Source organism: Rudaea sp. (assembly GCF_057139185.1).
The window spans coordinates 57,192-114,862 of the sequence record NZ_DBNHDN010000045.1 but is presented as its reverse complement, the minus strand read 5'-3'; the positions used below and the strand labels follow the sequence as shown (position 1 = coordinate 114,862).

The following is a 57,671-nucleotide window of genomic DNA, read 5'->3' as shown; positions in this document are numbered from 1 at the left end:
GTGCGTTTCGCGTGCGCGTGGCTGCGGCCGAAGCGGCAGCCAGCACCTCGCTCGGCGTGGTGCTCGGGCGCGTCGAGCCGCTGCCCGCCGCGCTGTGGCCAGAGGACCTGCTGATCGTCTGTGGCTCCACGAACGACGAGGCGGCGCTCGCCTCCAAGCCGGGGCGCGCGCTGGTGCGCTGGCTGCGCGAAGTCGGCGGCACGCCGCGGCGCTTCGCCTGCGTCTGTGCCGGCGCGCTGTTCGCCGCGCGCGCGGGTCTGCTCGACGGACGCCGTTGCACCTCGCATCACCTCGAGATCGAAGCGTTGCGTCGCGAGGCGCCGCGGGCGCAAGTGCTCGACAGCCGCGTGTTCGTCGAAGATCGCGGCTGCTACACGAGCGCCGGCATCACCGCGGGTATCGATCTCGCCCTGCACCTGATCGCCGAACTCGCCAGCCCGCAGCTTTCGGTCGAAGTCGCGCGGCACATGGTCGTCTATCTGCGCCGTGGGCCCGAAGATGCCGCATTGTCGCCATGGCTGGAAGGGCGCAATCACATGGACGCCGGTATTCATCGCGCACAGGACGCGCTTGCGCGTGCCGCGCACGAGCGCTGGCCGCTGCCGCGTCTGGCCGCGCGCGCCCACGTCAGCGTGCGCACCCTGACCCGGCATTTCCGCGAGGCCACCGGCATGTCGGTGCGCGACTACCACGTGCGCTTGCGCTATGCGCTGGCCAGGCAGGCGCTTGCTACCGGCGTCAGCGTCGAATCGGCGGCGACGATGGCCGGGTTGGGTTCGGCGCGCCAACTGCGTCGCCTGTGGCTGGAACAGACCGGAGCGACGCCGCGCGCGTAGTCGCTACGGCCTGGATGAGCTGCCGACGGCGGAAGTCAGCCGGGGATCTCGAAGACCACCCTGAGCCCGCCGTTGGGCGCGATGTTCTCGGCATGGATGCGGCCGCCGTGCAGGTCGAGAATGCTGCGACAGATGCTCAGGCCCAGGCCGCTGCTCTTGCCGTCGTCGTAGCCGGTGCCCGGCACGCGCACGAAGCGCTCGAAGATGTGCTCGAGTTCCGTCGACGGCAGGCCGCGACCGTCGTCCTCGACGGCGACGCGCCAGGTGTCGTCGTCCAGGTCCGACGCGAGCCGGACCTCGCCATTGGCCGGAGATGCCTTGATCGCGTTGCTGACCAGATTGAGCAGTACCTGGCGGATCCATTTCGCGTCAAAGCGGGCCGTACCGTTGCCGGAGTGGGCGAAACGGAAATGCAGACCACGGTCTTCGACCAGTGCGCCGGCATCGGGTGCGAAGCCGCGCAGGAACGGGCCCGGATCCTGCGCGACGGGGTCCAGACGCGTGACCTTGGCATCGACCCGCGAGAGGAACAGCAGGCGGTCGATGATGCGGTCGAGGTAGTTCACTTCTTCGAGCAGGATGTGCAGCGCCTCCTCCTGCGCCGGCACGAACTTGCCTTCGATGACCAGCTTCTCGGCGTGCAGGCGCACGAGCGACAGCGGTGTCTTCAGCTCATGCGAGGCTTCGGCGGTGAAGCGGCGGATCTGGTTGAACGAGGTTTCGAGGCGGTCGAACATCTCGTTGAGCAGGCGCGCGAGATCGGAGATTTCGTCGCGCACCTCGGCCACAGGCATGCGCTCGCCGAGATTGTCGGAGCCGATGAGGCGCGCGGTCTCGGCAATCATGCGCACCGGCCGCAGCGCAAGCCGGCTGAGACCATAGCCGATGCCGATGCTGGCCAGCAGCATCGCGACGAGCAGCGCGGTGCACACGACTACGTAGTCGCGCATGGTGGCGTTGGCCTGGGCGGACGACGTGGCGACGACGATGTCGAGGCCGTCGTGGACGTATTCGGCCACGCGTACCGGCCCCACGCCCGGTATCACGGCGTCATAGCGGTGCTCACCCTTGACGTCGGGAATCGTCACGCCGTTGAGATTGTGCGAATAGAACATGATGTTGTTCGCGGTGTTGTGCACGTTGACGTAGAACAACACCGAGGCGGACTCGGTCACTTCGCGGATGCGCTGGTCGATCGCCTCCAGATCGAGATTGGCGTAGTCGGGGCCGAGGCGCGTCCTCAGCTGGCGCGCCTCCGAGTTGTTGAGCAGGTCGAGGCCGTGCATCAGGCGCGTGTACAGCAACTCGTGGCCGATGACGAACAGGCAGGCGAGCGTAACCGTCGCGGCGAGGGCGTACCAGGCCGCGAGGCGAAAGCCGAACGAGTGGCGCATCAGCATCGTGCCGCGCTCAGATCATCTGGTAGCCGACGCCGCGCACGGTCTTGAACAGCGGCTTGTCGAAAGCCGGCTCGAGCTTGCCGCGCAGACGACTCATGTAGACGTCGAGCAGGTTGGTGTCGATGTCATAGTGCGACGCCCAGATTTTTTCCGAGATCAGCGTGCGCGTGAGCGTGCGGCCCGGGTTGTGCATGAAGATTTCGAGCAGGGCGAACTCGCGGCTGGTCAGCTCGACGGCGCTGGTGTTGATGTGGACCGTGTGGTTGAGCAGGTCGAGCCGAATGCCGCGATGTTCGAGCATGGTTTGCTTCACCGCGCCCTGGCGGCGGATCAGGGCGCGCACGCGCGCCAGCAATTCCTCGAAGCTGAAGGGCTTCTGCAGGTAGTCGTCGGCGCCGTGATCGAGGCCGGCGATGCGGTCGTCGACCGTATCGCGCGCGCTGAGGATCAGCACTGGCTCGACGAAGCCGCTCTGCCGCCACTCACGCAGCAGGGTAAGGCCATCGCCATCGGGCAAACCGAGATCGAGCACGATCACGTCGTATTTGGTTTCGCACAGCGCGTCGCGCGCGTCCGCGCAGGTACGCACCCAGTTTACCGTGTATGCGCGCTCGGTCAGCCCCTGCCTGAGGAATTCGCCGAGGCGCTGTTGATCTTCGACGATCAGGATTTTCATGGGTGGATGCCGCGTCGCGAATGTCCGCAACAAATAGATCAGACTGCGTGCGCGAACGCCATCTGCGCTGCAACACCAATCTGAATTGTTTTTAAGAATCGCTTCAGGGCGGCGAAAGGTTGAGCTGCTACGGTCAGACTGCAGTCGGCTGCTGGAAGGTGAAAACGGTTTCAGGACAACAAGAAGCGGAATCATGTCGATGCGTCTGTCATTGCGGTCCCTGCTCGCCACCCTGGCCGTTGTCCTGGCAGGGCAATCGCCCGCCACCGTGATGATGTCCGCGGCAACGGCGGAGCCGACGCATGCGCTCGAAGCCCTGAACCGGATCGAGCTGCCGGGCTATACGGGCAACTTCGAGCATTTCGCGGTCGATCTCAAGGGCAACCGCCTGTTCCTCGCGGCGCAGGATCACGATACCCTCGAAGTGTTCGAGCTCGGTTCGGGCAAGCATATTCGCAGCATTGCCGGAGTCGGTGCGCCGCACGGCTTGCTTTATCTGGCGGACGCGGACAGGCTCATCGTCACCCAGACCGGCTCGGACGGCGCGACCAAGGTGATCGATGGAGCGAGCTACCAGATCATCGGTTCGTTCCGGCATACCAGTGGCGCCGAATGGATGGGCTACGACGCCACGCGCAAACGTCTGTACCTCGTCGCCGGCGGGTACAACATGCACCAGCCCAATTCCTGGCTGGTCGAGATCGATCCGTATACCGGCAGGAACTACGGCGAGCTGAAATTCGCCGCCGATCGCGTCGGCGCGCTGGTGCTCGAGGAACACGGTGATCGGGTCTACGTCAACGTGACCGGCAAAAATGAAATGGCCGTGGTCGACAAGAATACGCGCAGCATCATCGCCACCTGGCCGATCGCGGAAGCGCGCAGGAACGTACCGCTCGCATTCGACGAGGCGACGCGCCGCCTGTTCGTCGCCACGCGCGCGCCGAGCCGGCTGTTCGTGCTCGACGCGGACACCGGCGCTACCGTCGCCAGCTTCAAGGCCCCCGCGACCTGCAACCAGGTGTTGTTCGACAAAGTCAACCGGCGCGTGTATGCGCTCGGCGGGGAGGGTTACATCGGCGTGTTCGCCGAGAAGGATCGCGACCACTACGAAGAGCTTCCGCCGGTCGCTTCGGCGCCGGGTGCAACGACCGGCATCCTCGTGCCGGAACTGCACCGACTGTACGTCGCCGCTTCGCCCGGCCGCAGCGCCGGCAAGGCGGAACTGCTGAGTTTCGACGTCCTCAGGTAGGCTGTGAATGGCTTTCCTTAGAGGTACGCGGCGGCCTGCCGGGCAGCGATGACGATTGTTCTTCCAGCATGCCGGACTCGATCACGAACCGGCGCGCGCGCATCTTCGCCGACCACAGCCGCAGGAAAAATGGGAGCGCATTCGTAGATGCCGCCCGTGCCGCAGCATCAGTCTGAATTCTCTTTAATGGCAGTTTCAGGGTGCCGAAAGGTAGTCCGGCTACGGTACGCGTCACGCTACGCCATGGGATGGGTTTTCGATCATCGGGGAACGGAACGGGACGGACTATCAATAAAGCCGGCCAAGCCGGCACCGGGAGGAAGAAGTGATCCGTATCGCAACACTGCTCACTGCGCTTGCCGGTGCCGCCGCGGTTCATACTGCCGACGCTCCGAACGAAATCCATGCCCAACCATTGATGGATCGGACTGCGGCCGCGTATCCGCGAGTGGCCCATACCGAGGTCCACGCGACGCCGACCAGGCGGACCATCCGATCGTCGCCTCGAACCCCGTCCGTATCGGCAACCTGATCGCAACCACAGTAAAAAACCAAACGGAGTCCAAGAGATGAAATCGTCCACAGTTACCCGTGCCCTTACTTGCGTCGTCCTGGCCGCACTGGCGATGTCCGCGTCGAGCTTTGCCGCGGATGCACCAGCGACGAAGTTCTACCACCTCGAGTCGACGACGGTGCTCAAGGGCAAGTCGCCCGACTGGGACTACGTGGCGCTTGACGCGACGCGCCCGTACCTGTTCATCGGCCGGCGCGACGACGGCGCCGCGGTGTTCGACTTGGCGAAGAAGCAGGTCGTCAAGACGCTCGAGGATTCCGAAGGCGCCGGTGCGATCCGCCTCGTGCCCGAATTCGATCTCGGTTACACGGCGAACGAGGACGGCAGCTCGACGATGTTCAAACTGTCGACGCTGAAGACGATCAAGCGCGTGCCGTTCGGCAAGGACTCCGATTCGGTGTTCTACGATCCGAAGTCCAAACAGCTCGTGTTCACGATGGGTGACAGCCACGCGCTCGCGTTCATGGACGCGAAGACCGGCACCGTCGCCGGCACGCTGCCTGTCGACGCCAACAAGATCGACGGCTCGGCGCCGGACGGCGAGGGCAACATGTTCGTCGCCCTGCGCGACAAGAACAAGGTCATCAAGGTCGACGTCGCGCAGCGCAAAATGCTCGCCGAGTACCCGACGGACGGTTGCGTGCAGCCGACCGGCCTCGACTACGATCCGGCGAGCAAGCGTGTGTTCGTCGGCTGCCGCAGCGAGAAGCCCGTGCTCGCGGTGCTCGACGCGGGCAGCGGCAAGGTGGTCACCACGCTGCCGATCGGCCACGGTGTCGACGGCGTCGTTTTCGACCCGGCCACGCGCGAGATCTACACCTCGAACGGGGTCGACGCGAACCTGGTGATCTACAGGCAGGAAACCCCTGACAGCTACAAGCTCGTCGAGGCGGCAACCACGCGGCCGTACGCGCGCACGATGGCGCTCGATCCGAAGACCAAGAAGGTGTACACGGTAACGGCCGAAGGCGTGGCCGATCCGGCGAAGAAGATCAACACGGCGGTGACCACGTTCTATCCGAACACCTACTATGACAACACGTTCACCGTGCTCACCTACGCGCGTTGATCGCGGTTTTCAGCACGCCGAACCACGAAAGTCGCAAACAAGGACCCGAACCATGTCGAATGTATCCCCCGTCAACAAACCAGCGGCCATCGCCGCCGAACCGTTCTGGCCGAACGCATGGTGGCGGCTCATGGAACTTCGCGTCGGCGTGGTGCCGGTGCCGGTCTTCGTCGTACTGCTGGCGCTGATCGCGGGATTTGTTCATCTCGGCGCGCTGCCCGCCGAAATCAATGTGAGCATTGCCGTCCTCGCCGTGGGTGGTTTCGCCTGCGCCGAGGTCGGCAAGCGCATTCCGGTGATCAAGAACATCGGCGCGGCGGCGATCTTCGCCACATTCATCCCGTCGGCGCTGGTGTTCTACAAACTCATTCCCGACGTCGTGGTCAAGAACGTCACCGATTTCACCAAGTCGACGAACTTCCTCTACCTGTTCATCGCCGCGATCATCGTCGGCAGCATCATGAGCATGGATCGCGGCGTGCTCATCAAGGGCTTCCTCAAGATCTTCGTGCCGCTCGCCGCCGGATCGGTGGTTGCGGCCATCGTCGGAACGCTGGTTGGCACGCTGCTCGGTCTCGGCGCCCATCACACGTTCTTCTTCATCGTCGTGCCGATCATGGCCGGCGGGGTCGGCGAGGGCGCGATTCCGCTGTCGATGGGCTATGCCGACATCCTGCACCAGAAGCAGGGCGACCTGTTCGCCGAAGTGCTGCCGATCGTCATGCTTGGCAGCCTCACCGCGATCCTTGCCGCGGGCGCGCTCAACGCACTCGGCAAGAAATATCCGCACCTGACCGGCGAGGGTCGCCTGCAGCCCGGTGAGCACGACGAAATGGAGGCCAGCGAAGAGGAAGTCGGCCAGCACGTCGACGTTTCCCACATCGCCGCCGCGGCGCTGACGGCGATCACGCTCTACATGATCGGCCTCATGGGCTACAAGCTGTTGGGATTCCCCGCGCCGGTCACGATGCTGTTCGCGGCCGTGGCAGCCAAGCTCGCGCACATGATTTCGCCGCAGTTGCGCCAGGGCGCATACGCGGTCTACAAGTTCTTCTCGGTCGGCGTGACCTATCCGCTGCTGTTCGCGGTCGGTGTGGCGATGACGCCGTGGGACAAGCTCATGGCCGCTTTCCACATCGCCAACCTGATCACCATCGTCGTCACCGTGCTGTCGCTGATGGCCACCGGCTACTACGTCGGGCGCTGGATCAAGATGTATCCGATCGAGACCGCAATCGTGAACGCCTGCCACAGTGGCCAGGGTGGCACCGGCGACATCGCCATCCTTACCGCGGCCAACCGCATGGTGCTGATGCCATTCGCGCAGATCGCCACGCGCATCGGCGGCGCGATCACGGTAACGCTGAGTCTGATCGCGCTGGCGCACTTCAGTTGAGACTGATGGGCGCAGACGATCAACATCGGGCAAGAGTGCCGGGATGAACACGCGATCCGGGCCCGATCTCGACGCGCTCGTGGCGCAATTCGGGCCGATCGACGGTGCGACGGGGGCCTTTTCGACCAAGGCGGCCGACTATGCCGCCGCGCGGCCGCGCTATCCGGCAGCGCTGTTCGAGCGCATGCGCGAACACCGCATCCTGTTTCCGGCCGCACAGATTGCCGATGTCGCGGCCGGCACGGGGCTGTTCACCGGGCAACTGCTCTACCGTGGCTACAGCGTCATCGCGATCGAACCGAACGCGGAGATGCTCGCCGCAGCCGATGCGGCGCTGGGCAAGTACCGCAAGTACCGCAGCATCGCGGCGAGTGCCGAGGCGACCACGCTCGGCGACGCATCGGTCGACGTGATCACTGCTGCGCAGGCCTTCCACTGGTTCGACATCGAGGCGGTGCGGCGCGAGTGGCTGCGGGTTCTCAAGCCCGACGGCCGCGTAGTTCTCGTCTGGAATACGCGGCCGCTGACCGACCCGTTGCAGAAGGCGCTGAATGAATTGCTCGGTGAATTCGGCGGCGGCCGGCAGGCCATGCTCGACCGCCGCCAGGACCTGTCACGAGTGCCGGCATTCTTCGATGCGACCGGTTACCGCCAGTTCGACCTGGGGCATGCACAGGAACTCGATCGCGACGGCTTGATCAGTCTCGCGCTGTCGCGTTCGGCGATGCCCGCCCGCGGCACGCCGCAAGGCGAATGCGCCGTGCGCAAGCTGGCGCAACTTTTCACCAGCCACGCGTGCGACGGCAAGGTCAGCGTGTCGTATCGCACGCGTGTATTTGTCGGTCGGCCGGGGGCCGTCTGACGCTTGGCGGTCCCGGCGCGCGATCATATTGCAAGGGATCAGTGCAGCTTTTCGCGTTCGCGAGCGGCTTCCTCGGCGGACAGCGGCAGGTAGCGCTGCGGCGTGGCGGCGACGAGTTGCTGGCCGTCGCGCGACAACACGAGGCGGAGGAACTCGCGCGCAAACGGGGTCAGCGGCGGGCGTGCATAGATCAACAGCCAGCGGTCCAGCGGATAGCGGCCGGCGCGGATGTCGGCCTCGGTCGGCATTGCCGCCGGCGCGCCGGGTTCGGCTGAAAGCGCGACTGCGTGCACCTGTTCGGTGCCGCGCATCGCCGCGCCGAAGCCGATTCCCCCGGGATCCGCGCCGACATGCCGGATCACGTCGCTCGACTGGTGGAACTGCGCGTCGGGGTGAGTCGGCGCGGTCGCGCCGAGCACGCGCCCGTAGAACGAAAGCGCAAGTGGCGTGTCGGGTTCGAGCGCGTACCGGTGGATCGGCTGTTCGGCCAGGGCGCCCCGGATGCCGAGATCGCGCCAGCGGGCCGCTTTGCCGGTAAAGACGAGTGCGAGTTGCGCGAACGTGAGCGAACGCAGCGGATTGTCGGCGTGCACGAACACCGCGAGCGGGCCGCTCAGCGCGCGGGGATCAAGCGAGGCATGCGCGATGCGGAATTCGATCGGGTCCGCCGCGCGCGCGGCGCGGCGATAGCCGGCGAGCTGGTCCGGGGTGAATTCGGCGCCCATCGGCGCGAGTGCGCTCGTGCCGGCGGCGAGCGCGGGCGGCGCGGCGCGCGTTCCAGTCAGTTCAAGGCGGAACGTGGTGCCCGGATAGGCGGCGGTGTAGCGCGCGACGAAGGCGTCGAACATGTCGTGCATGTCGTTGTAGCCGACGATGCGAATCGCGCCGTCCGCCGTCAGCCAGGCAGCATCGCGCGGCACGGGCGCGACCGCCGCAACGTATCGCGGCAGGGCGGGATCGACGTCGGCGCATGGCGCGCCGGCTGCCGTGACCAGCGACAATGCCAACGCGATGCCGCGGTACGGCGATCGACGCGCGTGCCGTTTCATCCGCCTGCGCCGAGCAGCGCGTTGCGCGACGCCCACGTTTGCGCGGGAGTCAGCGGCAGGAAGCGCATGCGATCGTTGGCTGCGATCAACTGGCCTTGCCGACTGAGGACGAAAAGCAGGAATTCGCGCAGCGCGGGTTGCAGCGGCTTGCCCGGCACGCGGTTGATTCCGAGATATATCTGTCGCGACAGCGGATAGTCGCGGTGCGCGACTTCGTCCGGAGTGCCGGCGAAGTACGGTCCATGTCCATGCAGTGCTTCCGCGAGTGCCAGTGTCTTCGTCCCGGGCGCCGCATAGGCGAAGCCGCTGTAGCCGATGCCACGCGAGTCTTCGGCGACGCGGCGCACGATCGCGTCCAGGGCGGTTTCGCCGGGCCGGTCGGCCTGCTCGCGGATGTCCTCGCGGAACTCGCCGCCGCGCAGTACGCGCTGCTGGAAGAAATTGACGATGCCCGGCGGGTTGCCGCTTTCGCGCAGGTGCGGCATGCCGTAGACGTGAATCGGACGCGACTCCCAGTCGCCGCCGATACCGAGCTGGCCCCAGGTCAGGATGGCCTTGCCGCCGCGGCGCCGGTCCTTCGAATAGATCGCATCGAGCTCGTCGAGGCTGATGCGCGCGATCGGGTTGGCCGAGTTGACGAAAATCGCGAGTGCATGCGTGCCGCTCTTGGTCGCGTAGCTGCCGCCGGCGACATTGACCAGCGTCGGCGCGTAGCCGAACTTGCGCGCGAACGCATCGAGTTCGCTGGGGAACGGCTCACGCACGAACGTGACGACGTCGGCACGGCCGTCGAGCAGCGCATCGAAGCCTTCCGCGGACAGTTTCGTCGCGGCGTTGTCGATCCCGACACGCGGCTGGAAGCGGTTGAATCCGCGCGCCCAGGCGGCAACGAGATCGTGCATCGTGTCGGCTCCGCTGAAACGCAGCCGGCCCGCGGTCATCGCCGCCGCCGCGTAGGTCGGCAGCGGCGGTTCCGCATGCCCGGCACGGGCGCGCAGGCAAGCAGCGGTACCCATGCAGGTGGCGAGGAAGGCGCGGCGCGAGACGCTGGTCATGACTGGCATTTTTTTGTCGGTTCCGCGCCGCCCGGGCGGATCATTCGAGCTTGGCCAACTCTTCCTTCACTACCTTGGGTTGCAGCGGAATGTATACCCCTTCCTGGGCGACCACTTCCTGACCCTGCTTACTCAGCACCATCTTGAGGAATTCCTTGACCTTCGGCTCGAGCGGCGTGCCCGGCTTGCGGTTGACGTAGATGTAGACGAAGCGGCTCAGCGGATAGCTGTGGTCGTACACGGTCTCCAAAGTCGGCGCGATGTACGGGCCGCCGTCCTTGACCGAGAGCGGCACGACCTTGACGTTCGGCTCGACGTTCGCAAGCATGGCGTAAGTGATGCCGCCCGGATTCTTCGCCATGTCTTCGGCGGCGACGTTGAAGGCGTGGGTGAAGCCCTTGCCCTTGACGAACTCGATGTCGTTCTTGTAGTCGCCCATGTCCATGACGTTGATCTTGAAGAACCACTCAATGCCGTTTGGCGCCTTCAAGCCATATTTGTGCACGGGCAGCGTCGCCCACTTGCCGGTCAGGCCGAGGTCGCCCCAGGTCTTGATGTCGGCATCGCCGCGTTTGCGCGTGGTCGAATACATCGCGTCGAGCTGCGCCAACGAAAGACCTTTGATCGGATTGTCCTTGTCGACCAGCATGATCGAGGTCGCGGTCTTGCCGAGCGAGCCGAGGCTGCCCGTCGCGACCTTGATGCGGAACGGCTCGTAGCCGAATTTGTCGACGAACGCTTTCTCTTCGGCGGGGAGCATTTCGCGGCCGACCGGCGCAATCACGGAATCGGGCGCTTTCGCGCCGGCGATCAGGCCGGGGGCGCCGGCGCCCGAGGCGCGCAGGTCGAGGACCACGGAAAGGTGCGGATAGGCCTTGCGGAAGATCTTCGCCCAGCCCAGGCACAATTCGTCCATCACGTCGGCGCCGACGAGAGCGAGTTCTTCCTCCGGCACGGTAGCCACTTGGGCGGGAGTCCACGTCGGCATCGCCGGATCGACCTTGAGATGGTGCTCGACCGCCGCGTACTTGAGCGCGAACGCGGATGGCGAGAAGACGGCCGCGAGCGCGGCGGTGCAGGCGGCGGCGAGAGCGAGCGCCTTGACGCGGCGCGTATTGAATTTCGTTTTCATATCAGGGAAACCTCCAGTTGAACGGATGGAACGAGGCTGAAGAAGCGAATCACTTTTCGATCAGGGCACGCGCGCTGGCGACTTGGCCGGCACGCAACGGCATGTACAGCGCCTGGTCGCGTACGAGCTGCTGGCCTTCGCGGCTCAGCACGAAGCGCAGGAATTCGGCGAGGACCGGATTCAACGGCTTGCCGGGAGCCTTGTTGACGTTGAAGTAGATCAATCGTGACAGCGGATAGGTTGCGCGTGCGACGTTCTCGTAGGTCGGCGAATAGAACGGACCAGCATCGTTCTCGCCGATCGCGAGCATCTTCACCGGCGCATCGACGTAGGCGACGCCGGTGTAGCCGATCGCATAGCGGTCCTCGGCGGCGTGCTTGGCCATCGGGAAGACGAGTTTGTCGTAGTGGGCAGCCTCATTCCATTCGCCGCGTTTGCCGTCGCTGCTGAGCACGCGTTGGCGCACGAATTCCTCGAAACCGTTCCATGGCTTGAGCGCGTAAGCGTGGATCGGCTTGTCCGCCCATTCGCCGGTCAGGCCGAGTTGGCCCCAGGTCGTGATCGGCTTGCCGCCGCGATGGTGCGTGCTCGAGAAGATCGCGTCGAGCTGGGCGAAGCTGATCTGGTCGAGTGGATTGTCGCGGCTGACGAAGAAGCCGACCGCGTCGAGGAAGCCGAAGTGGCGGTAGCTGCCGCCGCTGATCGGCACGCTGGTCGGCAGATAGCCGAACTTCGCCTGGAACTCGGTCACGTCGTCGGGCTTGAGCTCGCGCGAGACGAAGACGAAGTCGATGTTCTGCTTGACCAGCTCTTTCGCGCCGAGACTGCCCGCGTAAGGCGGTGCCACGCTGAGGTTCACGTTCGGGTAGATTTTCCGGAACGCGGCGAACCAGGCGTTGGCGAGGCCGGGCAACACGTCCGATGCGGCGCCTTTGAACGTGCCAGCGAGCTTGATGTCGCGACGCGGCTGGTAGGCGGGCAGCGCCGGATCCAGCGTCGGCTGCAGCAACTCCAGTTCGGGCAGGGTGCGGCCGTTCTTCTTGCCGGCCTCGACTTCCGCTTCGGTCTGCGGTTTGGTTGCCGCGCGCGGCGGGCCCACCCATTCGACGTATTGGGTCGGCGTCGCCGGCAGCGAGACGGCCGCGGTGGCGGCAGTTGTCTCGGCCGCCGAAGCCGTGCCGATAGCGGCTGCGATCAGGGCGGCGGCGAGCACGCAGCGGGCGAAACTGCGCGGGAGCGAACGATGGCAGTTGTTCACAGGAAAGGAACCTTCACGGAGACCTGAACATAGCGTGGCGAACCCGGCACGATGCCGACCTCGTTCAACGTGGAGTTGACGCCTTCGTAATAGGTCTTGTCGAACAGGTTGCCGATCTTCAGCGTGACCGGGAACTTGTCCATCGCCAGATAGTAGAAGGCCAGGTCGGTGACGACGTGGCCCGGCAGGATCAGCACGCGCTGGTCGGCCGGCGTCGGCTGGCTGCCGCGAATCTCGGAGGAATAGGTCACGCCGAGACCGATGCCGAAGTTCTTCAGCGGGCCTTCGGCGAAGTCGTAGCGCGACCAGATGTGCGCGCTGTTGAGCGGCGCATTGGTCAGGCGCGTGTCGGCGATCGGTGTGGTCGAGTTGCCGTTCGACTTGGCCACCTTCGCGTTGGCATGAGCGAAACCGAACAGGACATGCCAGTTTTCCAGCGGCTGGGCGTCGACTTCCCACTCGTAGCCCTTCGAGCGCTCGCCGCCGACCTGCACCGAACAGGTGCCGGGCACGCCGGCGTTGCAGGCGGCGACGGCAAGGGTGTTGGTCTTCTGGATATCGAACAGGGCGACCGTCGACGTGACGCGGCCATCGAGCAGGCTGGCCTTGATGCCGGCTTCATTCTGATGGGACGTGGTCGGCTGGAACGGGTTGCTGCCGTCGGCGGCCTGCGCGGTCGGCGAGGGCGCGATGAACGAGGTCGAATAGCTGTAGTAGTACGTCCAGTCCTCGTTTGGTTGATAGAGAATGCCGGCGGTTGGCAGCACGTCATCCGAAGACTTGGCGCTGCTCGTGAACGGCGGGTAGACGTGCTCGGTCTGATACGTATGGTCCTTCGTGTAGCGCAGGCCGAAACTGGCTTTCCAGTGTTCCGACAGCGTCATCACGTCGGAGACGTAGGCGCCGGCGTTGCTCTCGGTCGTCACGCGGTCGTTGAGCGGGCCGGGCGGGAAAGCCGACAGCGGCGGCGACACGCCGTATACCGGATTGTAGACGCTGACGTTGATCGACTTCGGCCCCGGGATCGAGGTTGGGCCCGAGGTCGGGCCATTGTAGAACTGCAAGCGCAGGAAGTCGGTGCGATTGGTGCCGCCGCCGACGCCGGCGAGGATTTTGTGCTCGATGGGCCCGGTCTGTATCGTTTGCGTGTAGTTCGTATCGAAATAGTCGTAGCTGCGGTGATTGTTCTGCCCGCGTGCGCGACGTTGCAGCGTGACGAGGTCCTTCAGCACCGCGACGGTGTCGTAACCTTGGGCGGTATCCCAGCCGCGTACGTGACGCACGGAGAAGTTGAACACGCCGCCGTTCTCGAAATCGTGTTCGAGCGCAGCGGTCGCCGAACGACCGCCTTCCTGCTGCAGGTCGCCGGGTTCCTGGTACTTCGTCGTGATCGGTGCAATCAGCCTCGCGTCCTTGTTCGGTGCGGCAAGGTAGTAGTCGTAGGCGTTGTTGCGCCGGCGATATTCCCCGGAGAGACGCAGCGTGGTGCCGTCGTTGATGCGCCAGGTGATGCTCGGCGCGATGTAGCGCGCATGCTCCCAGTCGTTGCGGAACGTGTTGTTGTCGGAGAGCTCCGCGACGAAGCGATAGAGCAGGTTGTGGTCCTTGTCGATCGGGCCGGTGAGGTCGAGGTCGCCGACGTAGCTCATGTGGTCGCCGAGCCCGATGCCGTAGCCGTCATAGGTCTTGGCCGTGAGGTCGAGACTGCCTGCGGTTTTTTCTTCCGGCTTCTTGGTAACGATGTTGACGAAACCGCCCGGTTGCGCTTCACCGTACAGCACCGAGGCCGGACCCTTGACCACCTCGATGTTCTGCGCCATCACCGTCGGCGGTGAGCCGAAGCGGCCGGCCAGGCCGGGCAGGCCGTCGACGAGGATCGCGCCCTGGTCGGCCTGCGTGGTCTTGAAGCCGCGGATCGAGATGTCGTAGCCGGTCACGCCGCCGCGCGATATGCCGGTCATGTACTGGTAGAGGTCGGTCAGGTTGGTCGTCTGGATCGCCTTCATGAACGCCTGCGAATAGTCGGCGGTCGAGTACGGCGTGTCGCGCACATCGAGATCCTGCTTCATCGCGCTGTGTGCGCCCTTGGAGATGAAGCGCCCGGTCACCTGGACGGTCTCCAGCTCGCGTTCTTCCTTCTTCTCGTCCTTGTCTGCGCCAGTGGCCGCATCGCTGCTGGCGACGGCGTCCGCAGTGGAAGTATCGGGGCTCGCGTCGTGCGCGAGGACCGCTTGTGAGAGAAGCAGTGACAAACCGGCCGCAACGGCCGAGGCCAAACTCGTTCTGACGAACATCAATCCTCCCAATGTAGGTCCCCGAATTCGGACCCTGTCGTTGTTTGTCGTGTGCGCGTTCCGCGCCGGATCGTTGCGTCCGTTCGCCGCGAATGTAGGCGCGCAAGCTGACGCCAGCCTGAAGCGTTCCTGAAAAAAAATTAAGGGAGAAAACCGCCCCGAACCGCGCCGCGTCAGGGCGATGTCAGCGTCGGGCCGGCATCTTCGCCCGCGGGCTTCGGCATCGACACCGTCGCGCCGTTTTCCGAATCACCGGGTCGCAGTTCTGAACAAATGGAGAGAGACACATGTACGTCACATCGCAAGATGCAGGCGGCGCGCGTTTGTCACGCGTTCGCCGTCCCGCACAATCGCAATTCATCCTTGGCCTGACCGCATCGGTGCTTGCGCTCGCCGCCGGCGGCGCAGCCGGCGCGCAGGCGCCGGCGCACGCGCCTGCACCGGCGCCTGCGCCTGCGCAAGTCGACGCTGCCGAGGTGCGCCGGCAGATCGAAGCGCTGCGCGCGGAACAGGCGCGCATCGCAGAGCTGCAGACGCGTACCGAGGCGAGCATTCGCGCGCTCGAAGCGTCGGTCGGCATCGCGCCGCCGCCGGCGAGCGGTCCGGGTCCCGATCCGATGAAGGACATCAACCCGATCGCGCGCGACGCGGCAAGCGCTGCGCCTCCACCCGTCCCGGCACCGCAGCAGAGTGCGCCGCCATCACGGTTCGCCATCGCCGGCGACCTGCGCGTGCGCGCGCAGCGTGACAGTTCCAACGATCACGCGCCGGACCGGCACAGTGGACAGGTGCGCGGCCGGCTCGGTATCACCTATGCCGTGAACGACGTCGTCAGCGTCGGCACGCGCATCGTGACGGGCGACTACAACGATCCGAACAGCGTCGACGTACAGCTTTCGAACTTCGACAACAAGTTCCAGACCAGCCTCGACCTGGCCTACGCCAAACTCGACTACGGCAGCACCCAGTTCTACGGCGGCAAGATTCCGCAGCCGTTCGTGCGCACCGAACTGGTGTGGGACGGCGACGTCACTCCGCAGGGCATCAGCGCGAACTACAAGCTGCCATTGGCCGACGGCAGCGCGTTCAAGGCGAACGCGCTCTACTTCGTGATCGATGAACAAGCGGCCGGTCCCGACAGCACGATGGCCGGCGCCCAGTTCGTCTACGAATCGCCCACGCTGGGTCCGTGGAAATTCGACACCGCCGCCGCGTATTACCACTACTCGCTCGGCAGCACCGCCGGCGCGGATGCGGGCGATTTCCGCACCAACCTGCGCAAGCCGAACGGCAGCTATCTCTCGCAATTTCATCTCGGCGATCTGATCGTCGGCGCGAGCTACAGCGGTTTCGGCGAGCGCTGGCCGTTGCGCATCGTCGGCGACTACGTGCACAACTTCGGCGCGGCAACCGATGCGGATACCGGCTATGGTCTCGACGTGCTGCTCGGCCGCGCGAGCAAAGTCGGCGACTGGCGTGTCGGCTACGGCTACGCCGTCGCCGAGACCGATGCAGTGCTCTCCGCGTTCTCGCAGGACAACACGAGTCTCGCAACGAACTACCGCCAGCATATGCTCAGCGCCGACTACGTCATCTATCCGGGGACCTCGATCAACGCGACGTGGGCGCACTACAAACCGAAGAACGCCTATGACACGCCGGCGTTCGACCCGCGCGACTGGCTCGACCGCTTTCGCGTCGCGCTGCTCGTCACGTTCTGAATCGCGGATCTTCGCTGCGGTTGGCCACGGCTTCCGCCCGCCCGCGAGGCGGACGGAAACCGGGGCAACGCGATCGGACGGAATCGACGACAGGGTTCGCGTCCGGGTCGTACCGGAACAGCGGTGCATGCCAATAGTACGAAAGAGTTAAAGGAAACCGTCGTCGATAATGTCAGACTTGGCCCAATGACGGCGCCCACCATCCTAACTCGTCAGGTGATCGGCGCATTCCACGTATACACCAATGCGCCGATGACCAAAGCGCGGATACTGCGTCGACTACTCGCGCATCACTGCAATCATCGGTGCGTCCTTCACCAGATGCAGCGCTTTGTAGCTCAGCGTCGATAGCGAAACCTGCATCAGCGCGCACGTACTTCGACCCTACAGGCCACGCCCTTGCGCCTACTTCACCTGTCGCCGGCGGGCGGGCGCACTCGCCATTTTTTGCGCTGATCTCTTTCATCACCTCGATGGCCAAGTCCCGTTCGGCCAGCAGCTTCTTCAATCGGGCGTTCTCTTGCGGCAGAGTGCGCAGTTCCTTGACGTCGGCAGCTTCCAGCTTGCCATAGGGTTTGCGCCACACGTACAACGTCTGCTCGCTGATTCCGTACTGCTCGGCCGCCTGTGCGACCGGCGTCTTGTCCGTCTCGCGCAGAATCTTGACCATCTGATCTTCAGTGAATCGTGCCTTCCGCATCGACTCCTCGCTTCGTTGGCGGGAGCCATCTTCGCAACTTTCGGTTGGTACGAGAATCGCCGGGCAGGTCAATCCTTAGGGGAGGTTGGAGCTGTGGTTTCCGGGCACAGACGCCCGTTCGTGAAGGAAAGGGAACGTTTCGCCGTTTCTGCCGCGGTGTGGCAGGAATGTCCTGAATCGTCCATTTCCACCGTTGTCGCGGCGGGATTGCGAGCGATCGCCGGTTCAAGCGGCCTGGGTGGATGCGGACGAGGAATCCACGCGCGATCGAGAGGTCATCCCGTCGAACCACAGGTACAGTACCGGAGTGATGTAGAGCGTGATGAATTGCGAGAACAACAGGCCGCCGACGATGACGACGCCGAGTGGCTGGCGCAGTTCGGCGCCGGCGCCGAAGCCGAGTGCGATCGGCAGCGCGCCGGCGAGTGCGCAGAGCGTGGTCATCGTGATCGGACGGAAGCGCAGCAGGCAGGCCTGCCGGATTGCCTGTCCAGGTGGCAGCCCTTGCATGCGCTGCGCCTCCAGGGCGAAGTCGATCATCATGATCGCATTCTTCTTGACCACGCCGATCAAGAGCAGCATGCCGATCATCGCGATGAAACTCAGTTCCATGCCGAGCAGGCGCAGCGCAAGCAGGCCGCCGACCGCAGCCGAGGGCAGGCCGAGCAGGATCGTCAACGGGTGGATCCAGCTCTCGTACAGCACGCCGAGGACGAGATAGATCGTGGCCAATGCGATCGCGATCAGCCAGAGCTGGCTGGTGCGCGACTTTTCGAACAGACCGGCTTGACCGCCGAAGCTGCCGAAGATCGTCTGCGGCAGATTGATTGCCGAGCGTGCGGCGGCGATCGCGTCGGCGGCGTCCGACAGCGACTTGCCGTTGGCGAGTTCGAACGAATAGCTGATCGCCGGCAGCTGCGCCTTGTGTGCTACCACCGTCGTGCCATTACCGCGCGTGACGCGGGCGAAGGCGTCGAGCGGGATCAGCGCACCGTTGCTGCCGCGCACGCGGATGCGCGAGATGTCGGTCTCGTCGCGGCGCGATTGGTCCTTCAGTTCCATGATGACCTGGTAAGCCGCGTCCGGCGCGTAGATGGTGGACACCTGGCGCGTGCCGAAAGCCGCGTTGAGCGTGGTGCGCAGGCTCGCCATGTCGACGCCGAGCTGCGCGGCCTTGTCGCGATCGATGTCGATGTGCGCTTCGAGGCCGTTGGTTTCGTAGTCGGTATCGATCTGTGCAAACACGGGTGACTTCGACAGTTCGGCGAGCAATTTCTTCGACCACTGTTCGAGATCGTCACCGCCGACCGATTGCAATGTGTACTGGAAGGCGCTGTCCGAAGTGCTCGAGCCGACCTTGAGGTTCTGCACGGGGCTGAAGCTCACGCTGACTCCGGGAAGGCGCGCGGTCTCTGCACGCAGTGCGTCGAGGACCGCGGGCATCGGCGGGCGCTGGCCGCGCGGTTTGAGATCGATCGTCAGCGCGGTTGTGTCGTGGTCGACCTTGGAGGCAACGGTGACGATCGCGGGATCGGCAAGCAGGCCGGCCTGGACCTTGTGCATGACGTCGACGCGGCCCTCGTAGGACATGTCTTCGCCGGTCTTGATCTTGACCGAGATCTGGCCGGTGTCCTCCTGCGGAAACAAGCCCTTGGGCGCGGCGACGTACAGGATCGCGGTGAGGGCGACGGTCGCGGTGCCGCCGAGCAGCACCACGTTGCGATGGGCGAGCGCCCATTCGAGCGTGCTGCGGTAGCTTTCGAGCGCGCGTGCGAAACCGGCCTCGAAGGCGTGGTTCCAGCCGCGCGCTTCATCGTGCGCCGGCGCTTTCTTGATCAGCATCGGCACGAGCACGGGAATCAGGGTCAGCGACACGGCGGCAGAGACGAGAATGGCCAGCGAGACGACGATGGCGAACTCGCGGAACAGCGCGCCGCTCAATTCGTGGGTGAGGAACAACGGGATGAACACCGCGACCAGCGAGATGGAGATCGACAAGACGGTAAAGCCGACCTCGCGCGCACCGCGTAGCGCAGCTTCGCGCGGCGACAGACCCTCCTCCATGTAGCGCATGATGTTCTCAAGCACGACGATGGCGTCGTCGACGACGAGGCCGACGGCGACGGTCAAGCCCATCAGCGAGATGTTGTCGAGGCTCAGGCCAGCCCAGTACATCAGGCCGAACGTCGCGAACAGCGAGATCGGCAGGCTGATCGATGGCACCAGCGCGGCGCTGGCGCGGCGCAGGAACAACAGGATCACCATGATGACGAGCGCGATGGTCAGCATCAGAGTCACGTTGACGTCGTGGATCGCGTCGCGGATCGATTGCGAGCGGTCGCCCATCAGGCGGACGCGCACCGAGCCGGGCAGTTCCGAGCGCAGTTGCGGCAGCGCCGCGCGGATCGCATCGATCGTTTCGACGACATTGGCGCCGGGCTGGCGCTGGATCTGCAGCAGAATCGAATCGGTGCCATTGATTTCGCTGTTCTTCTGCGTGTTCTCGATGCTGTCGTAGACGCGGCCGAGATCGCCCAGGCGGATGGTCTGGCCGCTGCGCATGGCGACGACGACATTGGCGAAATCCGCGGCCTTCATCAAACCCTTCGGCATCTGCAACGAGAGCATCTGGCGCGAGTTGTCGAGCTGGCCGAGCGGGGTGACCGAGTTCGCGGTCTTCAGCGCGTTGCCGACGTCGATCAGCGAGAGGTCGAGTGAGGCGAGGCGCTCGGGGTCGATCTCCGCGCGCACGGCGAAGCGCTTGCCGCCCTTGACCACGATCTGGGCGACGCCGTTGATCGTCGACAGCGTCGGCACGACGAGATTCTCGACGTAGGCGTTGAGGTCGCTGAGCGGCAGCGTGGACGAATTCAGCCCGATCAGCAAGATCGGTGCATCGCCTGGATTGATCTTGCTGTAGGTCGGGGGGCTCGGCATTTCCGCGGGCAGCTGACGCCCCATGCGGAACAGCGCGGCCTGCACGTCGACCGCGGCCGCGTCGATGTCGCGGCCGATGTCGAACTCGAGCTGGATGCTGGTTTCGCCCTGGATGCTCTCGGAGGTAGAGCCGATCAGGCCGGGGATCGTGGAGAACTCCTTTTCCAGCGGCGTCGCCACCGAGGTCGACATGTTCTCCGGACTGGCGCCTGGCAGCTTGGCGGTTACCTCGATCACCGGTGTTTCGACCTGCGGCAGCGCCGAGATCGGCAGCTTCAGCCAGCAGACCACGCCGGCGACGACAACCGCGAGCCACAGCATCGTCGTCGCGATGGGGCGCGACAGGGCAAGGCCGGCGAGGTTCATTTGGCGGCTCCGTTGGCGTTGGCCGCTGTCGCCGCGGCCGGGGATTTGTCGATCGTCACCGCGATACCGTCGCGCAGGCTGCGCGCGCCTTCGACCACGACCGTGGCGCCGTTGTCCAGTCCTTCGATGACGGCGTTGTTGTCCTGGATGCGCAGCAGGTTGACCGGATGCACGGCAACCTTGTTGTCGGCGCCGACCTGGAAGACGAAATGGCCTTCGGGCCCTTCGAGCACCGCCTGCGGCGGCAATACGACAGAGCCTTTGCTGATGCCGGCATTCAGCGCGACCCGGGCGTATGCGCCGGGCCACAGATGACGGTCCGCATTCTCGAACGTTGCCTTGAGGCCGATCGTGCCGGTGCTTGCGTTGACGCGGTTGTCGATGAAACTGAGCTGACCCGTGCGTTTTGTGCCGTCGTCGAGATCGATGCTGACCTGCGTAGTGCCGGCGGCGTGCGCGTCGCGCACCGCGGCCAGATTGCGCTCCGGCAGGGTGAATTCCACCGAAATCGGATCGAACTGGACGATGCTCACCAGTGCCGCGGCATCGCCGGGCTGGGCGAGACTGCCCGGATGCACGGCGAGTGCGCCGGCCTTGCCGGCGATCGGCGAGACGATGTGCATGTAGCCGACGCGGACGCGTGCGCTGTCGACATCCGCCTGCGCCGCCTTGTATTGCGCCTGCAAGGATTCCGCCTTGCTGCGCGCGGTGTCCACCACGGCGGCCGACATGAATCCCGACTTGACCAGTTGCAATGTGCGGTTGAGGTCGCGTGTCGCATCGTCCATCTGCGCACGGATCTGGTTGGCGTTGGCTTCGGCGCGGCGCAATTGCGCAACCACGTCGGCGGCGTCGAGTTCAAACAGGAGCTGCCCCGGCTTCACCTCGTCGCCTTCGCGGAAGTTCACCGTGCGGATCACGCCAGCCACCTGCGGCCGGACATCGACCTGGTTGAGCGGCACGATGTGGCCTTGTGCGGCGAAGTACACGGGCAGGTCGAGCGTGCGCGAGGTGGTGACTCCGACCAACGGTGGCGGCTTGCCGCCGGATTTGGCCTTGCCGGCTGGTGCCAACTGTTTCCAGACGAAAGCGGTGGCGACGGCCAGGCCGATGGCGACCACGATGATAACGAGGCGGGGCGATTTGTTCATGGTCGAGTGCGGGAAGAGAAGACTGGAGAGCGTATTGCAAGGATGGAAGGCGCCGCGAATTCGGATGATACTCGCGGCGCGGGGGCGGGGATTGCGACCCTACCGGGTTTTCGACTTCTGGACCTTCACTTCGCGCGACAGCACCTCGCCGGTCTTGCGGTCGTACACCAGCTTGACCTTTTGCGCGCTGGCGTCGCGGCCTTCGACTTCGACGAGGCGGTCCCGGACTTCGATGTCCTTGACCTGGATGCCTTGGGCGCTGGCGCGGCTTTCGATGTCGTCCAGGCTCAGCATGCCCGCGGGTGCTGCCGTGGCGGCGGTGCCGAGCACGAATGCGAGCGAAGCGAGAGCGGCGCAAGCGGTGGATTTGGTATTGATGGTAAGCATGGCTAAACTCCTCGAATATGGTGGTGGCCGATGACGGCGACGCCATCTTGAACAAGCCGACCTGACGCGAAACCGGCAGATGGCGTCAGGCAAATGTCAGTATGCCGCTGGCAAGGTGCGCGCCATGAAAACACGCAGAACATTCATCGCCTCGCTTTCCGCGATCGTCCTCGCCGCGAATGTTGCGCATGCTCAGGACGGGAGTGCGCAGGACAAGGCCGCCGAAAAAGCGCGCAAGAAACAGGCGCAGCAGGAGGCCTTCGCAGCGATGCAGCGCGGCGAGATCCTGCCGCTGACGAAAATCCTCGCCGTCGCGCAGTCCAAGGTTGCCGGCGACGTGGTCGAGGTCGAATTCAAGGGCGGTCCGGTCTACAAGGTCAAATTGCTGACCGCGAGCGGCCGCGTGCGCGAGATCGTGCTCGACGCGCGCAACGGCAATGTGATCCGAATCGAGGACGAGTAGTGCGGGCACTTCTGGTCGAAGACGATCCCGACGTCGGCGCCGACGTGGCCGATGCGTTGCGCAGCGCCGGTTTCGTCGTCGATCTGTGCACGAACGGCGAGGAGGCCTGGTTCAAGGGCGACGTCGAGGACTATGAAATCGCCGTGCTCGATCTCGGCCTGCCGCGCCTCGACGGTCTTTCCGTTCTGCGCCGCTGGCGTTCGGGCGGACGCATTTTCCCCGTGCTGATCCTGTCCGCGCGCGGCGATTGGACCGAGAAGGTGCAGGGCATCGAGACCGGCGCCGACGACTACCTCGCCAAGCCGTTCGAAATGGGCGAGCTGATCGTGCGCGTACGCGCGCTCGTGCGCCGCGCCGCCGGACGCACCACGTCCGTGCTCGACTGCGGGCGACTCAAGCTCGACACCCGACGCATGTCGGCCACGCTCGACGGCAAGCCGGTGCCGTTGTCGCCACTTGAGTTTCGCTTCTTCGACTATCTCGCCCACCATCCGGATCGCGCCGTGTCCGCGGGCGAGCTCGCCGAGCATCTGTACGGCGTCGCCGAATCAGGCGACACCAACGCGATCGAGGCGCTGGTCATGCGCCTGCGGCGCAAGTTCGGCGCCGACGTGGTGCAGACACGCCGCGGCTTCGGCTACCTGCTCGCGGGCGCGTCCTGATGGCGCATTCGCTGCGCCTGCGCCTGCTCTTCGGCGCGGCGATCGCCGTGTTCGTCGCCATGCTGCTGGCCTGGGTGGTCATGTCGATGCTGTTTGCCCACCACATCGAGCGGCGCGCGGCGCGCGAGTTGACCTACGATGCGGTCGAACTCGTCTCCAAGCTCCGCATCGGCGCCGACGGCATGCCGGTGGCCGACGATCCACCGCACGATTCGCGCTTCGAGACGCCCGACAGCGGCTACTATTGGCAATTGACGACGAAGCAGGGTGCGCTGCGCTCGCATTCGCTCTGGGACGAATCGCTGCCGGCGCCTGCCGCCGCCATACAGGCGACCGCTTCTGCACGCTGGGCGTCGCGCTATGCGCCGGGCCCGTTCGGTCGCCGCGTGTTCCTGATCGAGCGCAGTGTGCGCCCCGACCGCAGCGGCGACGGCGTGCTCGTGCAGGTTGCGGTCGATGAGGCGCAGTTGAGCAGCGTGCGCCGCGAGTTCGGACGCGAACTGGCGCTGTTCCTCGCCGTGCTCTGGGCCGTACTGCTCGGCGCGGCCTGGCTGCAGGTGCAACTTGGTTTGCGTCCGCTGCGCCGCGTGCGCGAGGATCTCACCGCATTGCGTCGCGATCCCTCCGCGCGCCTCGGCGCGGTGCACCCGGTGGAAATCGCACCGTTGACCGCCGCGATCAATGATCTTGCCGAAGCGCGCGAACGCGATCTCACGCGTGCGCGCCGCCGCGCTTCCGATCTCGCCCACTCGCTGAAGACGCCACTGGCTGCACTGAGCGCGCAGAGCCGGCGCGCGCGCGCCAGCGGCGCAACCGAAGCAGCGGACGGCCTCGACCGTGCCATCGCCGCCGCCTCCGCCGCGGTCGAAACCGAACTCGCGCGCTCGCGCGCCGCCGCGATCCGCGATACGGCGACCACCCAGGAATCTTCACCGCAACTCATCGCCGAGCGCGTGATCGGTGTGGTCGAACGCACCGACGTGGGGGCACGCATCGTGTTCGAAGTCGACATCGACGAAAACCTGCGAGCACGGATCGCCGAGGACGACCTCACCGAAATTCTCGGTGCCTTGATCGAGAACGCCGCGCGTTTCGCGCGCCGTCGCGTGCGCGTGGCAGGCGCGTGCGCGAACGGACTGCAACTCAGCGTCGAGGACGACGGCCAGGGTCTCGACATCAGCGCGGAAACTGCGTTGATGCGCGGCGGCCGCCTCGACGAATCCGGCACGGCGCATCACGGCCTGGGCTTGTCGATCGTGCGCGATCTGGTCGAGGCGACGGCAGGCGAAATTGCCCTCGGCCGATCCGAAGCGCTGGGCGGTTTGCACGTCGCGCTGACCTGGCCCGCGGCATAGCCGCGGGCGGACCCTGCCCATGTGGCGTATCGCGCGCTGGCGCTTCTACGCTTTGGCGGGAAAGCTCACAGTTCGACGCGGCCGGTGAATTTCAGCGTGCGCGGCTTGCCGTAGCCGAGATAGCCAGAACCTACGGCGCTCCAGTAGCTCTTGTCGGCGAGGTTTTCGACGTTGAGCTGCAAGGTAACTTTACGGTCGAACAGGTTGGTCGTGTAGCGCACGCCTGCGTTGACCAGCGCGTAATCCGGAATGTGCGCCTGGTTGAGGTTGTTTACCGCGCGCTTGGCCATGTAGTAGACGCCGGCATTGAAGCTCCAGCCCGGGAGCGCCTCGGGATGATAGTCGGCGAAAAGGCTTGCAGTGGTATCGGGCGTGTTCTCCGGCGTCTTGCCGATCAGCGCCGTGTTCTGCGCCTTGCGCAATTCGGCGTCGAGGAACAGCGCCGAGGCGTACACGGACCATTCCGGCGTCAGCTCGCCGTTGACCGAGAGGTCAACACCTTGATAGTGCGTGCGACCGTCGAGTACGTAGACGTTGGAGGTATTGAGATACGCCGAACCGCGCTCGATCTCGAACAGCGAGGCGGAAGCGGTGATGCCGTCGATCACTTCGCTGCGCACGCCCAGTTCCTTTTGCTTGCTCACCGCCGGCGGCAGTACGACGCCGCTGTTCACGGCCGTGATCGGCGCCGTGCCGGTCTCCTCGAGGCCTTCGATGTAGTTCGCGTAGATGCTCGTGTTCTCGCGGAACTTGTAGATCGCGCCGACCGACGGTGAGGTCTTCTCGACTTCGTACAACGGTGAGCCGGTGGAGGCGTTGCGGTACTTGGTGCGGCGCGCACCGACGAGAAACTGCCAATCGTTGCCCAAGCGGACGCGGTCGAACACGTAGGCGCCGCGGTCGGTGATGTCCTGAGGGCGGTACGTCGGCTTGATCGTGTAGTACGCCGCTGGCAGCAGGATCGGGTTGTACATGTTCTGCGCGATGCTGTAAGCCTGCTGGGCCGGATTGTTCTGGTTGCGCAGGTTCTGCATCGCTCCGAACGAAACTTCGTGATCGAGGAAACCGGTTTGCACGCGGCCGTCAAGCTCGACGCGCGCGTTGTTGTTGACGTATTGCTGCCCGCGCGCGATCGATTCGTTGAGCGTGCCGGCACCCGTGTTGATGTTGTACTTCTGCATCGAAGTGAACGAGCGCGCATCGCGGTCAGTTTCCGCGCGACCCCATTCGAATATCGCGGCCCATGTGTCCGAAAGCATCCAGTCGACGCGTCCGAGCACATTTTCCGAGCCGGCCTTGCTCTTCGCCCAAGGGCCGGAGATCAGCTTGCTCGAATCGGGAATGCGTGGCAACAGGATGGTGTTGTTGACCGCGGGCAGCAGCGCGATCGCCGAGTTCTCGACGAGACGTTTGTGGAAGTTCTCGTAGTCGAGCTTGAAGGTGATGGCCTCGGTCACGCGCCAGTCGAAGGCGGCGCTGACCAGGCTGCGGCTGCCGTCCTGGTTGTCGGCGGAAGCATGCAGCTTGCCGCTGGCGAGGTTGACGCGCAGGCCGTAGCGGTTGTTGTCGCCGAAGCGGCGGCCGACATCGACATGGCCGACCGTCTGGCCGTTGTCGTCGTAGGTGATGTCGAATGCAGCGGTCGGTCTATCGCGCGCGCGCTTGGTCACCATGTTGATGATGCCGGCGGGGCTGGTGAACCCGTAGTACAGCGCGGAGGAACCCTTCAGTGCTTCGACGCGCTCCTTGTCCTCCATCGGCATTTCGATGAGGTTGTTGACCGGCAGCGAGCCGTTGAGGCGGTAGCTCGTACGGTTGTCGATCGAGATGCCACGAATCGCGAGGTTCTGCGAAACGGTGTCGTTGATCTGCGCCTGGCTCACGCCAGCGGTGTTCTTGAGAACATCGTACAGGTTGGTTACGGCCTGTGCGTCCATCACGGCGCGCGGCAGCACGTTGATCGACAGCGGCACGTCGAGGATGTTCTGGTCGCGGAACGCGCCGACCTGCGAGGTCTTCGTCGTGAAGCCCTTGCCGACGTCGGCGGTCACACTGATCGTCTCGAGCTTGTGTTCGCTACCGTCCGCGGGTGCTTTCGCCGCGTTGGTCTGGTTCTGTGCATCGGCCATCGCAGCGTCGTCCGCGCGCGCCTGCATGCAGGCGAAGGCGAGAGTGATGCAGAACGGTAGTGCGGTCAGTTTGAAGCTGGTCGATTTCATCTGTGGTTCCCCGATCGTGAAAAGTGGAAGTGGCGGTCCCTGCGCCGGAATTTCGCTGGCCCTACCCGGTAGCGATTAGCCTTCGTCATCTGTACGTCACGTTCTGGATCGGATACTATTGTATTTTCAGTTATAAAAAAACAATTATTTGCAGCATATTTTTGCTGCATTGCACACAAATTCACCAGATTGTCAGATAAATATTGTACTCAGAGTAGTATTTGTACAAAGCCGAACACCTTCAAGGATCGTCATGCCCCCCGAATCGTTTCCCTTGATCGACCTCGCCGGCACGCCACATGCACGCGGACAGGCCTATGGCACGGCCGTGCCCGAGCGCATTGCCCGCAGCGTCGCCCTCTATCGCGGCCAGATGCAGCGTCGCGGCGTCGGGCTGGCCGAGCAGTACCGGCTTGCCCGCGGCTTCATGCCGACGATCGAAGCCTACGATTCGACCTATCTGGAGGAAATGCGCGGCATCGCCGAAGGCGCGGATGTCGCGCTCGAAGACATCGTCATCATCAACTGCCGCACCGAGATGATGTTCGGCTACGAAACGCTCGGCAAAACCGAGGTGAAGGCCAGGTGCGAGCCGGACGATGGCTGTACCGGCATTATCGTCATGCCCGAGGCGGCGCGCGATGGCCGCCTGATCCACGCGCACAATTGGGACTGGCGCGAGGAGTGCGTCGACACGGGTGTGGTGCTGCGCATCCGGTACGAACACTCGCCCGACATCCTCGTCTTCGCAGAAGCCGGCGCACTTGCGCGCCATGGTTTCAACAGTGCAGGCGTGGCGATCACCGGTAACTTCTTGATGTGCGAACGCGATTACGCGGAGCCCGGCGAAGCGCCGCTCGCGCTGCTGCGCCGCAAGCTGCTCGAAGCGCACAATCTGGCCGGAGCGATGGGGCAGGTGTTCGGCAAGTCACGTCTGTGTTCGAACAATCTGATGCTGAGCCACGCCGACGGTGAAGCAGTCGATCTCGAGTGCGCGCCCGACGAAGTGTTCTGGATGACTCCCGAAGACGGCCTGCTCGTCCACGCCAACCATTGGATCAACCCGGTCGCGCGCGTCAAGCTGACCGATCTCGGCATCCGCAACAATTCTGATTCGATCTACCGTCAGCGCCGTGTTGCCGCGGCCCTGCACGCCAAGCGCGGCAGCATCGGCATTGACGACATCACGGCTGCTCTGTTCGACGAATTCGGCAAGCCCGACAGCGTGCTGCGTTCGCCGAAGCAGGTGAGCTTCGAAAGCATTTCCGCGACCGTGGCGACGACGATCATGGACACGGCCGCGCGCAGGATGTGGATCGCGCGCCAGCCGTACCTGAGCCGCAACTTCGTCGAATACACGTTGTAAGCTCGGCGCACTGTGCTGACCTACGTCGCCAAGCGCATCCTGCTCGCGATCCCGACGCTGCTGATCGTCGCGATCGCGGTGTTCGCGATGCTGCATCTGATTCCAGGCGATCCCGCACAGCTCATGCTCGGAGACCTCGAAAATCCCGAGGCGCTCGCGCGGCTGCACACCGAACTCGGCCTCGATCGGCCCTTGGTTGTGCAATTTGCGATGTGGATCGGTCGTGCGTTGCACGGCGACCTTGGTGTCTCGATCGTGCAGCAGCGTCCCGTGCTTGACATGCTACTCGACGCGTTTGCGGTCACTGCCTCGATCGTCGTGCCCGCCGTGGCGATCGCCGCGCTGCTCGCGATCCCGCTCGGCATGCTCGCGGCATGGAAACAGAACACGAAGGTCGATGCGGGCTTGATGATGCTGGCTATCGTATTCCTGTCGATCCCGAGTTTCTGGCTGGGCCTGCTGTTCCTGATGTTCTTCGGCCTCAAGCTCGATCTGTTTCCCGTGGTCGGCTATGTCTCGCCGTTCGGGAACTTCCGTGAGGGGGTGAGTTATCTCGTCATGCCGGTCATGTCGCTCGCCCTGATCGAGACTGGCGTGATCGTGCGCATGGCGCGCGCGAGCACGATCGAGGTGCTGCGTCTGGAATACATCACGCATGCGCGCGCGAAAGGCCTATCCGAGCCGATCGTCGCGCTACGTCACGCGTTGAAGAACACGCTCGCGCCGACCTGGACCGTCATCGGCCTGACCCTCGGCTCGCTGCTCGGCGGCGCCGTCGTCACCGAAACCGTGTTCACGATTCCGGGCATCGGCCGCCTGCTCGTCGACAGCATCTTCGCGCGCGACTATCCGGTCGTGCAGGGCGCGCTGCTGTTCATCACCGCCATCTACGTCGGTGTGAACCTGCTGATCGATCTGTCATATCCGCTGTTCGATCCGCGCGTGAGATTGTCATGAAGCGTCGGCTGTTCCATCGCCCGAACGCGAGGATCGGCGCTACGCTGATCGTAGTGATGCTCATCGCAGCCGCGTTCGGTGTGATGTACACGCCATACGACCCGATCATCAACAACCTGCACATGCGCCTCGTCGCGCCGTCCGCATTGCATTGGCTCGGCACCGACGAGTGGGGGCGCGACGTGTTCAGCCGCCTGCTCAATGGCGCGAGCGTCAGCGTGCTCGTCAGTTTCTCGACCGTGCTCGTCTCCGTCGCGAGCGGCGCCTTGATCGGCGCGCTGACCGGCTATTTCGGCGGCTGGCCGTCGCGGATCGTGATGCTGTTCGTCGATGCGCTGCTCGCGTTTCCGTCGTTGATCATGGCGCTCGGCGTGATCGCGGTGTTCGGCGCGTCGAGCATGGGTGTGATCGCCGCGCTGAGCTTGACTTACATCCCGGCCGTCGCGCGCGTCGTGCGCGCGAACGTACTCAGTCTGCGCGAGAAGGAGTACGTCGAAGCCTCGCGCATCATGGGCAACGCGGAGCTCTACACGATGCTGCGCCATGCGCTGCCGAACGCGGTCGCGCCGATCATCGTGCTCGCGACTGCCCTTTTTGGCTGGGCGTTGCTTGCCGAAAGCGCGCTGTCGTTCCTCGGCCTCGGTGTGCCACCTCCTGCGTCGAGCTGGGGCGGCATGCTCGCAGACAGTCGCAATTACGTCAGCGAAGCGCCGTGGCTCGCGATCGCCCCCGGCCTCGCGATCTCGCTGTCGCTGCTCGGCGTCAACCTGTTCGGCGATGCGTTGCGCGACGAGTTCGATCCGTATATGAAGAATCTGGGCTGAGCGATGATTGCCGCAGTCATGCCCTTATCCGTGCCCTCGTCGCAATCGGTGAGCGGTGCCGTGCTCGTGGTCGAACATCTCGATATCGGCTTGCGCAAAACCAACGGTGAAGCCAGGCACATCGTCATCGACGCGAATTTCTCGATCGTGCCCGGCGAGATGCTCGCGCTGGTTGGCGAATCGGGCAGCGGCAAGACGATGATCGCGCGCGCGATACTGCGTCTGCTGCCGCCGGGCGTCGCGGTGCAGGGCGGGGCGATTCGCTATGGCGGCGAAGACCTTGCCCATCTCGCTGCCGCACGCTTGCGTGCGCTCCGTGGCAACGCGATTGGCATGGTCTTCCAGGAGCCGATGGTCTCGCTCAATCCGGCGCTGCGCATCGGCGTGCAGATGACAGAAGCGCTGCGCCTGCATCGCGGCCTGCGCTACGACGCGGCGCGCAAGCATTGCCTCGACCTGCTCGAGCGCGTGCGCATCGCCGATCCGGCCGCCTGCCTGAACGCGTATCCGCACCAGTTCTCCGGCGGCATGCGCCAGCGCATCATGCTCGCGTCGACGTTGGCGATGCAGCCGCGCCTGCTGATCGCCGACGAACCTACGACCGCGCTCGACGCGATCGTGCAGAAGGAAGTCATGGACATCATGACCCAGCTCACGCGCGAGATGGGCACGGCGGTGCTGCTCGTCAGCCACGACCTCGGCATGGTCGCGCGCTACGCGCAGCGTGTCGTCGTGCTCTGCCGCGGCGAGACGATGGAGATGGGCGAGACACGCCGTGTAATCGCCGAGCCGCAACACGACTACACACGCAAACTGCTCGCCTCGTTGCCCGCGCGTGGCGAACGTAAATTCCCGGCGCCGGGCGGCACGCCATTGGTTGAGATCCGCGGTCTCGACGTCGATTTCGACAAGCCGACTCCCTTTTGGCGCAAACGCGAAACTTTCCGCGTCGTGCGCAGCGTAAACCTCGATCTGCATGCAGGCGAGACGCTCGCCGTCGTCGGCGAATCCGGTTCGGGCAAGACCACGATCGGGCGCGCGCTCGTGCGCCTCGTGCGCGAAAGCGGCGGCAGCATCCGTTTCGAAGGCCGAGATATCACCAACTGCGGCAAACGCGATCTCGACGCGTATCGGCTCAAGTCGCAGATGGTGTTCCAGGACCCGTATTCCTCGCTCGACCCGCGCATGCACCTCGTCGACATCGTCGCCGAAGGGCTGCGTCATGTAGCGGGTCTATCAAAGCCCGAGCGCCGCGCACGCGCGACCGCGATGCTGGCCGAAGTCGGCCTGACGGGCGATTTCACCGAGCGGTTCCCGCACGAACTGTCCGGCGGTCAACGTCAGCGCGTCAGCATCGCGCGCGCGATCGTTGCCGGTCCGCGCTTCCTCGTCGCCGACGAGGCAGTGTCGGCGCTCGACGTGACCGTGCAGAAGCAGGTGCTCGCGTTGCTCGAAAGCCTGCAGAAGAAATTCGGGTTCGCCTATCTGTTCATCACCCACGATCTTGGCGTAGTCGAGCAGGTTGCCGACCGCGTCGCCGTGATCTATCGCGGCCGCATTCTCGAAATTGGTTCGCGCGATGCGATCTTCGGCGACGCGCACCACCCCTACACGCTGCGCCTGCTGCGGGCGACGCCGCGCATCCGTCGCATCGAAGGCGGCGTGGGCTATTGCCTCGAGCAGCACGAGAGCCGTCTCCGGCCACCGCCCGCCGACCATGTCTATTTCAATCACGGCAGCATGTCGGGGCAAGCCCTGAGCGAAGGCGAACCGGTGATGCTTGCCGTCGGTCCGGACCATTACGTCGCCTGCGTCGCGAACGCGACGGAAACGCATTGAGGAATCGACATGAATGATTTGCCCGAACTCTGCAAGCAACCGAAGCAATTGATCGACAACGTTTGGCGCACCGGCACGGGAAATGCAGTCACCGAACTCGTCAATCCGGCGAATGGCAGCGTGCTTGCGCGCTACGCCGGCGCATCGAAATCCGATCTCGATGACGCACTGGAATCGGCACGGAAAGCGTTTCCGCACTGGCGTGCGATACCCGCGTTCAATCGTGGCCAGGTACTGCGCCGCGCCGCCGCGCTGATGCGCGAGCGCATCGATATCATCGCCAGCGTGCTCACGCAGGAGGAGGGCAAGCCACTCGCGGAGGCGCGCAGCGAGGTGCAGATCACCGCGGACATGTACGACTGGTTTGCCGAGGAGGGTGTGCGTGCCTACGGCCGCATCGTCCCGGCGCGCGGGCCGAATCTGCAGCAACAGGTGCTGCGCGAGCCGGTCGGCGTCAGCGCCGCCTTTGCCGCGTGGAATTTTCCCGCGCGCAACCCCGGCTACAAGATCGCCGCCGCGCTGGCTGCCGGTTGTCCGCTCATCGTCAAGCCTGCCGAGGAAACCCCGCTCACCTGTCTGCTGCTCGCGCAGGCACTCATCGATGCGGGCATGCCGCCCGGCGTGGTCAACGTCGTTTATGGCGATGCGCCGGCAATCTCCGAACATCTGATCGCGAGCGAGGTGGTGCGCAAGATCACGTTGACCGGTTCGACGCGCGTCGGCCGCCTGCTTGCGGAACTCGCCGCCAAGGACACGAAGAAACTCACGCTCGAACTTGGCGGCCAGGCGCCCGTGCTCGTGTTCGACGACGCCGATCTCGATACGGCGATTCCGTTGCTGGTCGCGTCGAAGTTCCGCAATGCCGGCCAGACCTGCATCTCGCCGACGCGCTTCTTTGTCCAGGAGGAAGCATACGAATCCTTCATCGATGCGTTTGCGCGGGCGGCGTTCGCGCTGAAACTCGGCGACGGCCTTGCCGCGGGTACCGCCATGGGTCCGCTCGTGCGCCGGCGGCGTGTCGCCGACGTGCGGGCATTCCTCGATGACGCCAAGGCGCGCGGCGCGCGTGTCCTCGATGGCGGTCAGATGAGCGATCCGGCCGGCGCTTTCCTCGCGCCGGTCGTCGTCGCCGATCTCGACGACGACGCCAAGCTGATGCACGACGAGCCGTTCGGCCCGATCATCGGCGTGACGCCGTTCAAGACACTCGATGAAGCGGTGACGCGCGCGAACCATGTGCCGTACGGCCTCGCGGCATACGCTTTCACGCGCTCGCTGCACAACGCGCATGCGGTGTCGGAAGGGCTGGAAGCCGGCATGATCGGTGTCAACACCTGCAAGATCTCTTATCCGGAGACGCCGTTCGGCGGCGTCAAGGCGTCGGGTTACGGTTCCGAGGGAGCAATCGAGGGGCTCGATGCCTTCCTCGTAACGAAATCGGTGAGCATGGCGTATTGATGCCTCGCCAGAAAATTTCTCTCGGGGTCATTCTCGCGAAAGCGGGAATGACGAAAATCCAGATTCAAGGTTTGGTGTGGACCAACTTGCCATCGAAAATCGTATAGTCGACTTTCGTATCGAGAAGCTTTTCCGGCGGCCCGGAAAGAACGTCGTCCGAGAGCACAACGAGATCGGCGAGCTTGCCCGGTGCGATGCTGCCTTTGATGTCTTCTTCGTGCGAGGAATATGCGGGATTGATCGTGTAAGCGGCAATCGCTTCCTCGATCGTCATCGCCTGTTCCGGATGGAATACTTTTGTTGAGTTGCCGTGCGCGGTGCCCGCGTGCGGTGCTCCCTTGCGCGTCACCGCCATGTACATGTTGAGCAACGGATCGTAAGTGGCAAGGCTCGCCTTGTTGAATGGGCCGGGCAGGTCGGAGACGATGTTGAGGCGCAGGCCATCGTCGATCATCGTGCGCCAGGCGAATGCCGACTTCGCACGCTCCGCGCCGAGAATCGCTTCAAGTTGATCGGGATCGCGCATCATGTGATCGGGCGTGACGTCGGCGATCAAATGCATTTCGCCCGCGCGCTTGAGATCGGCCGGCGCCGGATACCAGGCATGGATCAGGCGATGGCGGCGGTCACGCGGTTTGCGCGGGTCGCCGTTGGCCTTCATAGTGTCGGCGTACCAACCGACCAGCTTGTGGATCGCCTTGTCGCCGATGATGTGCATGCCGATGTCGAAACCGGCGCGGTCGGCGGCGATGATCGCCGCAGCGACCTTGTCCTCGCCCATGAAACGGTAGGCCCAGTCGCCGGGCAGCCCCATCGTGTCCTTGAGCGGTTCGAACATGAGCCCCGCATCGCCGAACACCTTGAGCGCACCGTATCGCACGAGCGCATCGCCCGAGCCAGGGCGAATTCCGATGCCGGAGAGTTCGCTCCAGTAGTCGAGCGGGAGGAAGGCGTAGACACGCACACTGAGCTGGCCGCGCTTCTTCAGATCCTCGAAGATTCTGCGATCGGAATAACTGCGCTCGACATAGGTCGGGTAGATCTGCCGCTGCGAAATTTCGTCGTCGCGCGTGATATCGGCGATCGATGTGATGCCGACGGCGTTGAGCTCCGCTTCGACGCCACGCGCGCCGATCAGCTTCTGCTCGCGTGTAGCCGGCGGCATGAGCTTTTCCATCGCCTCGCCGGCGCTGCCGTAAAGCATTCCTGTCAGCGTACCGGTTTTCGGATCGCGACCATACCTGCCATTACGCGGATCGGGCGTCTTTGCGGTTAGGCGCGCGAGTTGCAGCGCCTTGCCGTTGGCGAACCAGGCGCGATCGTAGCGGCGCAGCAGCACGGGATGGTTCGGCGTCAGTTTGTCGATCGCGGCAAGGTCCGGTTCGAACGAAATGAAGTCACCGGATTTGCCGTCCTTCGCCCTCGCGCCGGCGGCGAAATCGCTCCAGTCGCCGCCGGTGATCCAGATGCCGGGCGGCACGCGCGCGACGACCTCGGCGAGGCGCTGCATCATCAACTCGGGCGAGTTCACGTCGACCAGGCGCACCTGGAAATACCAGTCCACGGCGTTCTCGAAATGCGTATGCGCATCGTTGAAGCCAGGCAGCACGAGGCGGCCGTCGAGGTCGATCGTGCGCGTATTCGTGCCGCGCAGCGTGAGCACCTCCGCGTCGCTGCCGACCTTGACGATCTTGTTGCCGGCAACCGCGACGGCTTGCGCGACGGGCGGTCTCGCCTCGACGGTCCAGATCTTGCCGTTGTGCAGGATAAGATCGGCCGGTGCCGCGGCCAGTACCAAGGCAGGCGCCAGTACTGCGGCGGCCAGCAGGGGACGAATCATGGCGAGTGTTTTCATGTAGCGTTGCCCACGACAACCTTCAGCTTGAGTGGAAAGGGTGGCAAAAGGCTCCGGCTACACGAAGCCACGAGAAACCAGATGCCCGCTGCCTCTGTTTCCACCACGCATAGATTGTATTATTGCGATTATTAATGCAATCATGGATTTTCGACGGAACGAAGCGGTTCGGCAAGGAAGCAGTGGTTCCGCAACTTCGCATCGATCATGGGGGGAGGTTCTCTTGCGCTACGTCCGGATGCCCATCGAAGTCGAATCGCCGGAGGAATACGGCTACTCGCGCATTCGCTACAACCTGTCGGAGAGTTCCGTCTCCGACCGCAAGCTGTCGGATCTCGGGCTCACGATTCCCGATCTGACTTTGCTCTACGGCGAGCACCGCGGTCGCGAGCGGCTGCGTGCACTGATTGCGGCGGAGGGAATGGGGATTCGCCCCGACGACGTTCTGATCACCACAGGCGCGGCGGGTGCGCTGTTCATCATCTCGACCTCGCTGCTCGGCGCGCGGGATCATCTCATCGTCGTGCGTCCCAATTACGCGACGAACATCGAGACGCCGCGCGCGATCGGCTGCGCAACGACGCATATCGAATTGAGCTTCGACGATGGTTTCCGCATCGACTTCGATCGCGTCGCGTCCGGCTTCACGACCGCGACCAAGATGCTCAGTGTCACCTGTCCGCACAACCCGACCGGCGTCATGTACAGCGAGGCCGAGTTGCGCGGCCTGGCCGAACTTGCGCGGCGCAACGGCTGCGTCCTGCTCGTTGACGAAACCTATCGCGACCTGTCGTACGGCGGTGCGCTGCCGCTGGCGGCTTCGCTTGGCGACAACGTCATCAGCGTGGCGTCGCTGTCGAAGGCATACGGCGTTCCCGGCATCCGCCTCGGCTGGATCGTGACGACGAACGCGAAGCTACAGGAAACCTTTCTCGCCGCGAAAGAGCAGATCAGCATCTGCGGCAGCGTCATCGACGAGTGGATCGGCGAGCAGATCATGGCGAACCGCGCCACCATTCTCGCGCCCGTGCTTGCCGATATGCGCTGCCGGCGCCAGCTCGTCGCTGACTGGATCGCAAAGGAAGAACTGCTCGAATGGGTTCCGCCGGCGGGCGGCGTGGTGTGCTTCCCGCGCATGCGTGACGCGCCTTCGGGCGGAACGGAGACATTCTATCGACGTCTGCTCGACGTCCACGGCACCTATGTCGGTCCTGGGCGCTGGTTCGAGATGCCCGATACTTGTTTCAGACTGGGCTACGGTTGGCCGACGGCGTCCGAGCTGGCGGCGGGCCTGGAAGGAATATCGCGCGCACTGCGCGGCTGAGCACGGCGGATGAATATTGCATTAATCCTCAGGAATTGCGTTTAGTGGCCATAAAGTGCAATTTCTGGATCGTTGGTTCTTTAGTCGGATCGGAATGCCCAAAATGAAACATCGTTTTGCACATTTCTTGTTCGGTCTGTTGGGAATCCTTCTGCTGCACTCTCCTCAGATGGAGGCCGCGGACAAACCTGCGAGCGCGGTGAAGACGGAAGTGCCTGTGCAGGCAAATCCGCAGGTGCCGCCGTTCGAGTGTGAAGCGCGCGTGGGTTACGATCGCGATCTGATGCTGCCGGGCTATCTGCTGCCTACCTCAGCGGGGCCACGCACCTGCATCCCGTTCACGAGTACAGCCGCGCATCCGCCGGCGGGCTATCGCGGCGATTTCTACGTTGACGAATTCAGCGACGCCAAGCTGCGCGCGCGCTGGCAGCGGTGCAAAGCCGACAAGGGTTGCTATGACCGCGTTTACAAGCAGGTCATGGCGCGCCATCCGCCGAATCGGGAATACAACGACAGGGATCCGCGGCACCGATTCCTGCTCGGCAAGGTCGAGGAGAAGGGCGGCGACACCGACTTGAAGTCGATCCGCCGTCCGGGGTTCTTCGCCACGGCGCCCTACGACGAGCCGATCGCCAGTGCCGATGCGCAAACCTATATCGTCGAATTCACCGCGCCCGCGGAACCATACGAGCGTCTGCACAGGAATCTGACCGCCGACATCAAGCTGCGCGGCTGGTACATCCGCGGTGCCGGCATCGACGACGGCAAGGGCGGCAAGATGCGTGCGCTGATCGTGATGAGCGGCGGCGGTGGCGACCGCGTCACCGCAATCGACGATCCGTCCGATGTGTTGTATTCGATCGATGCGAAGACGGGCGCGAGTATCCTCAACAGCTTCCCGAACAAGACCACGGGCGCGAAAGGCCAGGCCGCATGGCGCCGCGTGCAGGACAGCCTGCACCGCGCGGGGTTCGACGTGCTCGCGTTCGACCGGCGCGGCATCGGCATTTCTGGTGGCTTCAGCGACACCAATACACTGCAGCAGGGTCGCGATCTATTGAACATCGTCGCCAGTTTGCGCACGGGCATCGGCCTGCGCGCGCTCGCGCCGAACGGCACCATCAGTCTGGGGCGCAATGCGGCGACCGCTCTTCGCGGGGACACGCCGGACGCCGGCTTGCCGGTGCTGCTGCTCGGCAATTCGCGTGGCACGATGGCGACGTCGTGGGCGATGACTATGAACTTCGACAAGGACTGCAGTTACGATCAGGCGACGATTGCCTGCAAGCCTGCGGTCGCGGATCGCACAATTGAGGGTGCGATTCTCGTTGCCGAATTCTCGGCCGGTGCGGGTCACGTTCCTGCGGAAACCACCGCGGTCGACGACGGTCGCGGCCCCGGGCGCGATCGTGGCTTGTTCATCGGCGGTATCGAGGTCGAGCACAGCATCGTTTTCTTTCCAAGTTCCGCGACGCTCGCCGGCACTTCGAAATGGCCGAGTGCGTTCTTCGCGCGCGGTCTCTGGTGCTACGCCAGCGGATTGGAAGGCACGATTGACTCCTACGATCGGGTGAAGGGCCTGAAGGACCTCGTCGTCGTGCGCGGTCCGCATCCGTACGAGACTTGGCCCGAAGAGGAGCAGCAGCGCATGCAGGAACGCATGATCGCCTACGCGCAGGCCGTGGTGCTTGGGCGCGACGGCATTCCGGGCCGTCGGACCTGGTCGAACATGAAGGAGTTGGTGGCGACGACGAGCGACGTGTGGGAACCGTCGACGCATCCCACAGTGGAGCGCTGATCGTTTCGTAGTGAAAAACGCGATCGGCAGTGACTGCCGACCGCGCTGGGATTCATGCAGCTTTGCCGATCGCCGGTGAAAGTTCGCGCAGTCCGTCCGCAATGATGTCGAGGCCGGTGTCGACGAGTTCGGTCGAAGCGGTCAACGGCACGAGGATGCGGATCGCGTTGCCGTAGATGCCGCAGGCCAGCAGGATCAGGCTGTTCTGCAGTGAATATTTGACGAGCTTCGTGGCGAGATCGGCGTCGGGCTTGCCGTCGGCGGTGAGCAGCTCGAACGCGACCATTGCGCCGAGACCGCGCACCTCGGCGATCGCGGGAACCGCTTGCTGCAAGTCATGCAGCCGCTTCATCAGATGTTCGCCAAGCACACGACCACGTTCGAGCAGGTTCTCCTGTTCGAACGTGCGGATCACCGCGATCGCCGCTGCGCAGGCGAGCGGGCTGCCTGCGTAGGTGCCACCGAGTCCACCGGGCAGCGGCGCGTCCATCACTTCGGCGCGGCCGACCACGGCGGACAGCGGAAGTCCGCCCGCGAGCGACTTTGCCGTCGTGATCAGGTCGGGTACGACGCCGGAATGCTCGATCGCGAACCATTTGCCGGTGCGCCCGGCACCGGTCTGGATCTCGTCGTCGATCAGCAGGATGCCGTGCTTGTCGCACAGGCCACGCAGCCAGCGCAGGAATTCGAACGGCGCGACGTAGAAGCCGCCTTCGCCCTGCACGGGCTCGATCACGATCGCGGCGACGCGCGAAGGTTCGACGTCGTTCATGAAGATCGTTTCGAGCGATGCCTTCGCGTCGTCGATCGACACGCCGTGCAGCACGTTCGGGAAGCGCGCGTGGAACACCTCGCCGGGGAACGGACCGAAGCCGAGCTTGAACGGATTGACCTTGCCGGTCATCGCCAACGTCATCAGCGTGCGGCCATGGTAGCCGCCCGTGAACGTGATCACGGCCGAGCGCCGGGTCGCGGCACGCGCGATCTTGACCGCGTTCTCGACGGCTTCCGCGCCGGTCGTCAGCAGCACGGATTTCTTCGCGAAATCGCCCGGCGCGAGGGCGTTGAGCTTTTCGGCGACCTCGACATAGTTGTCGTGGGCGACGATCTGGAAGCAGGTGTGGCTGAAACGCGCGAGCTGCTCCTGCACCGCGGCGACGACCTGCGGGTGGCAATGGCCGGTATTGAGCACCGCGATGCCGCCGGCGAAGTCGATGTAGCGGCGGCCCTCGATGTCCCAGAGTTCGGCGTTGTCGGCGCGCGCGGCGAAGATCTCGTGGGTCTGCTTGACGCCGTTGGCAACGGCGGCGCGACGGCGTTGCATCCAGTCCTGATTGCTTTGGGTCACGACTTTTCGCCTCCGTCAGTGAGCGATCAATTCATCGGCTACGACGGGCTGCATTTCCTTGCGCACGCTGTGCTTGTTGTCGGCGATGGCTTTCCAATCGGCGTTGTTCTTCAGCCGTTCACGTACTTTTGCCACGGTCGCGTCGCGTGCGCCGAGGCCGTCTTCATCGACGTATTCAAAAGCGAACATCGCACTCCATGGCCGGCCTGCCGGGTAACGCGAGAGGTAGAAGCCGTAGCCGGACAGCACACCCTCCTGCATCCAGCCGTCGGTCTGCGCCAGCACATAGGCGTCGACGTACTTGATGTAGTCGTTCACCGGGACGAGATAGTCGTATGGGACCATCAGATAAACCGGCGGCTTGCCGTCCTTCGCCGGCTTCGACTTGCTGCGCATGAGGTCCGATACGGTGGTGTGGATCGCCGTGGTCAGCTCGAGCGCGTTCTGGCCAAGGCCCGCAGGATGGCTGGTCTCGACCTTCGCCCAGCGCGCCGTGCCATTTTCCGCGGCGAGCGTGACGATGGCGAACATGTCCCAGTTGTCGGAATCGATGTAGCGGTTGAAGTAGACGTGGTAGTCAGCGATCGCGCCCTCGCGTTTCCACGCGGTGAAGTCCTTGAGGCCAGTCGCGAGCATGTAGCTGCGCAGCTTCTCGCGGTTAGCAGGAGCAGTGTGATAGGCGATGAGCAGCGTGCGTGGGCCGCCCAGGCGTGGATCGGCGTCGGCGGCACGGGCGGCAGTGAGCGTGCCCAGAAGCACCAGGATGGCTGCCGCGAAGAATTGCACTTTTGTCAACTTGGACTTCATGTTCTTCTCTGGAGGAGATGAAAGCGGAAAGGGATGGACTCTCCTGCCACAAGCTTTGCTCGCGCCAGGAGTTGGTTTGACTCAAGGCCTGAGGTACTTGCCAAGGAAATCGAAGCAGCGTTGCAGCGCGTCGCGTTGCTCCGGCGTGTCGCCGTCCATGAAGATGTGTCCGCCCGGGGCGTTGTCGTAGGTCTTCGACTCGAACACCTTGCCTTTGGCCTTGAGCACGTCGAGCAGACGGCCCGTGTGCAGGTCGTACGGCGCGATCTTGTCGCCCTTGGTGGCGAGCACGAGCAGCGGCGTCTGGATCCGGTCGACGTGGTTGATTGGCGACACGTCCATGTACGCGGCCAGATTCTCGTTCGGCAGCTTGCCCTTGAAGTAGGCGCTTTCCCTGGCCACCTCCTGGCGGCGGTACTCGGGCTTGTAGGCCATGTAGGCGACGAAGTCGGTCAGGCCGACGATGTCGATCGCCGCGGCGAACAGTTTCGGTTCCTTTTCGATCGCGAGCAGGGTCACCATGCCGCCGCGGCTCTGGCCGAGAATGCCGATGTGCGCCCCATCCACATAGTCCTGTCCGGCGAAGTAATGCGCCGCGCCAAGCGCGTCGGCCGTGTCGGTGACACCGTAGTTGTTGGCGTAGTGGTTCTCGCCATAGCCGCGGCTGCCGCGGTACTCGGGGAAGATCACGACGTAGCCCTTCGCCACGGCGAGGTCGATGAGTTGGAACCAGCGCCAGTCGAAGCGCTCGTGGAAGCCGCCGTGAAGCATGACGATGGCCGGGTATTTCTTCCCTGACTCGGGTTTGACCGGTGTGAAGACATAGGCCGGAATCAGTGTGCCGTCGGCGCTGGCATAGGCGATGCGCTTCAGTTTCACGCGATCGCCGTGTTGTTGGATAAAGGTCAGGGTGAGGACGTGTTGTTCTTCCTCATACAAGGCGTGCGTGATCACGTCGATCTTCGTAGCGAGGTCGTCCGAGTCGCGATTGATGTACTTGTCGAGATCGCCTTCTTTGCCGACCTTCTTGTCGGCCGTTTCCTTCTTCGCAGGAGAAGAAGTGCCGTCCTTGGCGTCGGAAGCGACTGCGGGATTTCCGGCGAATAGTGCGCTGAATACGAGTGTGCAGCACCAGGTCGCGAGATAACGTGTTTTCATTCTGCTTTCCTCCCGAATCGAATTGCTTGGCGGATCGCGGCGGTGAGCGTGCCACCGCTTCCTGTCAGAAACCTGAAAAATTCCATCGTGCCACCGTCGACGTATCGACGCGGCGCACATTCCACAGTCGCTCATGGCCGACCCCCCAAGGCCGGAAACCGTCGAGGTCGCGCTTGATCGCGACGACGTCGGCCGGGCAGTAGAGGACGACGAGCGGCACGTCCTCGAGCATCAGCGCGTGCATCTTGTCGAACAGCACCTGGCGTTCGGCGCGGTCAGCAGTCGCGCCGGAGGCTTCGAGCAGGGCAATGGCGTGGGGATCGTCCCAGACCTTGCGCCTACTCTTGTTCTTGTCGCCGAGCATCGCCTCGTAGCTGAGATAAGGATCGGAGCGAGACGAATAAGCGAAGGACATGAGCTGATAGTTGCCGCTTTGGTAGCGCTCGAGCGCGGTCGCCCACTCGGTGACTTCGAGTTCGAGATGAATGCCGGCTTCGCGCGCCATCGACTGGATCATGATCGACTGGTCGTACATGTCCGGATAACGGCGATTGGTAGTGAGCTTGATCCTCTGGCCCCGGTAACTCGATTCGGCCAGTAACCGCTTTGCCCTGGCGAGATTGAATTCGTAGCCCTTCTTCTGCTCGGCGGAATAGTAGGGACTGGGCACCGGAACGAACGATGCGCTCGCAACGCCCGTGCCGCCCGAGGCGATTTCCGCAATCGCGTTCGTGTCGATCGCGAGTGCGAGCGCGCGGCGGAACTTCACGTCCGCCAGCAGCGGATCACGCGTCTGAATCAGCAAGGCATTGACCCCGAGCAGAAGCGCGCTCTTGAGCACGATGTTCGGCAGCTTCTTGATCTGTGCGAATTCCGATACCTGCACATTCGGCAGCACGTCGATCTGACCCTTCATCAGTGCGACGCGGCGAGCGGCGTCGTCACGGATGAACAGCCAGCGGACCTTTTCCGCGTAGGCGATCTTGCCGCCGGTGTAGCCGTCGGGCGGGCCGCCGCGAGAGGCGTAGCCGGCGAATGCGGAGAGCTCGATGTATTCACCTCGCTTCCATGTATCGAGCATGTACGGACCCGTGCCGATCGGCGTTTTCCACGAGCCGTCGGCGTTCACCGAATCGCGGTGGATGATGCCACTTGCGCCGCAATGCAGTGCGGCCATTTGCGTAAGCAGCAACGGCGCGGCGCGGTTGAGCTTGAACACGACCGTGCGTGCGTCGGTGGCCTCGATCGATTCGATCTTGAGGCCGCGGCTGCCATCGAAATCGGCGAGGCAGGTCCACAGCGTCTTCGGATCGAGATAGCGGCGCCAGCTCCAGACCACGTCGTTCGCGGTCAGTGCGGCGCCGTTGTGGAACTTCACCCCGTCGCGCACGTGGAACGTGTAGGTCCTGCCGTCTTCGGAAACGTCGATGCTTTGCGCAAGCAGCGGCGCTACCGTGCCGTCCTCGCGATAGGCAACCAGCCCTTCGACGATGTGCATCATGACCGAATCGGTGTTGCTGTCGCGATTGACGCCGGGGTTGGTGGTGCGGATGTCGGCGTTCATCGCGACGACGATCGTGCCCTCGGGTTTCACGTCCAGCGCCCGCGCTGGCGTCGCGGCGAAGAGGAACAGCAAGAGCAGGAAATACAGGCAAGAACGCATGGCGGTTTCGCTGGAGAATGTCCCGTGGAAAGTAACCCGACTGGAGATGGGCCGGTATCGTATTGATCTGGAGATGAACTGATATTGTATTAATTAAGAGGATAATGCAATACGATTGACGAGATACCGGCTCTCGTTCGTGCCTTCCTGCAAGGCGCGGCCGCCTGAGCGAGGCAGCGGGCGAGCTATACTCGCGCACAGCCAGTTGATCACCAGCCGAAGGATGCCGCGGGATGCGGAACGAGCAAGCGCCTCAACCCAGTTCGCTGCAAATCGAGATCGCCAATCAGATCATGGACATGATCCGCGGTGGCGGCGTCGGACCCGGCGAGCATCTGACCGAGGCGGTCCTCGCCAAACGTTACGGCGTGTCGCGCTCGCCGGTGCGCGCGGCATTGAAGATGTTGCAGGATCGCGGCTACCTCGAGGCCCGGGCCAATGCCGGCGTGTTCGTGTCCAAGCGCGTGCCGCGCATGCGTTTGGATGCGCTCGAGAATCCGAATCCGACCGCCGACGATCTATATCATTCGATCATCACCGATCGCGCCGGCGGCAAGCTGCAGAAAGCGCTGTCCGAAACCGAATTGATGGCACGCTACGGGGCACCGAAAAGCGTTCTGATGCATGCGCTGTTGCGGCTCACGCGCGAGGGCTTGATCCGGCGTCGACGTGGGCATGGCTGGCAGTTTCTGCCTGCACTCGATTCGGAAGAGGCGCTGTACGAGGCCTATCGCTTTCGCATGGTCATCGAATGCGCCGCATTGCGGGAGCCGACATTCAAGATCGTGCCCGAGGAGCTTGCTTCGGCACGGCGTCGCTACGAGGACTTTCTCGCGCGCAGCCCGCGCGCGCAGACGTCCTCGGCGTTTTTCGAAATGAATTCGGCATTTCACGAAATGCTGATGCGCTTCTCCGGCAACCGCTTCATCGTCCAGGCGATGCAGCAGCAGAATCAACTGCGCCGCTTCGAGGAATTTTCGAGCTATTCCGGTCCGAACCGTAACGTGATCGAGTCGTGCAAGCGATTGCTGCAGATCATCGCCGCGATCGAGGCGGGCGACAACGTCTTCGCCGAAGCGTTGATGCTGCGTCATCTCAAGATCGCCTGCGCACTGTCGATCGGGCGCCGCCAGGCGCCATCGGCTGTTGCACGCGACGCCGGGTAGGCGCCGGTTCGCTGACCATTCCTGCCGACCTGCGGCAACCGATCCGCGCGTCTATCCCGCGCGGCGCGCCCGCGTGGACGGGCCTGGCGATCGGATTGGCCATGTCGGTTGGCTCAGAAATTGTATTTTCTGCAAAAAAATGCAATCATATCGACCGCGATCCCGACCCGGCCGGCGAAACCTGCGATGACTCCCTCGACGAACGACGACACTGCCTGCGCTGCCGAAGGCACACGCGCCTACTGGATGCCGTTCACGTCCAACCGCCGCTTCAAGCGTGATCCGATCCTGTTCGATCGTGCCGAAGGCATGCATTACTTCACGCCGTCGGGCGAGAAAGTGCTCGACGCGATGGCGGGTCTTTGGTGCGTCAACGCCGGCCACGCGCATCCGCACATCACGCAGGCGATTGCGAAGCAGGCGGGCGAGCTCGATTACGCGCCATCGTTTCAATACGGCCATCCGCGCGCGTTCGAACTCGCCGAACGCCTCGTCGCGCTCGCGCCGCAGGGCATCGAACAGGTGTTCTTCACCAATTCCGGCTCGGAGGCGGTCGACACCGCGCTCAAGGTCGCGCTGGCGTACCATCACGCTAGGGGCCAGGCCGGGCGCACGCGCCTGATCGGGCGCGAACGCGGCTACCATGGCGTCGGCTTCGGCGGCGTCTCGGTCGGCGGCCATGCTGGCCATCGCAAACCGTTCGGCAATCTACTCGCCAGCGTCGATCACCTGCCGCACACCTACAACCGTGCGCAAACCGCGTTCATGCGCGGCGAGCCGATCTGGGGCGCGCATCTCGCCGACGACCTCGTCCGCCTCGTGCAGTTGCACGATGCCTCGACGATTGCCGCAGTGATCATCGAACCGGTGGCGGGTTCGACCGGCGTGCTGATTCCGCCGGCCGGCTACCTGCGTCGCTTGCGCGAGATCTGCGACGAGTATGGCATCCTGTTGATCTTCGACGAAGTGATCACGGGCTTTGGCCGCCTCGGCCGTGCGTTCGGCTCGGACTACTTCGGTGTCGTGCCCGACATGATCACCTGCGCAAAGGGCTTGACCAATGGCTGCGTGCCGATGGGTGCCGTGCTCGTGCGTGACAGCGTGCACGATGCGTTGATGCAGGGTCCGCTCTCGACGATCGAATTGCCGCACGGCTACACGTATTCCGGTCATCCACTCGCTTGCGCCGCAGGCCTGGCTACGCTCGACGTGTACGCGCAGGAAGGCCTGTTCGGGCGCGCGGCGGCGATCGCGCCGGCGTTTGCCGACGCGGTGCACTCGCTGCAGGGATTGCCGCATGTCGCTGACATCCGCTGCATCGGCCTCATGGCCGCAATCGATTTCGAGCCCGTGGCCGGCAAGCCTGGCGCGCGTTCCTATGCCTGCCATCGCGCCTGCCTCGATGCGGGCGTGGCGATCCGCATGGCCGGCGACGGCATCGTGTTGTCGCCGCCGCTGGTCATCGCGCAGCAGCACATCGACCAAATCGTGACGACGCTGCGGCACGCGATTGCTGGGCTCGATTGACGCGATTGCGGCATTTCTCCTCCGGCGATTGCCGGCCGCGTGGTTTTAATGCTTCTTTCAGGTTCGTGTTCCAAGATTCGCCGCGCAATTCGAGGAGGCGACGCGTGAAGAGCCTGAAGGTATTCCTGTCCTGTTTGCTGTGCGTCGCGGCGGTGTCTTCCGCGGCTGCGGCACCGCGCGAGCGCATCGTCCTGCTCGTCGACGAGGTGCGCCAGATCCGCTCGTTCCCGGTGTTGATCGCCGAACAGCTCGGCTATTTCCACGACGAGGGCGTGGACGTCACCGTGATGAACATCCGCAACGAAGAGCCGTACATGGATATGCTCATGGACGGCCGCGTCGATGCGGTCATGGCGTATTACCACCACAACGTCGTGCAGCGCGCGGCAGGCAAGGACATCGAGGCCGTGGTCACGCTCGGGGTGACGCCCGGCATGCGTGTGCTGGTCGCCGATCAGTCGCGCGACAAGTACAAGACGCCTGTCGATCTGAAGGGTGCACGCATCATCTCCGGTGGCGCCGGGTCGGCGAAGACCACGATCGCCAACTATCTCGTGCTTGCCGGCGGCCACAGGCTAGACGAGTACGCGCGTACCGGCACCGAAGGCAAGGAAGCGAATGCGCAGCTGTTGCGGGAGGGCAAGGCCGATCTCGTCGTGGCGCCGACACCGGACGGTTTTTTCTACGAGAAGCAGGGCGCCTCGCTGTTCGCCGACCTGACCACGCTCGAAGGCACGCGCAAGGCGCTCGGCGTGCCGTTCCCGTCGAACACGATCTTCATGACCAGCGCGAAGGTCAAGGAAAAGCCGGAGATTGCGCAGCACCTCGCCAATGCCTTCGTGCGCACGCTCAAGTTCATCAACACGCATACGCCGGAGCAGATCATGGAAAAGATTCCGGCCGACGTGCGCAAGCAATACGGCGATGACTACCTCAAGGTGCTCAAGGAGCAGATTCCGATGTTCGCCAACGATGGCCGCATGCCCGAGGACGGCGCGCTGGGCGAATGGCGCGTGCTCGCCGAAGCCAATCCAAAGTACAAGACGGTCGACGTGAAGCAGACCTACACCAACGCCTTCGTGGACAAGGCGCTCAAGACGCAACACTGACGGCGGCATTGCGATGATTGCCTTGCGCCGCGTATTGCGTCCCGTCCATCGCTGGGTCGGCCTCAGCGCCGGCCTGGTCGTCATGTGGATGGCGCTGACCGGCATCGTTCTCGTTTTCCGCAAGCAGTTGGAAGTTCCGCAGGCGCCGGAACTGTATACCGTGCCGGCCTGCGCCAGCCACGTGTCGATCGATACGCTGGCTGCGAATGGCATGAAGGCATATCCGCGGGGCAGGCTCGACTATGTGCGCGTTCGCGCGGGCGAGGACGGCGCCGCGCGCATTCCGGCGACGGCATTCCGTTTTACCGACGAAATGTTCGTCTATCTCAACCCCTGCACCGGCGTGGTGCTCGGGTTGCGCCATCGCTGGGGCGGGCCGTTCGGCTTCGTCGAGCAATTGCATCGTTTTCGTTTCATGCGCCACGGCAATCTCATCGTCGGCACGAGCGCATTGCTGCTCGGCCTCGTACTGGTGATCGGCGGTCTGCTGCTGTGGTGGCCGGGATCGTGGCGCGGCGTGCGGCGTGCGCTGGCGTGGCACACGCCGCGGCCGGATGGCGCGGCGAAGGATATTTCCCTGCACAGGCTGATCGGGCCTTACGTGGCCGCAATCGTGCTGTTCAGCGTGTTGACCGGCTTGCCGCAGTCGTTCGACTGGTATCGCAAAAGCGTCTACTGGCTGATGGGCTCGACCCCGCCGCGGCAGTTGCCGGCGTCGAGTGCGGTCGCGCCCGGCACGCCGCGCCTGCCGATGGAGGCGATCTGGCAGAAAGTGCAGGCAACGGTGCCGCCGTTCAAGGAAGTGCTGATCCACTATCCGCAGCACGCGGATGATGCGATCGAGATCTATTCGATCGACAAGGACGCACCGCATCCGAACGCGCGCACGCTGATGGCGATGGATGCCTTCCGTGGCGACACGCTGAGTTACACGCCGTACGCGCAGACCAGCCTCGGCCACAAACTGTATTTCTGGACACTGTCGGCGCACATGGGTTACGTCGGTGGCTGGATCGGCCAGTTGCTGCTGTTGCTCGGCGCGATTGGCGTGCCGTGGCTTGGGTACACCGGCATACGCAGCTGGCTGCGCCGTGCGGAACGTGATCCGTCGCGCCTGCCGCGCTGCGTGCGCGTGGTACGCAAGACGGCCGAGGCGACGAACATCTTCACGTTCGAGCTGGCCGATCCCGACGGCGCGGCGTTGCCGGCGTTCTCGGCCGGTGCGCACATCGACGTGCAGGTGCGCGACGGCCTCGTGCGCCAGTATTCGCTGTGCAACGATCCACGCGAGACGCATCGCTATCTGATCGGCGTGTTGCGCACCAACGATTCGCGCGGTGGCTCGCGCGCGCTGCACGACGAAGTCGGCGAAGGCGACCTGATCCGCATCGGTGAGCCGCGCAACCATTTTCCGCTCGTGCACGCCGCCGAACAGTCGCTGCTGCTCGCGGCGGGCATCGGCATCACCCCGATCCTGTGCATGGCCGAGCGTCTGGCCAATGTCGGCGCCGACTTCCATCTTCACTACTGGGCGCGATCGCGCGCGCATGCGGCATTCGTCGAGCGTGTCGAACAATCGGCGTTTGCCGATCGCGCGCAATTCCATTTCAGCGAAGGCGTGCCTGCACAGCGTGCCAATCTCGATGAGGTGCTCGCGCGGCCCGGCGCGCGGACGCACTTGTACGTTTGCGGTCCCGTGCGTTTCATGGATGCGGCGCTGCTCGCCGCGCGGCGTGCCGGCTGGCGCGAGGAACATCTGCATCGCGAATACTTCTCCGCCGACCTGGTGCGCTCGGCGAACGACACCGGGTTCGTGGTCAAGCTTGCCAGCTCGGGCAAGAGCTATACCGTAGGCAAGGCCAAGAGCGTGCTCGAGGTGCTCGCGGCCAACGGCGTCGTGTTGCCGCGCTCGTGCGAGCAGGGCGTCTGCGGCACCTGCCTGACCGGCGTGCTCGACGGCGTGCCCGATCACCGCGACCGCGTGCTCAGCGCCGCGGAGCGCGCGCGCAACGACCGCTTCACGCCATGCTGCTCGCGCGCGAAGAGCCCGATTCTCGTGCTGGATTTGTGAGTGACAACCGGAGCCGGGCAGATGCGGATGCCGTTTCGCAAGGGTCCTCCAGTGGTTGCACGCGGCATGTGCGCGCTCGCGCTGGCTGTCGCGGGCGCAGCCGCCCACGCCGACTTGACCGACGAGATCCAGATCTACGACGACGGCATCAACAAGAAGGGCCAGCTCGGTCTGGAGCTGCATCTCAACACCACACTTGACGGTCGTTCGGAACCGGATTGGCCAGGCGAGATTCCGCCGAACCACGGCGTGCGCACCACGATGGAGTGGTCCTACGGAGTGACCGATTCGCTCGAGGCCGGGCTGTATCTGCCATTCCTGCGCGACTCGTCCGGCACCACCTATTTTGCCGGCCCGCGTTTCCGCGCCAAGTGGATGGCGTTCAAGCCTGCGGAAGGGGGTTCGGGAATGTTCGCCGGTCTCAACCTCGAGGTCGGCATGGTGAACGAACGTCTCGAACAGGGCCGTCCGAAAGTGGAGCTGCGGCCGATCCTGGGCTATCGCAACAAGGACTGGCTGGTCTCGTTCAATCCGGTGGTGGGCAAGTCGTTCCGCCCGCGCTACGGCAGTTCCAGGCCGAATTTCGCCCCTGGCATCAAGATCGCGCGCAGCATCGGCGGCGGCAACGCGATCGGTATCGAGTACTACGATGAGTTGGGCGAGTTCGGCAATTTCGAGCCGGCGCACAAGCAAAGCCAGCAATTGTTCCTCGCGTTTGACGCAGGCGGCATGGCGGTGCCTTTCAATTTCGGCATCGGTCGCGGGCTCAACGCGGCCAGCGACGCGTGGACTCTCAAGGCGATCTTCGAGGTACCGCTCGGGAATTGATCGGCGCGTCGTTCCGGATCGGGAAAGACACAACGTTTCCCGATCCCGTCTCGTGATTCAATCCAGCTTGGCGAGTTCCTCCTTCACCTCGTTGGCATTGAGCGGGAAATAGCCGGAATACGGAATCGGTTCCTGGCCCTGTCGGCTCAGCACGTAGCGCAGGAATTCCTTGATCGGCGCAGGCAGCGGCTGGCCGTGCGCGCGGCGCATGCGGATGTACATGTAGCGCGTCAGCGGATAGCGCCCGCTCGATGCCGTATCGGCATTGATTTCGATTGCTGGCCCCACGGCGTCACGCGCGACCGGCACGGCGCGCAGGCCGGCGCCTCCTTCCTCGAGGCCGCCGAAGCCGATCGCGCCGGTGTCCGCCGCGATCGCTTTCGCCGTGGCATCGATCGAACCCTGATGCACGTTGTGGGCCCATTCACCGCCCTGCAATACCATGAACTGCATCGACATCGCGTTCGGTGCAACGAGCGGGGGTGCGTCGAGCACGATCGGCCGGTCCGCCCATTCGCCGCCGAGGCCGAGCTGGCCCCAACGCGTGATCGACGGATTCTTGCCGAACACCGCCTTGAGTTGCGCCAGCGTGACCTGCTTGAGCGGATTCTTGTCGTTGACGAAGATCGCCTGCGCGGTCGTGCGCTGCGGCGTGTTGAAGCCACCGCGCGCGACGCGGATCTCGAACAGCTTTTCGCCGCCATGCAGACCGGCGAACGAAGCCGCTTCGTCGGGCCAGAGTTCGCGGCCCATCGGTGCGAGATCGGTCATGCCGACCATCAGTGCGCCGAAGCCGTTGAGCGTGCCGAGGTGCTCCCACGGATCGCCCTTGCGTACGCCCGGCTGCAAGGCGCGGAAGTCGCGCATCCAGCGCTGCATCAGCGATTTCATGCCGTCGCTGCCAACGCTGCGGATGTCGCCGCGGACCTGTGCGCTCGCTGCATAGACCGGCAGCGCCGGATCGAGCCGGGCGACGTAGCCGGCGATCTTCGACAGTTCCTGCGCGATGTCGTCCGGCGGCAGCGGCTGGAATCCGGCCGTTCGCGCGGCGATCTTCTGGCCTTCCGCGCTCAGCGCGAAGCGCACGAATTCGGACACCGCCGGCACGGGCGGCGTATCCGGCCGCTTGTTGAACGCGAGAAACACTGGTTTGCCGTCGTGCAGGGCGACGCGCACGCTCACCGGCGCCTTCATCATGTCGCCGGCGAATTGATGCACGTACGGCGCGATTTCCTCCTTTTCGAACGATCGCGTGATCGGCGCGACATCGGCCTGCTCGAACATCAGCGCGCCGATCGCGGCGTCGTTGCCGCGGTGCTGCCATTTCGCGCCACGCACGACGTCCGGATGCGTTCGATGCAGCGCCTGCATCCACGCGTCCATGAGCGGGCCCATCTCGCTTGCGCCGATGCTGGACACGATGATTCGTTCGGCCGCGTGACTTGTCGCAGGAAGAGGCAGAGCCGCGGTGGCCGCAGCCAGCAGCGGGGTCAACAGTCGGATCGATGCGCGGGTCACGGGTCGATTTCCTCCGGGTTCTTGATCGCGGCAAGCCGTGTCTGCACTTCGTCGCGCAGCGCCACCGCTTTCGCTTCGAGCGCCTTCCTGTCTTCGCTGCCGCTGTAGGCATAGCCGACGTTCATCGTGCCGATCGCGGCGCCCTTGGCGTCCTTTACCGGCAGATCGACACCGAAGCGCCTGTCGTTCGAATACAGGCCCGGGATTGGCGCCGGCGCATCGAGCACTTTCATGTCGTCGCCATCCGCCGGCTTGCCGTGGCGGCCGAAGGTCGAGCCGACCACCACGAGGTCGTTCTTCGGCGGCACCTTCAGGCGCAGCGCCAGTACGGTCACTTCGGGATGGCGGCGGAACGTTTCATCGATCAGGGCCTGCGCGCGCGAACGCGTCGTGGCTGTCGCCACGTAGGGATACGGATCGAGCAGGTTGGCCGTGTTGAGGATGTGCCGCGAGAGGTCATCGCGGATCTGTACCGATTTTTTCTCGAGTTCGGCGCGGCCGCCCGTGCCCGAGCTCGCCCAGGTCAGCGCTACCGCGCCCACGGTCAGTCCGGCGAGATCGTGCAGCGGCAGTTCGATTTCAATCCGCCGGCTCGCGGTTTCGACGATGCGCGTCTTGCCGTTGGCAGCGACATCGACGGCCTCGCCGCTGGCGGGCGTGCCGATCCGGCCGATGTTCGAGGCGAGGACGAGGCTGGTACCCGTTTTCGGTGGTGCGGCGTAGATTTCGATGGTGCGCAGGTCTGGATGCCCAACGAGGGTACGATCCACGAGCTCCTGCGCGTAGATCTTCACCGGGATCGTGACCTGCGCATGAACTGGAGACGACAGGATCGCGATCGTCGCGAGGACTGCGATAACCGATAGTCGCATCGAGGGCCGCGTTTTGTGTTTCATCATGTCTGTACCCCGGCGTTTGATAGTGGACGCGCGCGACACGCTAACGATGCAACCTGTCGCAAACATGAAGACTCGATAAAAATGCGGTCAGGTCGCGAGCTTTCTGCCTGAAAGGTTTTTCAGGATCGCGACAGGGTGCGTACAGAGTCGCCGCATATATTCCGCAAACGCTTCCAAACCCGGATGCGACAAACCCACAATGAGGGAGGTTTTCATGAAACTGTCCAAGTTGACCCTGACCGTTGCTCTCGCGGGCGCAGTGATGTTCGGTGTGGCCTCTTCGGCTTCGGCCGCCGAAAAGAACTGGACCCCGCCGGCGCACAAGATCTACGGCCAGAAGCTGTCGGACGAGACGATGGCCGCGCATCCGGAACTACTCAGCATCACGCTGCACGGCGTGCCGCCCGGCAAGACCGACGTCTATACGATGTTCGCCGGGTCCTATCTCGATCGCGTCGGCAATCCGGACGATCCGGACGATATCGATGTCTCCAAGAAGGGCATCACGATCGTCGATCCGCGCTGGCACCGCACGCAGGACAATCCGAAGAAGTTCGTTATCCTGATGCCGATGCGCGACGCAAAGGGCGACAACATCGGTCTCGTCGTCTATGCGTGGAAGAACCCGCCGGCGAATGCGAACAACAGTGCCGACGAGCTGAGCTACCTGAAGAAGGCGAACGATCTGCGCGATGCGCTGGCGAAGAAGATTCCGAGCTACAACGCGTTGTTCGACGAAGCCAAATAAGCTGCAGCGGACGCGGTTTGCTGCACGGCCGAACCGGATTCCGTTCGCGGTGTGCATGGCACCGTGGGCGGCATCCGGCGTGTTGTCCGACAGCAAAGCCTCACCCAAGCCCATAGGGAAACGACACATGAAACCGAAAATCCACGCGCTCGCCGCAGCCCTGGCCTTCATCCTGCCCGTACTTGCGTTTGCCGATGGCCCAGCCCCGCTCAAGCCGCTTGGTCGCACCGACATGCCCGGCTACGACGGCGATTTCGATCACTTCGGCGCCGACGTCAAGGGCGATCGCCTGTTCCTCGCCGGCGAGGAAGGCGGCGAGCTCGACGTCTTCAACCTGCACAGCGGTGCGCACCTGAAAACCGTCAAGGGCATGGAAGAGCCGCATGCGATCTACTACGACGCGAACAAGGATCGTATCTTCCTCAGTAACTCCGGCAATGGCCTGACCCACATCCTCGACGGCAAGACCTACGCGCAGATCGGCACGGTCAAGCTGATCCCGGGCGCCGATGTGATGTACCACGATCCATCCACCAACCGCCTCTGGTTCGTTGTGGGCGGCAAGAACGCGCCGACGAAGTTGCCCAAGGTCACGGTTGCCCAGGTCGACCCCGAAACGGGCAAGACAGTCAGCGAAACCCAGTTCGACACCGACTTCACCGAGGGCATCATCGCCGAGCAGCACGGTTCGCACGTATACGTCAACGTGGCTGGTCTGAGTGAAATTGCCGTGCTCGACAAGAAGACCGGCAAGGTACTTTCCACCTGGCCGGTAAAGGAAGGGCAGAACAACTCGGCCATCGACCTCGACGAGAAGAACAAGCGCCTGTTCATCATCACGCGAAAGCCGTTCAAGCTCGTGGTCGTCAACACCGACAACGGTCAGTCGGTAGCAAGCTTCGATGCGCCTGGTCGCACCAACGGTTTGATCTTCGATGCGGCCAACCGCCGTATCTACGCCTGCGGTGATGACTACACCGGCGTGTTCGCCCAGCGCGATGCGGACCACTACGTGGAACTTGCCCGCGTGCCTACGGAAAAAGGCGCGAAGACGTGTTTTCTCGCTCCCGAAGTCGGCCAGTTCTATCTTGCCGTCGGCGGCGCGAAGGACACGAAGGCCGGGCTGCTGCGCTACGCTGTGGTGCCGGGCGACGCGAAGTAGCGCACCGTCGCCGCTCGCCGGCAGCGCCGCATCTGCGCGCTGCCGGTGACCATGGAGCTTGCTGCGGCATTCCGCTGGAGCGCTTTCGATTCAAGTATCTGCAAGCTCGTCATCCCCGCGAAGGCGGAGCCTTCAACAGCCGAATGGCCGGTCATCCGCTCTTGATCTTCGCTGCGATGGAGCAAGAACCGGACTCCGCGCGCCATGCTTCGCATGGCCCCGGAATTACCTGCAAGCACCGCGGACGAAACTGCCCTAGCGCTTCACCGCGCCAGCCGCAATCGTGACCGACTGCGACGTCACCGTGCGGCCACGACTGTCGGTCGCGCTGAGCCGATAGGTGCCGGGATACAGATACAACCGGCTTTGCGCCGAGCCGTGGTTGGCGAGTATACGTTGCGACATCGGCGCATTCGGATCGATCACGTTGAGAACCGCGCGATCGGCGGCGACGGCGTCGTCGCCTTCGTTCGCGTAGCGCGCCTCGACCATGCACGGAAACTGGTTGCGGCAAAGGTCGCTGCTGACCGGGTAGGGTTGGCGGGTACCGGCGAGGCTGATCCAGTCCGGGCGACCATCGGTTTCCGCCGTCGGCGGAAAGAACACGCTGACATCGTAGAGCCCGGGTTTCAGCGTCCACGGTGTGTTGCCGGCATCCACGTAGACGAACGGTTGCGCCGGGTGCGCGGCCTGCATCACCGCCGTGTACCAGGGGTGGTCCTGGTCGCCGCGCGCATGCTGGATCAGCATTGTCTGTTCGACGCAGAGCGGATCGATGTGGGCGATCTTGCGGAAAAACATCGCCATGCTCGAACCGCCGAGATAGACGCCCGATTTCTGGATATGGCCGAAGCCGGCGTTGACGACGAGGCGCGCATTCGGGTCGTGCTTGAACACCTGATCGTACAGCGACTGCGCGCCCGCACGCTCGCGCGCGTCGCCGGTGCCCGCATCCTCGGCGTCGTAGGCGACGACGGTGTAGCCCAGCTTCTGCGCCGCGCGCACCATTTCGCCGTAGATCGGTTCCTCGACGTAGAAGCCCGCCTTCGCGGTCGGATAGCCGCGCTTGCGCAACCCGTCCGCTTCCTTGAGATACAGCGTCTCCGCGGCGAAATGGGTGAAGCCCTCGGCGCGCAGGCGCGCGAGCAGATCGACAGTCAGCGTGCGCGTGAGTGGCGCGCTGTGCGCCTCGTTGAAGAACACGGCCTTGCGATCCCTGGCCAGTTCGAGAATGACATCGGCCGCGGGCCGCGCGCGCCAGCCGCTGCTCAGCGGCGACGGCGCGTCGTCGGGTTGCGCCGGCTGTGCGATCGAAAACGAACGCGCGGCGCCGGGATAGTCGCCGATCCAGGTCTGGAACCACGACAGGTACTGGCCGAAGATCAGGCGAAACGCGCGCTCGTTGTTTTCGTCGTAGGCGGCCTGCATCGCCACATACTGCGCGAGCAGGCCGGGCTGTTTCTGCGCGCGGCGCATGATGCCTTCGGACCTGTCCGCGGCGGCGAGCTGCCGGCGACGCCATTCGGCCGGCGTCATCTCTTGTTCCGTCGGCGATTCCTGGCCACGGCGCAGCAGGCCGCGTCTGCCGGCTTCGCTGATCGGGTCGCCCTGTGCGCAAATTGCCGCCGGAAGGGCGGCGAGCAGGCACAGGATCAGGCAACGCTTGCTTATCGACATGCGCTCAGACTCCGCGCAGCAGATGTTCTTGCCGCCGCGCCAACGCGCCATGGTACTGATCGGCAAGTTGCGAATGTTGCGCGATTTCGATGCCGAGATCGTTGACCAGGCCATTCTCCAGGCTGTAGCACCAGCCGTGTACTGTCAGGTTCTGGCCGCGCTCCCAGGCGTCCCTCACCACGGTTGTCTGCGCGGCGTTGACCACCTGCTCGATCACGTTGAGCTCGCACAGACGCGCGTGGCGCAGCGTGTGCGCATCGATCCCGTCGAGTGCCGACGCGTGCTTCTGCGCAACGTCGCCGACATGGCGCAGCCAGTTGTCGACCAGGCCCAGACGCAGGCCGTCGAGCACCGCGCGGACGCCACCGCAGCCGTAGTGACCGACGACAAGAATGTGCTCCACCTTGAGCACGTCCACCGCGAACTGGATCGTCGACAGGCAGTTGAGGTCGGTATGCACGACCACATTGGCGACGTTGCGCTGCACGAACACCTCGCCCGGTGCCATGTCGATGATCTGGTTCGCCGGCACGCGCGAGTCCGAGCAGCCGATCCACAGATACTTCGGCGCCTGCTGGTCGGCGAGGCGGTGGAAGTAGTCGGGATCGCGCCGGCGCAGATCCAGCGACCAGGCGTGATTGCGTTCGAGCAGGTGGGCGAGGCGGGATTTCGATGGCGGCAATGTCGTCATGCGCCCTAGCTTAGCAGCAGTCGCGCGGCGCGATCGTCAAACGATGCTTGCCCTCGCGCAGCGGGGGATTCGCGCAAAGGAAAAGGGCTTGGAGACTATCCAAGCCCTTGTAATTGGTGGCGGAACTCGGAATTGAACCCGCGTCCGTATTCAGAACCAGATAGTAATGCAGCCGCCTTGAGGGCGTGATTTCGATGATCTGGCCGGAATCTGCTGCAATCACGCCGCGTCCCATCCCGCGCTTGCCCGCCACTGCCGGTTGAAGCCCTCGCCCGCAGCGAGCGCCGTCAGCACCGGCAGCAGGAACTCGCGCAACGCCTTGATCACCGTGGCCAGCTGCATCGGCTCCAAGGCGTTCTTGCGCTGAAAGCCCGACCACTGCATGTTCTTCTGCTCGTGCAGCGCGAACCCGTCGGTGAGGCAAAGCGGCGCACCTGATGGGATGCCCGTGCCCCGGCGCTCGAAGGTGGCACGGACGGCTTGGGCCAGCACCGCGCCGTCGAAGTCGGAATGTCGGGCCAGAATCCACAGATCGAAGTAGTCCTTCATCCGGCTGTTGAGAATGCCGAGCGAGGTCATCGCTTCGAGCTTTTCGGCGACGACCGTGTAGCGGGGATAGACCCGAAGCTGCGGCGACGGCATGTCATCGAGGATGACTGGGTACTGCGCATCCTCTGGGCCGGGCACGACGGCGTCGCCGAAGCCGACGTCGATCTGTACCGGCAGGCGCGCGCCGTCGAGCAGGCCCGTCAGCGTGACGCGCACACCCGCGTAGTTGGCCTCCTTGCGGATCTCGGCGGCCTTCACGGTGTCGGCCTGGAACACGATGCCGTCATCGCTTTCGATCTGGCTGATCTGGCTGATCTGGCGGAACAGGTTTTCCAGATGCGGCAGCTCGGCGGAGCCGAAGCCCAGCAGGTCGGCATCGTGCGTCGGGCGATGCTGCACGTCGAACCAGAGATCGAACAGCAGCGCGCCTTTCAGCAGGAACTGCCCGCGCTGCTCGGAGACGCTCAGGCGGTACAGCATCCGCTCCAGTGCGTAGCGCGTCATCAGCAGGTTGT

The 57,671-nt window shown here is 64.2% G+C and carries 46 protein-coding genes (2 of these 46 cut by a window edge); 23 read left to right on the top strand and 23 right to left on the bottom strand.

Going from position 1 to position 57,671, the window contains the following annotated elements; genetic code table 11:
- Positions 1-836 carry the 3' portion of a GlxA family transcriptional regulator gene (locus AC16HO_RS16170; RefSeq protein ID WP_395642260.1) on the top strand. It extends 124 nt beyond the left edge of the window, so the window shows 836 of its 960 coding nt (coding positions 125-960); its start codon lies beyond the left edge, outside the window; its stop codon occupies positions 834-836.
- A gap of 35 nt (positions 837-871) precedes the next feature.
- Here the strand turns inward: AC16HO_RS16170 and AC16HO_RS16165 are convergent, their stop codons facing one another.
- Together AC16HO_RS16165 and AC16HO_RS16160 are read right to left on the bottom strand one after the other, a co-directional pair.
- Positions 872-2,236, bottom strand: a complete 1,365-nt coding sequence (locus AC16HO_RS16165) for a HAMP domain-containing sensor histidine kinase (protein WP_395642259.1) — start codon at positions 2,234-2,236, stop codon at positions 872-874.
- 10 nt (positions 2,237-2,246) lie between these two features.
- Positions 2,247-2,912 carry a response regulator gene (locus tag AC16HO_RS16160; protein WP_395642258.1) on the bottom strand — a complete coding sequence of 222 codons (666 nt, stop codon included), beginning with the start codon at positions 2,910-2,912 and terminating at the stop codon, positions 2,247-2,249.
- A gap of 193 nt (positions 2,913-3,105) precedes the next feature.
- Here AC16HO_RS16160 and AC16HO_RS16155 point away from each other — a divergent pair, with 193 nt between their 5' ends.
- On the top strand, positions 3,106-4,164 hold the full coding sequence (locus AC16HO_RS16155) for a YncE family protein (protein ID WP_395642257.1): 1,059 nt from the start codon (positions 3,106-3,108) through the stop codon (positions 4,162-4,164).
- Here the strand turns inward: AC16HO_RS16155 and AC16HO_RS16150 are convergent.
- The gene (locus AC16HO_RS16150; protein ID WP_395642256.1) at positions 4,157-4,570 is read right to left on the bottom strand and encodes a hypothetical protein; all 414 of its coding nucleotides are present in this window, start codon (positions 4,568-4,570) and stop codon (positions 4,157-4,159) included. The genes AC16HO_RS16155 and AC16HO_RS16150 overlap by 8 nt on opposite strands.
- Before the next feature lie 163 nt (positions 4,571-4,733).
- Here AC16HO_RS16150 and AC16HO_RS16145 point away from each other — a divergent pair, with 163 nt between their 5' ends.
- From AC16HO_RS16145 to AC16HO_RS16135, 3 genes are read left to right on the top strand one after another with little or no spacing between them, the layout of a single operon-like run.
- On the top strand, positions 4,734-5,807 hold the full coding sequence (locus tag AC16HO_RS16145; protein WP_395642255.1) for a YncE family protein: 1,074 nt from the start codon (positions 4,734-4,736) through the stop codon (positions 5,805-5,807).
- A gap of 52 nt (positions 5,808-5,859) precedes the next feature.
- Positions 5,860-7,203 carry a 2-hydroxycarboxylate transporter family protein gene (locus tag AC16HO_RS16140; RefSeq protein ID WP_395642254.1) on the top strand — a complete coding sequence of 448 codons (1,344 nt, stop codon included), beginning with the start codon at positions 5,860-5,862 and terminating at the stop codon, positions 7,201-7,203.
- Between the two features lie 43 nt (positions 7,204-7,246).
- On the top strand, positions 7,247-8,065 hold the full coding sequence (locus tag AC16HO_RS16135) for a class I SAM-dependent methyltransferase (RefSeq protein ID WP_395642253.1): 819 nt from the start codon (positions 7,247-7,249) through the stop codon (positions 8,063-8,065).
- 38 nt (positions 8,066-8,103) lie between these two features.
- Here AC16HO_RS16135 and AC16HO_RS16130 read toward each other — a convergent pair whose 3' ends face one another.
- The 5 genes from AC16HO_RS16130 to AC16HO_RS16110 are packed head-to-tail and all read right to left on the bottom strand — an operon-like array spanning position 8,104 to position 14,853.
- Positions 8,104-9,114, bottom strand: coding sequence for a PstS family phosphate ABC transporter substrate-binding protein (locus AC16HO_RS16130; RefSeq protein WP_395642252.1), 1,011 nt, complete (start codon positions 9,112-9,114; stop codon positions 8,104-8,106).
- On the bottom strand, positions 9,111-10,169 hold the full coding sequence (locus AC16HO_RS16125; RefSeq protein ID WP_395642251.1) for a PstS family phosphate ABC transporter substrate-binding protein: 1,059 nt from the start codon (positions 10,167-10,169) through the stop codon (positions 9,111-9,113). The genes AC16HO_RS16130 and AC16HO_RS16125 overlap by 4 nt, the downstream gene beginning before the upstream one ends.
- A gap of 40 nt (positions 10,170-10,209) precedes the next feature.
- Positions 10,210-11,301 carry a PstS family phosphate ABC transporter substrate-binding protein gene (locus tag AC16HO_RS16120; RefSeq protein WP_395642250.1) on the bottom strand — a complete coding sequence of 364 codons (1,092 nt, stop codon included), beginning with the start codon at positions 11,299-11,301 and terminating at the stop codon, positions 10,210-10,212.
- Positions 11,302-11,350: 49 nt separating this feature from the next.
- On the bottom strand, positions 11,351-12,514 hold the full coding sequence (locus AC16HO_RS16115; RefSeq protein WP_395642249.1) for a PstS family phosphate ABC transporter substrate-binding protein: 1,164 nt from the start codon (positions 12,512-12,514) through the stop codon (positions 11,351-11,353).
- A 41-nt stretch (positions 12,515-12,555) separates the two neighbouring features.
- On the bottom strand, positions 12,556-14,853 hold the full coding sequence (locus AC16HO_RS16110; protein ID WP_484335586.1) for a TonB-dependent siderophore receptor: 2,298 nt from the start codon (positions 14,851-14,853) through the stop codon (positions 12,556-12,558).
- 287 nt (positions 14,854-15,140) lie between these two features.
- Between AC16HO_RS16110 and AC16HO_RS16105 the strand changes: the two genes are divergently transcribed.
- Complete coding sequence (locus AC16HO_RS16105; protein WP_395642247.1) at positions 15,141-16,574, top strand: putative porin; 1,434 nt, start codon at positions 15,141-15,143, stop codon at positions 16,572-16,574.
- A 172-nt stretch (positions 16,575-16,746) separates the two neighbouring features.
- Here the strand turns inward: AC16HO_RS16105 and AC16HO_RS16100 are convergent, their stop codons facing one another.
- The 4 genes from AC16HO_RS16100 to AC16HO_RS16085 all read right to left on the bottom strand — a co-directional run bounded on the left by AC16HO_RS16100 (position 16,747) and on the right by AC16HO_RS16085 (position 22,115).
- A complete protein-coding gene (locus tag AC16HO_RS16100; RefSeq protein ID WP_395642246.1) occupies positions 16,747-17,274 on the bottom strand; it encodes a transposase in 528 nt (175 codons plus the stop codon).
- A gap of 225 nt (positions 17,275-17,499) precedes the next feature.
- Positions 17,500-20,577 (bottom strand): efflux RND transporter permease subunit, encoded by a 3,078-nt coding sequence (locus tag AC16HO_RS16095; protein WP_395642245.1) that lies wholly within the window; start codon positions 20,575-20,577, stop codon positions 17,500-17,502.
- Positions 20,574-21,728, bottom strand: coding sequence for an efflux RND transporter periplasmic adaptor subunit (locus tag AC16HO_RS16090; protein WP_395642244.1), 1,155 nt, complete (start codon positions 21,726-21,728; stop codon positions 20,574-20,576). Before AC16HO_RS16090 ends, AC16HO_RS16095 begins: the two co-directional genes overlap by 4 nt.
- Positions 21,729-21,827: 99 nt before the next feature.
- Positions 21,828-22,115 carry a PepSY domain-containing protein gene (locus tag AC16HO_RS16085; protein ID WP_395642243.1) on the bottom strand — a complete coding sequence of 96 codons (288 nt, stop codon included), beginning with the start codon at positions 22,113-22,115 and terminating at the stop codon, positions 21,828-21,830.
- Positions 22,116-22,239: 124 nt separating this feature from the next.
- Between AC16HO_RS16085 and AC16HO_RS16080 the strand changes: the two genes are divergently transcribed.
- From AC16HO_RS16080 to AC16HO_RS16070, 3 genes are read left to right on the top strand one after another with little or no spacing between them, the layout of a single operon-like run.
- Positions 22,240-22,578 carry a PepSY domain-containing protein gene (locus tag AC16HO_RS16080; protein WP_395642242.1) on the top strand — a complete coding sequence of 113 codons (339 nt, stop codon included), beginning with the start codon at positions 22,240-22,242 and terminating at the stop codon, positions 22,576-22,578.
- Complete coding sequence (locus tag AC16HO_RS16075; RefSeq protein ID WP_395642241.1) at positions 22,578-23,240, top strand: response regulator transcription factor; 663 nt, start codon at positions 22,578-22,580, stop codon at positions 23,238-23,240. The genes AC16HO_RS16080 and AC16HO_RS16075 overlap by 1 nt, the downstream gene beginning before the upstream one ends.
- Positions 23,240-24,595 carry a sensor histidine kinase gene (locus AC16HO_RS16070; RefSeq protein ID WP_395642240.1) on the top strand — a complete coding sequence of 452 codons (1,356 nt, stop codon included), beginning with the start codon at positions 23,240-23,242 and terminating at the stop codon, positions 24,593-24,595. Before AC16HO_RS16075 ends, AC16HO_RS16070 begins: the two co-directional genes overlap by 1 nt.
- Positions 24,596-24,660: 65 nt before the next feature.
- On the opposite strand, the gene AC16HO_RS16065 is transcribed toward AC16HO_RS16070, so the two are convergent.
- Positions 24,661-26,814, bottom strand: coding sequence for a TonB-dependent siderophore receptor (locus tag AC16HO_RS16065; protein ID WP_395642239.1), 2,154 nt, complete (start codon positions 26,812-26,814; stop codon positions 24,661-24,663).
- A 253-nt stretch (positions 26,815-27,067) separates the two neighbouring features.
- On the opposite strand from AC16HO_RS16065, the gene AC16HO_RS16060 reads away from it, so the two are divergent.
- From AC16HO_RS16060 to AC16HO_RS16040, 5 genes are read left to right on the top strand one after another with little or no spacing between them, the layout of a single operon-like run.
- Positions 27,068-28,180 (top strand): C45 family autoproteolytic acyltransferase/hydrolase, encoded by a 1,113-nt coding sequence (locus AC16HO_RS16060; protein WP_395642238.1) that lies wholly within the window; start codon positions 27,068-27,070, stop codon positions 28,178-28,180.
- Between the two features lie 12 nt (positions 28,181-28,192).
- Positions 28,193-29,137 (top strand): ABC transporter permease, encoded by a 945-nt coding sequence (locus AC16HO_RS16055; RefSeq protein WP_395642237.1) that lies wholly within the window; start codon positions 28,193-28,195, stop codon positions 29,135-29,137.
- Entirely contained in the window at positions 29,134-29,961 is an 828-nt protein-coding gene (locus tag AC16HO_RS16050) for an ABC transporter permease (RefSeq protein ID WP_395642236.1), read from the top strand. The genes AC16HO_RS16055 and AC16HO_RS16050 overlap by 4 nt, the downstream gene beginning before the upstream one ends.
- 18 nt (positions 29,962-29,979) lie before the next feature.
- Positions 29,980-31,800, top strand: coding sequence for a dipeptide ABC transporter ATP-binding protein (locus AC16HO_RS16045; RefSeq protein ID WP_395642235.1), 1,821 nt, complete (start codon positions 29,980-29,982; stop codon positions 31,798-31,800).
- Positions 31,801-31,809: 9 nt separating this feature from the next.
- Positions 31,810-33,258: an NAD-dependent succinate-semialdehyde dehydrogenase gene (locus AC16HO_RS16040; RefSeq protein ID WP_395642234.1), complete on the top strand. Its 1,449-nt coding sequence runs from the start codon at positions 31,810-31,812 to the stop codon at positions 33,256-33,258.
- Between the two features lie 64 nt (positions 33,259-33,322).
- Here AC16HO_RS16040 and AC16HO_RS16035 read toward each other — a convergent pair whose 3' ends face one another.
- Positions 33,323-35,098: an amidohydrolase gene (locus AC16HO_RS16035; protein ID WP_395642233.1), complete on the bottom strand. Its 1,776-nt coding sequence runs from the start codon at positions 35,096-35,098 to the stop codon at positions 33,323-33,325.
- Between the two features lie 238 nt (positions 35,099-35,336).
- On the opposite strand from AC16HO_RS16035, the gene AC16HO_RS16030 reads away from it, so the two are divergent.
- Both AC16HO_RS16030 and AC16HO_RS16025 read left to right on the top strand, forming a co-directional pair.
- Positions 35,337-36,437 carry a pyridoxal phosphate-dependent aminotransferase gene (locus AC16HO_RS16030; protein ID WP_484335585.1) on the top strand — a complete coding sequence of 367 codons (1,101 nt, stop codon included), beginning with the start codon at positions 35,337-35,339 and terminating at the stop codon, positions 36,435-36,437.
- 103 nt (positions 36,438-36,540) lie between these two features.
- Positions 36,541-38,235 carry an alpha/beta fold hydrolase gene (locus tag AC16HO_RS16025; protein WP_395642231.1) on the top strand — a complete coding sequence of 565 codons (1,695 nt, stop codon included), beginning with the start codon at positions 36,541-36,543 and terminating at the stop codon, positions 38,233-38,235.
- A 52-nt stretch (positions 38,236-38,287) separates the two neighbouring features.
- On the opposite strand, the gene gabT is transcribed toward AC16HO_RS16025, so the two are convergent.
- From gabT to AC16HO_RS16005, 4 genes are all read right to left on the bottom strand, one after another.
- On the bottom strand, positions 38,288-39,583 hold the full coding sequence (gene gabT / locus AC16HO_RS16020) for a 4-aminobutyrate--2-oxoglutarate transaminase (protein ID WP_395642230.1): 1,296 nt from the start codon (positions 39,581-39,583) through the stop codon (positions 38,288-38,290).
- A gap of 15 nt (positions 39,584-39,598) precedes the next feature.
- The gene (locus tag AC16HO_RS16015; protein WP_395642229.1) at positions 39,599-40,390 is read right to left on the bottom strand and encodes a hypothetical protein; all 792 of its coding nucleotides are present in this window, start codon (positions 40,388-40,390) and stop codon (positions 39,599-39,601) included.
- Positions 40,391-40,471: 81 nt separating this feature from the next.
- Positions 40,472-41,548, bottom strand: coding sequence for an alpha/beta hydrolase family protein (locus AC16HO_RS16010; protein ID WP_395642228.1), 1,077 nt, complete (start codon positions 41,546-41,548; stop codon positions 40,472-40,474).
- 64 nt (positions 41,549-41,612) lie between these two features.
- Positions 41,613-43,211, bottom strand: coding sequence for an ABC transporter substrate-binding protein (locus tag AC16HO_RS16005; protein WP_395642227.1), 1,599 nt, complete (start codon positions 43,209-43,211; stop codon positions 41,613-41,615).
- Positions 43,212-43,444: 233 nt separating this feature from the next.
- Between AC16HO_RS16005 and AC16HO_RS16000 the strand changes: the two genes are divergently transcribed.
- From AC16HO_RS16000 to AC16HO_RS15980, 5 genes are all read left to right on the top strand, one after another.
- Positions 43,445-44,377, top strand: a complete 933-nt coding sequence (locus AC16HO_RS16000; RefSeq protein ID WP_395642226.1) for a GntR family transcriptional regulator — start codon at positions 43,445-43,447, stop codon at positions 44,375-44,377.
- A 186-nt stretch (positions 44,378-44,563) separates the two neighbouring features.
- Positions 44,564-45,904 carry an omega-aminotransferase AptA gene (gene aptA / locus AC16HO_RS15995; protein WP_395642225.1) on the top strand — a complete coding sequence of 447 codons (1,341 nt, stop codon included), beginning with the start codon at positions 44,564-44,566 and terminating at the stop codon, positions 45,902-45,904.
- A 104-nt stretch (positions 45,905-46,008) separates the two neighbouring features.
- Positions 46,009-47,013, top strand: coding sequence for an ABC transporter substrate-binding protein (locus AC16HO_RS15990; protein ID WP_395642224.1), 1,005 nt, complete (start codon positions 46,009-46,011; stop codon positions 47,011-47,013).
- A 13-nt stretch (positions 47,014-47,026) separates the two neighbouring features.
- The gene (locus AC16HO_RS15985; protein ID WP_395642223.1) at positions 47,027-49,084 is read left to right on the top strand and encodes a PepSY domain-containing protein; all 2,058 of its coding nucleotides are present in this window, start codon (positions 47,027-47,029) and stop codon (positions 49,082-49,084) included.
- Between the two features lie 21 nt (positions 49,085-49,105).
- On the top strand, positions 49,106-49,912 hold the full coding sequence (locus AC16HO_RS15980; RefSeq protein ID WP_395642222.1) for a hypothetical protein: 807 nt from the start codon (positions 49,106-49,108) through the stop codon (positions 49,910-49,912).
- 57 nt (positions 49,913-49,969) lie between these two features.
- Here AC16HO_RS15980 and AC16HO_RS15975 read toward each other — a convergent pair whose 3' ends face one another.
- Both AC16HO_RS15975 and AC16HO_RS15970 read right to left on the bottom strand, forming a co-directional pair.
- Positions 49,970-51,430, bottom strand: a complete 1,461-nt coding sequence (locus tag AC16HO_RS15975) for a PstS family phosphate ABC transporter substrate-binding protein (protein WP_484335584.1) — start codon at positions 51,428-51,430, stop codon at positions 49,970-49,972.
- The gene (locus AC16HO_RS15970) at positions 51,427-52,329 is read right to left on the bottom strand and encodes a hypothetical protein (RefSeq protein WP_395642220.1); all 903 of its coding nucleotides are present in this window, start codon (positions 52,327-52,329) and stop codon (positions 51,427-51,429) included. Before AC16HO_RS15970 ends, AC16HO_RS15975 begins: the two co-directional genes overlap by 4 nt.
- A gap of 214 nt (positions 52,330-52,543) precedes the next feature.
- On the opposite strand from AC16HO_RS15970, the gene AC16HO_RS15965 reads away from it, so the two are divergent.
- Both AC16HO_RS15965 and AC16HO_RS15960 read left to right on the top strand, forming a co-directional pair.
- Positions 52,544-53,077: a hypothetical protein gene (locus AC16HO_RS15965; RefSeq protein WP_395642219.1), complete on the top strand. Its 534-nt coding sequence runs from the start codon at positions 52,544-52,546 to the stop codon at positions 53,075-53,077.
- 127 nt (positions 53,078-53,204) lie between these two features.
- On the top strand, positions 53,205-54,239 hold the full coding sequence (locus AC16HO_RS15960) for a YncE family protein (RefSeq protein ID WP_395642218.1): 1,035 nt from the start codon (positions 53,205-53,207) through the stop codon (positions 54,237-54,239).
- Between the two features lie 255 nt (positions 54,240-54,494).
- On the opposite strand, the gene AC16HO_RS15955 is transcribed toward AC16HO_RS15960, so the two are convergent.
- The 3 genes from AC16HO_RS15955 to AC16HO_RS15945 form a co-directional block, all read right to left on the bottom strand.
- The gene (locus AC16HO_RS15955; RefSeq protein WP_395642217.1) at positions 54,495-55,916 is read right to left on the bottom strand and encodes a hypothetical protein; all 1,422 of its coding nucleotides are present in this window, start codon (positions 55,914-55,916) and stop codon (positions 54,495-54,497) included.
- Positions 55,917-55,920: 4 nt separating this feature from the next.
- Positions 55,921-56,607: a carbonate dehydratase gene (gene can / locus AC16HO_RS15950; protein ID WP_395642216.1), complete on the bottom strand. Its 687-nt coding sequence runs from the start codon at positions 56,605-56,607 to the stop codon at positions 55,921-55,923.
- Positions 56,608-56,826: 219 nt separating this feature from the next.
- On the bottom strand, positions 56,827-57,671 hold the 3' portion of the coding sequence (locus tag AC16HO_RS15945; RefSeq protein WP_395642215.1) for a nucleotidyl transferase AbiEii/AbiGii toxin family protein. The gene runs 73 nt beyond the window's last position; 845 of the gene's 918 nt are visible here — the last part of the coding sequence; its start codon lies beyond the right edge, outside the window; the stop codon is at positions 56,827-56,829.

Bases quoted from the DNA above. Each gene is read 5' to 3' on its own strand.
- AC16HO_RS16045 (WP_395642235.1), top strand. From the start codon at position 29,980: ATGCCCTTATCCGTGCCCTCGTCGCAATCGGTGAGCGGTGCCGTGCTC.
- AC16HO_RS16010 (WP_395642228.1), bottom strand. From the start codon at position 41,548: ATGAAAACACGTTATCTCGCGACCTGGTGCTGCACACTCGTATTCAGC.
- AC16HO_RS16095 (WP_395642245.1), bottom strand. From the start codon at position 20,577: ATGAACCTCGCCGGCCTTGCCCTGTCGCGCCCCATCGCGACGACGATG.
- AC16HO_RS15980 (WP_395642222.1), top strand. From the start codon at position 49,106: ATGCGGATGCCGTTTCGCAAGGGTCCTCCAGTGGTTGCACGCGGCATG.
- AC16HO_RS16070 (WP_395642240.1), top strand. From the start codon at position 23,240: ATGGCGCATTCGCTGCGCCTGCGCCTGCTCTTCGGCGCGGCGATCGCC.
- AC16HO_RS16000 (WP_395642226.1), top strand. From the start codon at position 43,445: ATGCGGAACGAGCAAGCGCCTCAACCCAGTTCGCTGCAAATCGAGATC.
- AC16HO_RS15970 (WP_395642220.1), bottom strand. From the start codon at position 52,329: ATGATGAAACACAAAACGCGGCCCTCGATGCGACTATCGGTTATCGCA.
- AC16HO_RS16025 (WP_395642231.1), top strand. From the start codon at position 36,541: ATGAAACATCGTTTTGCACATTTCTTGTTCGGTCTGTTGGGAATCCTT.
- AC16HO_RS16135 (WP_395642253.1), top strand. From the start codon at position 7,247: ATGAACACGCGATCCGGGCCCGATCTCGACGCGCTCGTGGCGCAATTC.
- AC16HO_RS16080 (WP_395642242.1), top strand. From the start codon at position 22,240: ATGAAAACACGCAGAACATTCATCGCCTCGCTTTCCGCGATCGTCCTC.
- can (WP_395642216.1), bottom strand. From the start codon at position 56,607: ATGACGACATTGCCGCCATCGAAATCCCGCCTCGCCCACCTGCTCGAA.
- AC16HO_RS16085 (WP_395642243.1), bottom strand. From the start codon at position 22,115: ATGCTTACCATCAATACCAAATCCACCGCTTGCGCCGCTCTCGCTTCG.
- aptA (WP_395642225.1), top strand. From the start codon at position 44,564: ATGACTCCCTCGACGAACGACGACACTGCCTGCGCTGCCGAAGGCACA.
- AC16HO_RS16040 (WP_395642234.1), top strand. From the start codon at position 31,810: ATGAATGATTTGCCCGAACTCTGCAAGCAACCGAAGCAATTGATCGAC.
- AC16HO_RS16105 (WP_395642247.1), top strand. From the start codon at position 15,141: ATGTACGTCACATCGCAAGATGCAGGCGGCGCGCGTTTGTCACGCGTT.
- AC16HO_RS16145 (WP_395642255.1), top strand. From the start codon at position 4,734: ATGAAATCGTCCACAGTTACCCGTGCCCTTACTTGCGTCGTCCTGGCC.
- AC16HO_RS15960 (WP_395642218.1), top strand. From the start codon at position 53,205: ATGAAACCGAAAATCCACGCGCTCGCCGCAGCCCTGGCCTTCATCCTG.
- AC16HO_RS16140 (WP_395642254.1), top strand. From the start codon at position 5,860: ATGTCGAATGTATCCCCCGTCAACAAACCAGCGGCCATCGCCGCCGAA.
- AC16HO_RS16065 (WP_395642239.1), bottom strand. From the start codon at position 26,814: ATGAAATCGACCAGCTTCAAACTGACCGCACTACCGTTCTGCATCACT.
- AC16HO_RS16125 (WP_395642251.1), bottom strand. From the start codon at position 10,169: ATGACCAGCGTCTCGCGCCGCGCCTTCCTCGCCACCTGCATGGGTACC.
- AC16HO_RS16130 (WP_395642252.1), bottom strand. From the start codon at position 9,114: ATGAAACGGCACGCGCGTCGATCGCCGTACCGCGGCATCGCGTTGGCA.
- AC16HO_RS16090 (WP_395642244.1), bottom strand. From the start codon at position 21,728: ATGAACAAATCGCCCCGCCTCGTTATCATCGTGGTCGCCATCGGCCTG.
- AC16HO_RS15985 (WP_395642223.1), top strand. From the start codon at position 47,027: ATGATTGCCTTGCGCCGCGTATTGCGTCCCGTCCATCGCTGGGTCGGC.
- AC16HO_RS16165 (WP_395642259.1), bottom strand. From the start codon at position 2,236: ATGCTGATGCGCCACTCGTTCGGCTTTCGCCTCGCGGCCTGGTACGCC.
- AC16HO_RS16110 (WP_484335586.1), bottom strand. From the start codon at position 14,853: ATGTTCGTCAGAACGAGTTTGGCCTCGGCCGTTGCGGCCGGTTTGTCA.
- AC16HO_RS16155 (WP_395642257.1), top strand. From the start codon at position 3,106: ATGTCGATGCGTCTGTCATTGCGGTCCCTGCTCGCCACCCTGGCCGTT.
- AC16HO_RS16050 (WP_395642236.1), top strand. From the start codon at position 29,134: ATGAAGCGTCGGCTGTTCCATCGCCCGAACGCGAGGATCGGCGCTACG.
- AC16HO_RS16100 (WP_395642246.1), bottom strand. From the start codon at position 17,274: ATGCGGAAGGCACGATTCACTGAAGATCAGATGGTCAAGATTCTGCGC.
- AC16HO_RS15955 (WP_395642217.1), bottom strand. From the start codon at position 55,916: ATGTCGATAAGCAAGCGTTGCCTGATCCTGTGCCTGCTCGCCGCCCTT.
- AC16HO_RS16150 (WP_395642256.1), bottom strand. From the start codon at position 4,570: ATGGATTTCGTTCGGAGCGTCGGCAGTATGAACCGCGGCGGCACCGGC.
- AC16HO_RS16015 (WP_395642229.1), bottom strand. From the start codon at position 40,390: ATGAAGTCCAAGTTGACAAAAGTGCAATTCTTCGCGGCAGCCATCCTG.
- AC16HO_RS16005 (WP_395642227.1), bottom strand. From the start codon at position 43,211: ATGCGTTCTTGCCTGTATTTCCTGCTCTTGCTGTTCCTCTTCGCCGCG.
- AC16HO_RS15965 (WP_395642219.1), top strand. From the start codon at position 52,544: ATGAAACTGTCCAAGTTGACCCTGACCGTTGCTCTCGCGGGCGCAGTG.
- AC16HO_RS16060 (WP_395642238.1), top strand. From the start codon at position 27,068: ATGCCCCCCGAATCGTTTCCCTTGATCGACCTCGCCGGCACGCCACAT.
- AC16HO_RS16120 (WP_395642250.1), bottom strand. From the start codon at position 11,301: ATGAAAACGAAATTCAATACGCGCCGCGTCAAGGCGCTCGCTCTCGCC.
- AC16HO_RS16035 (WP_395642233.1), bottom strand. From the start codon at position 35,098: ATGATTCGTCCCCTGCTGGCCGCCGCAGTACTGGCGCCTGCCTTGGTA.
- AC16HO_RS16160 (WP_395642258.1), bottom strand. From the start codon at position 2,912: ATGAAAATCCTGATCGTCGAAGATCAACAGCGCCTCGGCGAATTCCTC.